Here is a 57,671-nt window from a genome sequence, read left to right as displayed (position 1 = left end):
GCCCCAGCGGGCAGAAGGTGTCGTAGCCCTTGCCGCGGGTCCACTGGCCGTCGTGACGCTGTTGATCGCGGGCGGTCACGTCGTTGGCCGCGGTGTAGCCCAGGATCACGTCCCGGGCCCGGGCGGCGGGCACGTCCTTGCAGGGGCGGCCGATCACGACGGCCAGCTCGCCCTCGTAGTCGACCTGAGACGAATTGGGTGGCAGCACAATTGGCACATTGGGCCCGACGATGGCGGTATTCGGCTTGAGGAAGATCACCGGATCCTCCGGCGCCTCGCCGCCCATCTCCTGCGCGTGCGCGGCGTAGTTCTTGCCGACGCACACCACCTTGCTGGCGAGGATCGGGGCCAGCAGCCGCACATCGGGCAGCGGCCAGCCGCGGCCGGTGAACGTGGGGGTGCCGAACGGGTGTTCGGCGATTTCCCGGGCCACTTCGCCGGAGCTCGATTCCTCGATGCTGACGAACGCGACTCCATCGGGACTGGCAACTCGACCTAGGCGCATGGCTCGACAGTCTATCCACCTGGTGGTATACGCCCGACCGGGTGGTCTGCGCCGAGGGCCGGAGCGCTGGGTGTACCGTGACGGTAGTTCACAGAGTAAGACCTAGTTCCCAATATATGAGATCGAGGTGAGGATGTGTCCACCGTGACTCCCGTGCACGCCACCCGCCGGTGGGTCATGCTCGCCCTCGGAGTCTTCGCGCAGAGCTCGAGCGCGGTCATCGTGCACGGCACGCCGTTCCTGCTGCCCGCCCTGACCGACCACGGAATGCCTTTGGCGACAGCGGGTCTGCTGGTCGCGATGCCGACGGTCGGCCTGGTGTGCACGCTGATCGCGTGGGGCTACGCGGTGGACCGGATCGGCGAGCGCGCCGTCCTGGTGGCGGGCCCGCTGGTGATGGTCGCGGCGGGTGCGGCCGCCGCGTTCGTCACCGACTACGTTCTGCTGGGCGTGCTGTTGTTCCTGGCGGGATTGGGCGCGGGCTCCACCAACGGCGCCAGCGGCCGGGTGATCGTCGGGTGGTTCCCGCCGGATCAGCGCGGGCTGGCCATGGGCATCCGGCAGTCCGCACAGCCGCTCGGGGTGGGGATCGCCGCGCTGACGATCCCGATCATCGCTGCGACGCACGGGTTTTCCACCGCGATTCTCGTTCCCGCGGTGATGGCGGGACTGGCCGCCGTCGGGTGCGGCATCGGAATCATCGATCCACCGCGTCCCGCGGTATCGGCCGACTCCCGCCCGGCCAATCCGTATCGCGGGGACCGCACACTGTGGCGAATCCACGGGGTCTCGGTGCTGCTGGTGATCCCGCAGGCCACGGTATGGACCTTCGCGCTGCTGTGGCTGCACCGCGATGTCGGGCTGTCCCCGGCGGTGGCCGGGGCGCTGGTTACCGGCACCCAGATACTGGGCGCCGCGGGCCGTATCGGCGCGGGCTTCTGGTCGGACCGGGTCGGCAGCCGCTTGCGGCCACTGCGCACGGTGGCCGTCGCGGCCGCGATCTCGATGTGCGCCTTGGCCATTGCCTCCTGGCTGCACTGGTGGTGGGCCGCGATACTCATCCTGATCGCCGCCTCGGTCATCACCGTCGCCGACAACGGCCTGGCCTTCACCGCCGTCGCGGAGATCGCCGGACCCTATTGGAGCGGACGAGGTCTGGGCATCCAGAACACCGGCCAGAACCTGGCCTCCGCCGCCGTCGCTCCGGCCTTCGGCGCCCTGATCACCGCCTCCGGCTTCCCCTCGATCTATCTGGCAGCCGCCGTAATCGCCACCGCCGCAATCCCCTTGGTCCCCCTCGCTTCCCCCAAGGTTGAGCCCTCAACCCTTTGACACACCCATACCCGCAGCGCCACACCAACTCTCACGCACCCCCTGCGCGTTCCCGCACCGGCGTTCCGGTGGGTGGTCCGGCAAAGCGAAGCCCCGCATCCGATGTCTTCGGGTGCGGGGCTTCGGGGTGAATCTCAGAGGGCGGCGGCGATGCGGGTGCCGATCTCCACCGTGGAGGCGGGAGCGGTGCGGGAGGCAAGGTCCTTGGCTACGGCGGATTCGATGCGGGTGGCCTCGTCGGTGCGGCCGAGGTGGTCGAGCAGCAGGGAGACCGAGAGAATGGCGGCGGTGGGGTCGGCCTTGGACTGGCCCGCGATGTCGGGGGCGCTGCCGTGCACGGGCTCGAACATGCTCGGGTTGGCGCCCGAGGCGTCGATGTTGCCGGAGGCGGCGAGGCCGATGCCGCCGGAGACCGCGGCCGCCAAATCCGTGATGATGTCGCCGAACAGGTTGTCGGTGACGATCACGTCGAAGCGGGCCGGATCGGTGACCATGTGGATGGTCGCGGCATCGATGTGCTGGTAGGCGATCTCGACGTCGGGGAATTCGGCGCCGACCTCGTTCACGGTGCGCTGCCACAGCGAGCCCGCGAAGCTGAGCACGTTCGTCTTGTGCACCAGGGTGAGGTGCTTGCGCCGCTGCCGCGCCCTGTCGAAGGCGTAACGCACCACGCGCTCGATGCCGAAGCGGGTGTTGGTGCTGACCTCGGTCGCGACCTCGTGGGGCGTCTCCACGCGGATGGCGCCGCCGGTACCGGTGTAGGGGCCCTCGGTGCCCTCACGCACCACCACGAAGTCGATGTCGGGATCGTGCGACAGCGGGCTGGTCACGCCCGGGAACAGTTTGGACGGCCGCAGGTTCACGTGGTGGTCGAGCGCGAATCGCGTGTGCAGCAACAGGCCTCGCTCGAGCAGGCCGCTCGGCACCGACGGATCGCCGATCGCGCCCAGCAGGATGGCGTCGTGCTGCTTCAATTCGGGCAGCACCGAATCCGGCAGCACCTCCCCGGTCGCGTGGTATCGCTTGGCGCCGAGGTCGTACTGGGTCTTCTCGACCCCGGGCACGACCACGTCGAGCACCTTCAGCGCCTCGGCGATGACCTCGGGCCCGATTCCGTCACCGGGGATGACAGCCAGCTTCATATGACAACGCTCCGTTCTTCGGGCCACGGCCAAGACGTCGGCCACCCTATCCGGTCCCCCGAAACCCCCCGCGACCAGGGCAACTCCATCCCGCATACTGGAATCGTCCACTCCCGGCACGGTGTGCCCACCGTCATTCCCGGCACGCAGCGTGCCCACCGTCATTCCCGGCGCACGGTGTGCCCACCGTCATTCCCGGCGTACAGTGCCCACCGTCATTCCCGACGCACGATATGCCCACTGTCATTCCCGGCGTACAGTGTGTCCACTGTCATTTCCGGCGTGCGGTGTGCCCACTGTCATTCCGGCGTGCTTTCGGCCGGAATCAACTCAAATCGACCTGGGCTACCTTGGCGGCGCCGACGGCCTCGGCGATCGCGGACTGCACGTCGGCCGGGACCTCCTTGTTGATGCGCAGGACGACCGTGGCGCCCTCCTTGTCGACGTCCTGGCTCAGCTGGGCGGCCTGGATGTCGACCCCGGCCTCGCCGAGCTTGGTGCCGATCCTGCCCAGCGCGCCCGGCTTGTCGCCGTAGTTGAGCACGGCCAGGTTCAGGCCCTCGGCGCGCATGTCGTAGTTGCGGCCGTTGATATTGACGATCTTCTGCACCTGCTGCGGTTCGGTCAGGGTGCCCGCGACATTGAGCGTGCGGCCGTCGCCGAACACCGCGCGCAGGTCGACCAGGCTGCGGTGCGAGGGGCTCTCCGAGACGGTGGTGACCGACGACTCGAGGCCGCGGTCCTTGGCCAGCGAGGGGGCGTTGACGAAGGTGACCGCATCCTCGATCAGCGCGGAGAAGACCCCGCGCAGCGCCGAAAGCTCCAGCACCGCAACGTCTTCCGAGGACAGCTCACCGCGCACCTGCACCTCCAGGCTGACCGGCAGCTCGCTGGCGAGCGCCCCGAGCAGGACGCCCTGCTTGCGCACGATCTCCAGCCACGGGGAGACGATCTCGTTCACCGCGCCGCCGGTCACATTGACCGCACCGGGCACGAACTCACCGGCGAGGGCCAGCTGCACGGACTTGGCGACATCGGTGCCCGCGCGGTCCTGCGCCTCGGCGGTGGAGGCGCCCAGGTGCGGCGTGACGACGACCTGCGGCAGCTCGAACAGCGGGCTGTCGGTGCACGGCTCGGTCTCGAAGACGTCGATGCCCGCGGCGCGCACGTGGCCCGAGGTGATGGCGTCGGCGAGCGCCTGCTCGTCGATCAGCCCGCCGCGGGCGGCGTTGACGATGACGACGCCCTTCTTGGTCTTGGCGATCGTCTCCGCGTTCAGCATGCCCTTGGTCTCGGGCGTCTTCGGCAGGTGGATGGAGATGAAGTCGGCGCGCTCGAGCACCTCGTCCAGGCTCAGCAGCTCGATGCCCAGCTGGGCGGCGCGGGCCGGGGAGGTGTAGGGGTCGTACGCCACGATCTTGGTCTCGAACGCCGCCAGGCGCTGGGCGAACAGCTGGCCGATGCGGCCCAGGCCGATCACGCCGACGGTCTTGCCGAAGATCTCGACGCCGTTGAACTTGCTGCGCTTCCAGGTGTGTTCGCGCAGGGTGGCGTCGGCGGCCGGGATCTGGCGGGCCGCCGACAGCAGCAGCGTGACGGCGTGCTCGGCGGCGGTGTGGATGTTGGAGGTCGGCGCGTTGACGACCATGACGCCGCGCTCGGTGGCCGCGGGCACGTCGACATTGTCGAGGCCGACGCCGGCGCGAGCGACGATCTTCAGGTTCTTACCGGCGTCGAGGACATCGGCGTCGACCGTAGTCGCGGAGCGCACCAACAGCGCGTCCGCCTCCGGGACGGCGGCGAGCAGTTCGGGTTTGTTCGGGCCGTCGACCCAGCGAACCTCGACACCGTCACCGAGCGCCTCGACGGTCGACTGGGCGAGCTTGTCGGCGATCAGAACAACAGGACGGCCATCAGGGCTCACGACTGCACCTCGCTAGCGCTCGGCTCCGTCGTGCGCCCGGCGCGCTGTACCAATGGTTCGCTCGCAAGCTCGCTCACTGTGGGGAACTCCTGGGGAAGGGGGTCGGCATTTACCGCCGACCAGCTTAATGGGCGGGGTTCGGTGCCGGGGTACCGCCCGGTAGGCGGCTGCCGTCAGTAGGCCGCCCGATCGTAAGTGCGGCCCTGACCAGGACTTTCATCGCGCGGTCCAGGCCACGGCGGACCGGCCGTTCGCGAGGTGGCCGAAGCGGGCCCACCGCACCGTTGCCGTCGCGCATCGGATTCGTGAACACGGTGAACCGGACACATCACCCGCGTGAGGTTTGCGCGAAAGCTTGGCGAAGTCGGGCGTTTTCGCTGGCCAACCGCTATTTTCGAGGTCACCGTGTGATCATGGCCATCACCCGGCGCACGTGTTCGGCACTGCTGGCGACCTCATTCGCCGCGCTCGTCACCGGCACCGCACTCCCCCGGGCCGCCGCGGCGCCCGGACTCGGCAAGGTCGCGGTCATCGGGATCGACGGCTGCCTCTACAGCGAGCTGCTGGCGGCGGTGACACCGAATCTCCAGCGCCTGGCGGCCGAGGGCACCCTCAGCCGCTATTCGATCGCACCGCACACGACCGTGTCCTGCCCGTCCTGGTCGGCGGTGCTGACCGGGGTATGGGACACCCGCACGGGCATCTGCGACAACGGCGACACCTGCGACCCCGTCCATCTGGGTCGCTTCCCCACGGTCTTCAACCGCATCAAACGTGCTGCGCCGCAGCGGAAGACGGCGTCGATCGCCACCTGGGACACGATCTCCGCCATCGCCCGCACCGGCGACCCGCACGCCGACACGATCGTCACCGCGGGCGCGAATCCGCTCGGCACCTACGGCTGCGAGGCCGATATCGACACCGCGACCGCGGCGGCCACCGTCACCGCCATCGCGGCGGGCACCGACTTCGTGTTCACCCATTTCGACCAGGTCGACATCGCCGGGCACCGGCTGCGCGCCAGCAACCCGCAGGCCTACCGCGACGCGATCAGCCGGGTCGACGTGCTGGTCGGGCGGATCGTCGACGCGGTGGGCCGACGTACCGCGGACCATCCCGAGGAACAGTGGACGATCCTGGTGACCACGGATCACGGGCATAAGCCCGAGGGCGGCCACGGCGGCCAAAGCCCTTACGAGGTGGCCAGTTTCGTGATCGCCCGCGGCCCGGACTTCGCGGCGGGCCGGGCGTACAACGGCTACTCGCTGGTCGACGTCACCCCGACCGTGCTCGATCTGCTCGGGCTGGCGCCGGTGCCCGACCTGGACGGAAAATCGTTGCGCACCGGCGGATCCGGGAATCCGAGCACCCCGCCACCGTCGACCCCCGTGCTCGGCCGTCCTGCCGACCCGGCGACGACTCGCCTTGCCGCCCTGCCCTTTCCGGCCGATGCGAGATGCAAGGTGGGGGCGGCCCGGCCCGGCGATTAGCACCGCCACACCCCGAACGCACGAGAGCCCCGCACCATCCGGTGCGGGGCTCTCGGCAAGTCTGGGGTCAGAGCACGCGTACGTCCTGAGCCTGCGGACCCTTCTGGCCCTGGCCCACCTCGAACTCCACGCGCTGACCTTCATCGAGGGAGCGGAAGCCCGACCCCGACACGGCCGAGTAATGCACGAACACGTCGGGACCGCCGTTGTCCTGTGCGATGAACCCGAAGCCCTTCTCGCTGTTGAACCACTTCACTACGCCTTGCGCCATTTCATACCTTCTGTAGACGAGCCGGGTCCGCCAACCAACGGCAGCACCGGTCTCGATCGTCCACATTGCCATGCCCCGTGCGGGGGCCGCCACCGGGGTTGACGTGGACGAAATTTGCGGAGAGTCAGCTCGATATCATTCGAAGCGGTAAATTACGTGACTGTAATTGTTTCGTGATAGCGAGCCGACCGGGTCGGATGCGGCGCCCCATCATGATTCGCGCATCGTCGATGAATGCCTGCCGACAAAAATAGGTCAGCCCCGGGTAGTTGCTACCCGAGGCCGACCCAGGGTCGATCAACACGACCATCTAGCGAGCTCAGCCGCCGAAGGAACCGGTCCACAGCGTCTCCAGCAGACCGTGGAGCGCGGCGCCGCCGGTGCTCAGGATGCCGTTCAGGGCGGCGCTACCGGTGTCGATGATAACGGGGATCATGGAATACCTCTCCTTTGTTCAATCCCAGCCGGACTGGCTGACTACACGCATATCGACACGTCAGAAATGGCCGTTAGCCAGATTTGCTGAAAAGTGACGTGGACGACACGCTTATGAGGGGGTGATGCAGAACACACCCACTCAGCCGCGCACCACCCGCACGTTCCTGGCCTCGGGGCCCGCCTTCGCCCGGCGTACCTCGAACTCCACCCGCTGCCCTTCCCGGAGAGAACGGAAGCCGATACCCTCGACCTCGGTGTAGTCGACGAAGACGTCCGGTCCGCCGCTGTCGGCGGTGATGAAACCGAACCCCTTCTTGCTGTCGAACCACTTGACCCTGCCGTACGCCATCTCTCTTTTACCTTCTCCCCTGCGAGCCAGGCAGACGATAACGAGACGATCCGCGACAGTCCAGGCGGGTACGGCGCGCCGTCGGCGGTTCGCGTGGGCCGCAGGTCGCGGTCAGCGCGTGTAGCGCACCTGCCGGGGCTTCGCGTCGTCGTAGGCGGCCCGGCCGGGCAGGTGCGCGGGCACGCCGACCTCCCACCAGGCGCCGGATTCGGTCCAGGCGGCGCGCTGGGTGGGCACGACCACCACCGCCGGGCGCGACTCGGCCATGGCGGCCGCCCGCGCGCCCGCGTAGGCCGCCCGGAATTCGGCCAGGTCGGTCGCGACGAACACCGCACAGCCGAGCGAGCGCGCGTGGGCGGCGAAGTCGACCCGCGGCAGGTGGGTGTGGTTGGTGCGACACTGCCGGTAGAAGTTGTTGAATGCGTTGCCGCCCTGGCCTTCCTGCAAGCGCGCGATGACGGCGTACCCGTCGTTGTCGCACACGACGGCGACCAGGGGATGTCCGGCGAAGGCCGCGGAGAACAGCTCGGAATTGAGCATCAGGTAGGAGCCGTCGCCGAGCATCGTGGTCACCAGGCCGCGTCGGTGCGCCATCGCCGCGCCCCAGGCGCCGGCGAGTTCGTAACCCATGCAGGAGAAGCCGTACTCGACGTCCATGGTCGGTTCCCCGCCGACGGCCCGCCAGCCCCCGACCAGTTCGCCGGGCATGCCGCCGGAGGAGGTCATGACATAGTCGGCCGGTTCGCTGAGATCGTTGACCGCGCCGACGACCTGGGCGTAGCTGGGGATACCCGCCGCTGGTGCGCGCAGCTTGTCGATGTAGGCGTCCCAGTCGCCGCGCACCGCGCCTGCCCGCGCACTCCAGGCCGCGTCCACTCGCCAGTCCGACAGGTGCGGGGCCAGATCCTCCAGTGCCGCACCGGCATCCGCGACCACGCTGAGCGCGCCGTGTTTGACGGCGTCGTACCGCGCGGCGTTGATGCTGACCAGCCGGACGGAGGGGTCGAACACCGTCCAGGACGCGGTCGTGAAGTCCTGCAGGCGGGTTCCCACCGCCAGTACCAGATCCGACTCGGCCGCAACGGTATTCGCCGACCCCGATCCGGTGACACCCAGCGGGCCCGCGTACAGCGGGTGGTCGTGCGGCACCAGGGTGCGTCCGGCGGTGGTCTCGGCGATCGGAATGCCGTGGCGCTCGGCCAGTTCCACGGCGCGTCGGCCCGCGCCCGAATAGCGCACTCCGCCACCCAGCACCAGCAGCGGCCGGTGCGCCGACCGCAGCGCACGCGCCGCCTCGGCCAGGCTCTCGCGATCCGGGCGCGACCGCTCGACGCGGTGGACCACCGGTTGGAACAGGGCCGTGGGGAAATCGGAGGTCTCGGCCTGCACGTCCTGCGGCAGGGCCAGCGTCACCGGGCCCGCCTCCGCGGCGTCGGTGAGCACCCGGGCGACCTGCGGTAGCGTGGCGAGCAGTTGCTCCGGCCGGGTGATGCGATCGAAGTAGCGGCTGACCGCCCGGAACGCGTCGTTCGAGGTGACGGTCGCGTCACCGAAGTGCTCCACCTGCTGCAGCACCGGATCGGGTGCGCGGGTGACGAAGTTGTCACCCGGAAGCAGGAGCAGCGGAAGGCGATTCGCGTGGGCGACGCCCGCCGCGGTCACCATGTTCAGCGCGCCGGGACCGATGGAGGAGGTCGCCACGCCCACTTGGCGGCGATGGGTCGCCTTCGCGAGCCCGACCGCCGCCAGGGCCATCCCCTGCTCGGTATGCCCGCGCCACACCGGGATCACGTCGCGGCGCTCCTCCAGGGCCGTGCCGAGCCCGAGCACATTACCGTGCCCGAAGATCGCGAAAACCGCCGGGAAGAGCGGGACCTCACGGCCGTCGAGCGTCTCGGAGTGCTGGGCGATCATCCATGCCACCAGCGCCTGCGCGGTTGTCAGTCTCATGTCGACGGCCCCTTACTTCCTCTGGATCTCGATCGTTCATCCCGGCGCGCCGGGCAATCGCCCCGTGTGGCTGGTGACCGGACAGCGCGGGTCGGTGGGCATGCCGTCCCAGCTGCCACGGATCCAGCCGTGCGCCGGGTCGTCGCAGAACGCCATGGACCGTTCGGCGGCGGGTCCGGCCAGGACATTCAGGTAGTACATGGGGTATCCGGGCGCGGCGACGCACGGCCCGTGGTATCCGCGCGGAACGAGGAAGACGTCGCCGTCGCGCACCGCGACGTTCTCGTCCAGCGAGCCGTCCGGAGTGTAGGTCCGGTGCAGGCCGAAACCCTCCGGGGACGGGGCGATGCCGTCGCGCCCGGCGATGCGGAAGTAGTAGATCTCCTCGTTGACGACCTCACACTCGGTCGCCTGGTCGTGTTTGTGGGGCGGGTACGACGACCAGTTGCCCGCGGGGGTGATCAGCTCGCAGGCATTGAGCTTGTCGGCGTGGTCCCAGACGCCGGGCGTGCCGAAATTGACAACCTGCCTGGTCGCCTGCCCGGCCCCGCGAACCTCCACCGGAACGTCTTCGGCGGGACCGTATTTCGGGTCGAGCCGCCGCGTGCAGCGGGCCATCGGCAGTGCGATCTCGGCATCCCGCTCGGCCGACAGTTCGACCGCCGCATCGCGGGGTACGTAGGCGAAGTCGGTAACCCGGGTGAAAACCGAATCCCGCCCGGACAATTCGAAGGCCGCCCCGTCCACGCGGACGGTGCAGCCGCCGGACAACGGCAGCACGAACGCCTCGTATTCACCGGTGTGTACGGTGCGGGAGACTCCTGCCGCCAGGCGCAGGACGCGCAGTCCCGTGTATGCCCACCCGGCGCCCGTGGCGCTGAGCAGCACGGGATCGCTTGCATCGCTCAGTGATCCGGCAGGGTGGTGCAGCTTCGACGGTGTCATCGCATCTCCCGCAGCACCTCGGCCGCGACGTCGACCGCGCCCGCGACATCACCGTCCGGCGGATACAGCAGGCTGCGCCCGACCACCAGCCCGCGGGCGACGTCGTGGTCGAGCGCCTTGCCCCAGGACGCGATATCCGCGGCGATATCGCCCGACGGGACGCCACCGAGCAGCAGCACCGGCAGCGTGGTCGCGTCGAGAACCGAAACGTCTTCCGGCGCGGGCATCTTCAGCCAGGTGTGGGCAGAGGTGACGCCCAGGCCGGAGGCAATGGTCACCGCCCGCTGCAGCGAGAACGAATCCTTCTGCATGGTCAGCGATCCGGACTCGTCGCGGTGGAACGGCAGCGGTTCCACCATCGCCATGAGCCCGTGCTCGGACAGCTCCGAGACCGCGCGGGCGCAGGCGTGCAGGGTCGGGATGGTGCCGCGGTCCGAATCCACCAGCCGCAGCAGCATTTTGCCGCCGTCGAGACCCGATTCGACCAGCGACTGCGCGTCGTAGCCGGTGAAGCGGTCGTCGATCTCCCAGTCGGCGCCGGCCAGCCCGCCGCGGTTCATCGACCCGATGACGACCTTGTCGTGCAGCGCGTCCAGGAGCAGCAGCTCCTCGACGATGTCCGGCGAGCCCAGCACGCCGTCGACCGACGGATTGTCCAATGCGATGAGCAAGCGCTCCAGCAGCATTCGGCGGTCGGCCATCGCGTTGCGGTCCGAGCCGACGCCGAGCGCGCCCCGAGCGGGGTGATCGGCTGCCACCAGGAACAACGTGCCGCGCTCGGACAACAGCGTCGGCCGACGGCGCCGCGCGGCATAGGCCCGCGCGATCGCGTCGGGCTGGGCGACACGTGTGCGCAGCAGCCCGTGCCAGCGTTCATCGGTCAGATGCACGGTGCCTCCGTCGAATACAGCTTGCTACGCGCACAGCATCTCCTCGATCTCGGCGTTCGTGGGCATCGCATCGGCGCAGGCCAGCCGCGAAGCCACCAGTGCCCCTGCCGCATTCGCGTAGGTGGCGAGGCGATGCGGGCCCCAGCCGGACAGCAGGCCGTGGACGAGGGCGCCGCCGAAACCGTCGCCCGCGCCGAGCCCGCACACCACGTCCACCGGGCAGGGCGGCACGGTCCACCGCTCGGATTCGGTGGCCACCAGCACACCGTCGGCCCCGCGCTTGATCACCGCCAGCCGCACGCCCCGCGCCAGCAGCCGGTCGGCGGCCTCGTCCGGGTCGGCGCTGCCCACCGCCACTTGGGCCTCGGTCCGGTTGCCCACCACGACGTTCACGTGCTCGAGCATCCAGCCGATCTCCCGGCCCGCGGTCTCGATATCCGGCCAGAACATCGGCCGGTAGTCCAGATCGAGCACGGTATGCCCGGCCCGCCCGCGTCGCTCGAGCAGTGTGCGCTGGGTCGTCCGCCCGGGCTCGGCGCTCACGCCGGTGCCCGTCACCCACAGCAGCGGCACGGATTCGACCACGTCCCAGGGTACTTCGTCGGCGGTGAGGGTGAGGTCGGGCGCGATCGGCGCACGGTAGAACAGCAGCGGCGGATCGGCGGGCGGGTTCAGCTCGCAGAACACCACGGGGGTCCGCAGATCCGGCGCGGTCGATACGTAGCGCGACGAAACGCCGAAGTCCGCCAGGGCCGTTCGCACGAAGTCGCCGAAACCGTCCGGCCCGACCTTGGTCAGCACCGCGCCGCGCCGCCCCAGCCGGGCCGCCGCCACGGCCACATTGGTGGCGGTGCCGCCCAGGAACTTCGCGAACGTCTGCACCTGCGCCAGGGACACGCCGCTCTGCTGCGGATACAGGTCCACCCCGACCCTGCCCACGGTCAGCATCTCCAGCTCGCTCACGGCTGCACCCGCTCCAATTCGTGTTGCAGCGCTTCGAGTTCCGCGCCGCCCGCCATCTAACGGGTCAGCTCCGGCAGATCGATCTCGGATTTCTCGTAGGCGCCGAGCATGCTGCCCCTCTTGAGCAGCAGGAACCGGTCCCCGACCGGGAAGGCGTGATGTGGATTGTGGGTGATCAGGATGACGCCGAGCCCCCGGTCGCGCGCCTGCACGACATAGCGCAGCACCACCCCGGCCTGCTTCACGCCCAGTGCCGCGGTCGGCTCGTCGAGGATCAGCACCTTCGCCCCGTAGTGCACCGCGCGGGCGATGGCGACGCACTGGCGCTGCCCACCGGACAGCGTGCCGACCGGCTGCTCCATATCGCGCAGCTCGATCCCCATGTCCGACAGCGCCTTCCGGGTGATGTCCTTACCCATGCGACGGTCCAGCAGCCGGAACGGCCCGAAACTGAAGGTAGGTTCCGAGCCGAGCACGAAGTTGCGCCACACACTCATCAGCGGCACCACCGCCAGATCCTGGTACACCGTGGCGATGCCACGATCCAAAGCCGCACGCGGAGAATCGAACCGGGTCGGCTCACCCTCGACCTTCAGCACGCCCGCGTCGTGCTGATGCACCCCGGCCAGGATCTTGATCAACGTGGACTTGCCCGCGCCGTTGTCGCCGAGCACGCAGGTGACCTCGCCCGCGTTGACGACGGTGGACACCTCCCGCAGCGCCACCACACCGCCGTAGCTCTTTCCGATGCCGAGGGTTTCGATCAGCGGAACCGTCATCGCCGTACCCTTTCCGCGCGCCTCTTGAATGCGTTGTTGACCAGCACCGCCGCCAGCAGCAGCACGCCGAGGAACAACATGAACCAGTCGTCGTTCCAGCGCGCGAAGACGATGCCCTGCCGCGCCATCCCGAAGATCAGCGCGCCGATCGCCGCGCCCACCACCGATCCGAACCCGCCGGTCAGCAGGCAGCCCCCGACCACGGCCGCGATGATGTACTTGAACTCCAGCCCCACACCCTGATTCGCTTGCACGCTCGCGAAGCGCAGAATGTTGCAGGATCCGACGACCCACCCGGCGAACGCCGTCGTCATGAAGAGGATGATCTTCGTCCGCACCGCGGGGACACCGACCGCGCGGGCGCTGGCGGGTGAACCTCCGACCGCGAAGATCCAGTTGCCGAACCTGGTGCGCACCAGCACCAGTCCCGCGATGACGGTGAGCACGATCCACCACACCACCGAGGCCTGGATGTGCGCACCACCGAGGTCGGTCGTGGACGCGAACACCCAACCGGCCGAGGCGTATCCGTCCACCGACCGCATCCCCGATACCTGCACGGTGCCCGTGACCAGCCGGGTGACACCGAGATTGATCCCCTGCAGCGCCAGGAAGGTGCCGAGCGTGACGATGAAGCTCGGCAGCCCCGTCCGCATCACCAGCCAGCCGTTGAGCGCACCCACAGCCAGCGCGAACAGCAGCGACACCAGCAGCGCGGGCCACACGTTCCATCCGGCGTTCACCGCCAGCAACGCGGTCACCAGCGCGGTGGACGCCGTCATCACACCGGCCGACAGATCGAATTCCCCGCCGATCATCAACAGCGCCACCGCGATCGCCATGATGCCGAGGGTGGACGCGTCGTCGAGCCAGGTCGCGACGCCCAGCGGGCTGAGGAATTTCTCGGTGATCACCGAGAAGAACACGAACACCAGTGCCGCGCCGAGCGCGGCGCCGATCTCCGGCCGCACGATCATCCGGTTGAGCAGCGAGGCGCGCACCTCCGGTCCGGCCGTGCCCTCCGTGGAAACGGTTGTGGCAACGCTCATATCATCCGCTCCTGTCTCACCGGGTGCCCTGCGCCACGAGCTGGGCGATGGCGTCGACGTTGCCGGAGTCGACGAAGGCCGGACCGGTCTGCACCGGCCGTCCGCCACCCACGGTGTTCAGGTTGGTCCGGTGCAGCTGCAGCATCGCCACCGGGAGATAGCCCTGCTCGTACTGCTGCTGGTCGACCGCGAACAACAGCTTTCCGGCCCGGATCGCCTCCACCACATCGGGATTCAGGTCGAAGGTGGCCACCGTCGCCTTCGACCGCACCTCCCCGGCCGCGGCGACCGCGCGCGCCGCGATCTGCGAGTTCAGCGTCAGCACCGCGTCGATCGAGCGATCGGCCTCCAGAGCGCCCCTGACCCGGGCCTGCGCGTCGGTCGGGTCGTTGATGTCCACCTGCAGGGTCGTCGCGTTGCCGAAACCCTGGATGGCGCCACCGCAGCGCTCGGCGGCGCTGACATTGCCCGCCTCGTGAATCACGCAGAGCGTCTTCGTCTTTCCCGCGTCCCGCAGCCGCCTGCCCGCGGCCTCGCCCGCGGACCGTTCGCTCTGGCCCACGTGCCCGATCGCCCCGAACGCCGCGCTGTCGGCCTCGCCGGAGTTGATGGTCACCACCGGGATGCCCGCCGCGACAGCGCGTTCCACCGACGGGCGCAACGCCTCCGGATTCGCCATCGACACCACCAGGCCGCCGAAGCCCTGCGCCACCGCGTTGTCGACCAGCTTGGCCTGCTGGCCGGGATCGCCGTCGGAGTTGTATTCGACGCGGACGCCCAGCTTCTCGCCCGCGGCTTGGGCGCCGTTCTTCACCACATTCCAGAACGCGTCGCCGGGCGTGCCGTGCGTCACGACCGCGACGGATTCCAGGGTGCCCGCGGCGACCGGCGCCTGGGAAACGGGCGCATCCGCGCCCGGACCGCTGCAGGCGGCCAGCATCAGGCCAGCGGCCAGCCAGGGCAGCGCGCGCCGCCACCGGCGGCGGGATCCGCTGCGGACCGCTGGCTCGCTTGCGTCCGGGCCGTTCGGAGTGGGTCGCGACCTCGTTGTCATGGGCTCCTACCTATATCCAGCGGACGTGCGCGCGGCCCCGAGGCCCGCCAGGTAGCGCAGGCTGCGGGCGGTGTCGCGGCTGGGTCCGTCGGCGGTATCCCCCGGGTCCAGCGCCGTATCCTGCTCGATCACATACCAACCCCGGTAGCCCGCCGCCTGGACACAGCGGACCAGGGTCTCGATATCGACATCCCCCTCCCCCAGCGGGGCGTACAGCCCCCGCCGCACGGCCTGGCTGTATTCCATTGTTCCGCTGCGGATCTCGTCGGCGAGGGCATTTCGCACATCTTTGAGGTGAATGTGGCCGATCCGGTCGGCGTGGCGGTGCGCCAACCGAACCGGATCGACGCCTCCCACCAGGAGGTGTCCGGTGTCCAGGCAGAGGTCGAGATCGGAATCGGCGAGGAAGCGCTCCACCTCGGACTCGGTCTCCACATGCGTGCCGACATGCGGGTGCAGCACCGCGCGCAGGCTGTGTTCGGCGGCGATATCGCCCAGGGTGGCGGCGGTGTCGACGAGGGTGCGCCATTCGTGGTCGCTGAGCCGCGAGCGTGTGTCGTAGCCCCGCTCGCCGGTGGCCGCGGCCAGCACCAGCACCTCGGCGCCGGCGGCCGCGAGCAGCGCGGCGGCGGTGCGGGCGGCGGCCATGGCGCGGCCGGGTTCGCGATGCAGCGGCAGCGCCAGGAAGCCGCCGATGACCTCGATGCCGAAGGGGCCGAGCAGGGCGCGCACCGCCGCGGGCTCGCGCGGCAGATATCCGGGCGGGCCGAATTCGGTTGCGGCCACACCCAATGCGGCCATCTCGGACAGGACGCTGGCGGCGTCGAGCACGTGGCCCCAGCCCGGGACCTCGCAGACTCCCCAGGAGATCGGCGCGGCGGCGACGCGGAGCGGGTGCAGCGGTTCGGTCATCGGGACTTCTCCGGCGGGTCGGTGTGCGAAGAGAGGGCTCCGAAGTATTGGAGCGCTCCAACTATGTAACCTGGATCACGGTGCTGTCAAGGGCCGGGCTCCGTGTCGGAAGAATGGTTCTACCTCGATAAATATCTGCATTACAGGCGAGTCAGCCGTCCGCTCGATACCGAGGTTCCGCAATTAGAGCGCTCTATTGATCCACCCGCGTCGACGCTGTAACGTGCAACCCACGCGCCCCGCTCGCCGCGTTCGACACACCCCAGGAGGCCACCCGCGATGACGCGACCGACGATGGAAGACGTTGCCGCGCAGGCGGGCGTCTCCCGCGCGCTGGTCTCGCTCGTCATGCGCGGGTCGCCGAAGGTGAGCGAGCATCGACGCCGCGCGGTGCTGCAGGCGGCGAAAGACCTCGGTTACCAACCGCACGCGATGGCGCGATCGCTGGCCAGCCGCACCTCCAACATCGTCGGCGTGATGGTCTCCGACCTGCGCAACGCGTTCTTCGCCGATGTGGTCGAGGGGATGGACACCGCGGCGCGGCGGGCCGGGCTGGAACTCATCCTGAACACCGGCCGCCGCAGCGCCGTCCGCGAGCGCACCGCGCTGGACAGCCTGCAGGCGTTCCGACCGGGCGGGATCATCCTGTTGTCGCCGGTACTGCCCGCGGCGGCGATCCGGGAGGCCGCCTCTCAGTGCCCGGTGGTCCTGGTGTCGCGGAGTTCCACGGTCGCCGATATCGACACCGTCAACGACGACGGCGAGGTCGGTGTCGCCTTGGCCGTCGATCACCTGGCGGCACTGGGACATCGGAGGATCGTGCACTTCGACGGCGGCGCGGCCTTCTCGGCGACACCGCGGCGCAAGGGGTACCTGGCGGCGATGGACCGACACGGCCTGGAACCCATGGTCATTCCGAGCGAGCACACCGACGCGGCCGGTATGGCCGCGGTGCGCAAACTCCTGAAGGTGTTCTCGCCCAATCATTTTCCCACCGCGCTGGTCTGCGGTAACGACTTCAACGCGGTCGGCGCGATGTCTGCGCTGGAGGAGGCGGGACTGCGGGTCCCGCAGGACGTCTCCCTCGTCGGCTACGACAACTCGTCGCTGGCCGCACTGCGGCACGTGGCGCTGACCACCATCGATCAGCCGCGCATCGAGATCGGCCGGTTGGCCGTGGAGGCACTGGTCGAGCGGGTGCGCGACGGCCGCACCGAACCGGTGCGCCGGCGCGTGCAGCCGTCGCTGGTCGTCCGCGCGACGACGGCGGCACCCAGAAGTTGACACCGTACGCCGACAGGAGCCACGCATGACGATCAGATTGGGACTCGCAGGCACCGGCCGCATCGGCACCGCGCATGCCGAGACACTGAAGGCCCTCCCGGGCGTCTCGGGCGTCGTCGTCACCGACGTGGACACCGAGCGCGCCCGCACCGCCGCGACCAAGCTCGGCGTGGAGTTCGCCCCCGATGTCGAGGCCGTGCTCGAGGCCGATATCGCGGGTCTGGTGATCGCCACCGCCACCGATTCGCATCCCGAACTCATTCTCGCGGCGGTCGATCGGGGCATCCCGGTGTTCTGTGAGAAGCCGGTGGCCGCGGATATCGCGGGCACGCTCGCGGTCATCGATCGCGTCGAAAGCTCCGCGGTCCCGGTGCAGATCGGCTTTCAGCGACGCTTCGACGCCGGATATGTCGCGGCCCGCGCCGCGGTGTCCGCCGGGGAGTTGGGGTGGCTGCACACCCTGCGCGCCACCACCCTCGATCCGGCTCCGCCGCCCGCGGAGTACATTCCACGTTCCGGCGGCCTCTTCCGCGACTGCGGTGTGCACGATTTCGACATCATCCGCTGGGTCACCGGGCGGGAGGTGACCGAGGTGTTCGTGCTCGGCGCCAACCGGGGCGAGCGGTTCTTCGCCGACGCCGGGGACATCGACACCGCCGCGGTGCTGTTGCGCATGGACGACGGTGCGCTGGCGACGGTCTCGCTGAGCCGCTACAACGGCGCCGGATACGACGTCCGGCTCGAGGTGCTCGGCAGCGAGGGCAATGCCGTTGTCGGACTGGACGATCGCGCTCCGCTGCGCTCGGTCGAGCCCGATTACCCGGCATCCCCGTTCCCCGCCTACCCGGGTTTCATGGATCGGTTCCGCCGCGCCTACACCGAAGAACTGGCGGTGTTCACCGAGGTCGCCAGGGGCAGGACCGAAAACCCGTGCACACCGTGGGATGCGCTGGAAGCCTTCCGTATCGCCGAGGCTTGCGAACTGTCACGGCGCGAGCGGCGGCCGGTCGCCGTCGACGAGGTGCGCCGCACCGACTATCGCCCCGGACGCCACGTCCCGCGCTCGCGCCGCGCCTGATCATCCAGCCGGTCGCGAATCCGGCCCACGCGTTCGTCGGGCGCGACGCCGAGGGCGACGGCCGAGACGGACAATCGGCTCGGCGCCGCCTGCTCGCCCTCCGGAATGTCTCGGTACCGCAGCACGGCGCAGAGGTCGGCACCGTACCCCAGGTCCACGGCCACCGCGTCGGCGCGGTGTTCGGCACGGTGAACGATCGGGACCAGGGCCAAGGCCGCCAGTTCCGGGGCCAGCCGCAGCAGCAGGGCCGCGGGAAGCCCCACGATCAGCGTCGACATCGCCACGACCGGGCAGGCCACCAGCACCCTGCTCATCGCGGTCCAGACCAGGAGGAAGGGTCGGGAGCCACGGGTCGGCACGCGCGCGGCGAGCCAGTCCCCGACCGCCACCGGACCCGCCAGCAGCGCCCGCTCACCCAGCACTACCGGCGCGTTGTAACAGCGGAATACGAACTGCCACAACGCCGCTCGCCCCTGCCGCCGGTGACCGAGCTCGTGGAGGAGCACCGCCTCGAGTTCCCGCCGCAGCAGCCCCTCGACCGCTCCGGCGTCCACCGCGATCATCCGATCGGGCAGGACACCGTCGCGGCGGCCGGTCCGGACCCACAGCGAGTAGGACGAGGCGGACACCCCGGACTCGTGTGCGACCCGGTGCCACGCCTTGGTCAGGACGAGTCGTTCGTCATCCGTGGGGGCCCGCAGGCCGAACAGCGGCAACAGCCAGCCGCGCTCCGCGCCCAGGAAACACGCCGCGCTCCAGGCCGCACACACGAGGAACCATCCCGCCGGAACGGCGGCGGGGGTACCGAGCCCCAGCGCCATGCCCAGCCCGTAGAGCAGCACCGTCAGCAACGCCGCGGACGGCCCCGCGGCCAACAGCAGTGCGGACCACGCCCGGACGCGGTCCGTCGGCGCGCGCCGGGTAACCGCTGTCACATCGGCGTGGTTCGCCTTCGCGATTACTTCGGAGGTCACATGCGACGGTACAGCGAAGAGCGGAGGCCGCGCCGATTTCCTTCGCGGCAGACCTCTCGATTGTGAACAGATTCACGTCGCCGCAGGCCATCGACCTGCGGCGTCGCTCTATTTCTCGATGTTCTCGAAGTCGAACAGTCCATTCCATGCCAGCGGCGCCCGCGCGACCCGCTCCGACCTACCGGCATTCGAGATGTAATTGAGAATCGGGATGTCGGCCATATCGCGAATCAGCACGGTCTGCGCCTGGGCGATCTGCTCGTACGACTCCTCCGGCGTGGGCGCCGCCAGCGCGGCGTTGAGAAGGCGATCGAACTCGGGATCCGCGTAGTCGATGTCGTTGGTCTCCGAGCCCGAGAGGAAATTTGAGGTCAGGAACTGCAGCATCGACGGGTAGTCGCCCTGCCAGCCGTAGCGGAACGCCTTGCCGAGTGTGCGCGAGTGCACCAGGTCCCGGATCTGCTTGAAGGTTGGGTACGGCACCGCGACCGCCTCGATCCCCAGCGTGTTCTTGATGCTGTTCGCGACCGCCTCCAGCCATGCCTGATGGCCGCCGTCGCTGTTGTAGGCGATCTCGAACCGACCGGACCACGGCGCGATCGAATCGGCCTGTGCCCACAGCTTCTCGGCCTCGTCCGGGTTGTATTCGAGGTTCTGTACGCCGGGCAGGTCGGCGCGGAAGCCCTGCAGCGTGGTGGCGGTGTAGTCGCGCGCCGGGGTCTTGGTCCCGCTCCAGATGGTGTCGCAGATCTGCTGCCGATTGATCGCCATGGACAGCGCCTTACGCCGGAGCAGCCCCTCCTCGCCCCCGAAATGCGGCTGGCTCGGCTGGATGCCGATGCGCTCGTTCTGCGCCGTCGGCTTGCTGATCGCGCGGTCGCCGAGGTCGCGCTTGTACGTGGTCAGCGCGCTCGACGGCATGGTGTCGAGGGCATCGAGATTGCCCGCCAGCAGATCGGAGTAGGCGGTGTCGTAGGACTGGTACATCACGAACCGCAGGCCCTTGTTCTTCGGCGCCCGGCCGCCGTGATAATCCGGATTCGGGACCAGGTCGATCTTGACGTTGTGCTGCCAGGCGCCCGGTTCGGCGAACTTGTACGGGCCGTTGCCGATCGGGTTCTCGCCGTAGGCCTTCATATCCCGGTACGCCGACTCCGGCATCGGATAGAAGGGGGCGAATCCTATCGAGAGCTCGAAGTCGATCGACGGCTGTTTCAGGTCGACGGTGAAGGTGTGGTCGTCGACGACCTTCAGGCCCGACATCGTCTGCGCCCGCGGCGGATCCGCCGAGACCTCGTCATAACCCGCGATCGAGGAGAAAGCCCAGTTCTGGTTCTGGCCGTTGGTGGCGAGCGCGCCGTAATTCCACGCGTCCACAAAGGATTTCGCCGTGACCGCGGTGCCGTCGGTGAACTTCTCGTCCGGCTTTATCGTGATCTTGTAGTGCTGGCGGTCGGGCGACTCGATCGACTGCGCCAATTCGTTGTGCGCCTTGCCGTTCGCGTCGTAGTACTTCAGCCCCGCGAACAACCGGTCCACCACCCGGCCGCCCATATTCTCGTTGGTATTGGTCGGCACCAACGGATTCTGCGGTTCCGCGCCGTTCACGGTGACCAGGTCGGTGTCGCCGTCACCCGACGAGCATCCGATCAGCGCCAGGCTCGTGGCCAGCACCGCCGCCACCGTGATCGCACCAAGTCGTCGATACCTCAACGCCCTCTCCTGTCCTCGAGGCATACGAGTGATCCGGTGCGGGCTCCGGGTTCGCCGACGCGCCGCCCGATCACCTCGGAATGTGTTCGGACAGTAGCCCTGTGCAGGGGTGCTGTCAGCGGATCGGTGTCTCCGCCGCCTGCTCAGCCCCCCAGCCACGCGACATCAGCATCAGGTCGCGCGGCCGACGTGGCGCGGGTCATGCCGCCGGAGCCTTTCGGCGAATATGGAACATATGCTCTAATTTGTTCTAGAGCAAACGCTTCATAAACTCGAAGGAGGGTGACGAGGATGGCCGTGGTCAATATCCACTCCCGGCAGCTGCCGGTGGCCCAGGACGAGGCCGGCGAGCTGATCGACGCGCTCGCGGGCGACGGCGACCGGCTCTGGCCGCAGGACCGCTGGCCGCCCATGCGTTTCGACCGCCCGCTCGGCGTCGGCGCGGTCGGCGGACACGGGCCCGTCCGCTACACCGTCGAGGGCTACCAGCCGGGGCGCTGGATCCGGTTCCGGTTCACCGGCCCGCGCGGCTTCGACGGATTCCACGAGTTCACCGTCCACCCCGGCGGCGGCGGAACGGCCGAGCTGCGGCACCTGCTGTCCATGCGCGCACGGGGACCGGCCCGGTTGTCCTGGCCGCTGGCCTTCCGCTGGATGCACGACGCCTGCCTCGAGGACTCCCTCGACCGGGCGGAACTGGCGGTGACCGGTGCGGTGCGCAGACCGGCCCGGTGGAGCCCGCTCGTCCGGGCGCTGCGGGCGGCAATCGAGCGATTCGGGAGATGACTTCCGGATGGAGAAGAAGGAGAAGAAGATGTCGGTAGGTTTCGTCGCGTTCCATTACCCCGGCCCGGCGCACTTCGAGGAGTTCGTCGGCCGAGTCCACGAGGTCCGGGACTTCCTGATCCAGACCGAGGGATGCCTCGGGGTCGACTGTTGGGCGACCGAGGACGGGACCGCGGTCGTATCGGCCGCGCATTGGGAATCGGAGGAGCTGTACTCGGCGGCCTTCGCGTCGGTCGGCGGCAAGCCCGACGTGGACGCCGACTTCGATGAGCGCGAGGTGCGTCCCCGCGAGTTCTTCAAGCTGTATTCGAGGTAACCAGCGGTCAGAGCGCCGCGATCTCGCGGCGCGGCCCGCCCCGGAAATTCTCCTCGTCGAACAGCACCCAGCTCTCGATGGCGACCTCATACATCCGGGACGCGCCCTCGGGCATGGCGTCGAGCACTCCGGCCGCGTTCGGCCAGCGCGCTACGAATGCGCGGATCTCGGCGTCCACCCCGGTGCCGGGCAGTTGCGTGGCGCGGCCCGTGAACGAGACGCCGCGGGCCGTCCCGCCGAGTTCGGACGGCGGGTTGTGGAGTATCGCGCCGGCGACGGCCGGATCGCGCCGGATGTTGTTCGAGTGCACCCGATCGGTGCGGGAGACGAAGTGCAGGCGGTCGGGGCGGAAGGTGGGCACGTACCAGACGGTGCACACCACCGGCGTGCCGTCCTCGCAGAGTGTCGACAGCTGCATCAGCCCGGCCGCGGCGACGTAGGCCTCCAGGAGTTCTCGTTCACCCACGGTAGGAACCCTAGACGGCCGGGCTTCACCGCAGGCGAGCCACGCGGGCGCGGGCGGTGGCCAGCAGGGTGATCAGCACCGCCATCAGGATCGTGATGCTCCAGGCGCGATGTTGCTCGGGCTGGGCGGCGGCGTCCGGGGGTTCGTGCGGGCGAGGTGGTGCCGGGAGGCCCGGAGCCGTGGCGGGCAATGCCGCGTATCGCGAAATCTCTGGCTCGGACGGAGCGGGCGGCGGCGCTACCGATACCCGAACCGCCGGAGCCGGTGCCGATCAGCCCGGGCAGGAGACTGCTTCCGGTAGCGAGTCCGGACAGCATCATCGAGCCTCCGGCGCTAGGCCGCCCTCACATGTTCGAAAGCAGGTGTGTTCGAAGGGTATTCGTGGCACACGCGGTCCAGGATTGCCCACCGTTGAGAACATGTCGCGACAGATGTGCACGAAAGTCGTTACCCTTGCAAGGGAGTCTGGACGGGCAGCCGATGCCGAAGGGGCGATGACAATGACTGCACCGAACGAACCCGCCCCGCAACGAACCCGGCATGCACTCGGATCCCGTTCTCACCGAGACGGTTCCGCCCGCACCGGCATTCGTCCCGCCGACGCGACGAACCGCTGCTGCGAGCGCCCCGCCGTCCGCCGTCCCGCACCACGTCGCCGCCCACCGCAACCGATTCCGCGACAACCGTCGCGAGATTCCCGCACAGGCGCCCTGATCGGCCTCGGCCTCACCGTAACCAGCGTCCTCCTCCTGGCCGCCGCCTGCCTCGTCACCAACTCCTCGGACAGCACCCCCTTGCACATCTCGGCAGGTGCGGACCTGTCCGCCGCACCCGAAGCAGTCGACGCCACGCGGCCGTGCCCCGAGGCTCCGAGCGACGGATAGCGGCGGCATGGGTAACGAGTTCGGCCACCGCCGCCCTCACCGGTCGCGCTCCAGCTCACGCGTGGGTGACACGAGGACGGCGGTGCGGCGCTTCTCGCGCATCACCCGGTCGTAGGTCTCCCAGTCGTCGTGCGTCCCACCGGCGGCCGTGAAGATCTCGCGGAGCAGGAGGCGGAGTCGTCCATCGTCGACATCCGGGTGCGGGTCGTCGGGCCCGATCAGCTGGGCCGCGCCCTCGACCGTGGCCCACTGCCAACCACCCCGGACGGTGACCGCGATAGTCGAATCGCGGCGCAGGTGAGCAAGTTTCGCGGTTCCGCCCCGCGCCACGAACCCTACGACATCGGCATCACCCAGCGGATGGCGCAGGACGCCCGCGTTGACGACCGTGGCCTGCGGTGAAGGCGGGCAGGTCCGTCACGGTCATATCCCCGCTGTCCGTTCGATTCTCGCGAGCCACGCCGGTCCGCCGCGCTCGTCGTGGAATCTGGTCCGAATCCGGTCCGGTTCAAGGGAGACGATATTCCATCCAGCGGTGGGGGCGAACGCCGCCGTCAGCTCCGCATGGCTGACGGGGTGCGGTGCGGTATCGGGGCCCGCGTCGCTGAAGCACAGTACATACAGCGTCCCGCCGGGTTCGGTGGCCGATGCCAGGCTGGCCACGTATACCGGCCGCTCGGCCTCGTCGAAGGTGTGGAACAGTCCGCAGTCCAGCACCGTGCCGAACCGGCGGCCCACACGCTGCAGTTCGAGAGCATCGGCCGCGGCGAATTCCGCCCCGATCCCCCGCTCCACCGCCCTTCTTCCGGGCGATCGCCAGCGCGGTCTCGGCAACATCGACGCCCAGCACCGGTAACCCCAGGGCGGCGATGTGCAGAGCGTTTTCGCCTGTGCCACAACCAGCGTCGAGCACCGCACCGGAGAACCCGCCCTCGGACGCCACCCGCGCCACCGCCGGTTGCGGCCCGTCGATATCCCACGGCGCGGGACCGTCCCGGTAGGACGCGTCCCAGCGGCGGCCCGTCATTCGTTCATGACTCGTCGGGTGACGATCATTGAATGGATCGGAACCGGCGCGGCCCAGCTCTGACACGATAGTGACCTCCCATACCGCCGACGGTGACTTCATCATGGCATGCCGGCCCACGGGTATCGGCGATATCCGGCCGACCGATTCAGCCGTGCGCGCCGGATGACCGCCGCAGGCCGATGGTCGCGGCGGCGACGCGCGGTGCCATCATGTGCACCGGGGATTTGTCCATATTCAGCACGTCCAGAAATGTCGCCGCCGTCGCCGGGTCGTGCGCGGCGGCCCGGAAAACCCTGGCCATGCCGGAATGCAGCAGCGATTTCGCGCTCGCTGAACCGACGGGCACCGACGGCAGTGCGATATCACTGAACTTGGTCAGCCACCACGGGGTACGCAGCATGCGGCCCACGCGTCGGTAATAGCGGCGGGGCAGGTCCCCGGTCCCCCGCCGCAGGACCTCGTCGAGCAGGTCCGCGGTAATGGCCGCGACGGTCATTCCATTGCCGTAGATGGGATTGAAACAACACACCGCGTCGCCGATCGACAATATTCCGCCGGGCGGGCGATCGAGCAGTTCGTACCGGCGCCATACCGCCGTCTTGAACCGGTATGTAGCCACCTCGTCGATGGGGGCGGCGCGGCGCAGTACGGCGGCGACATCGTCGTGGGCGAACTCCGCGGCGAAGTTCAGCAGTTCGCCGGGAGTGGTCGGGGGGTGATTCCGCCTCCCGACGCCGAACGCCGACAGCACCCACATGTCCCCCTCCTGGGCCGCGAACCCGAACCCGCGCGGCCGAGTGGGCGTCGGGCCGACCAGGATCACCCTGTCGCCGCCGACGGCATCCAGCGGCAGCCGGAAATGACAAGTGGCATAACCGATGTCGACAGGCACCTGGTCCTCGCGCGGCGTGGGTAGCCCAGCGATTCGAGCCAGGCGCAGGAGCGCGAACCCCGGCCCATCGCATCGACCACCAGATCGGCGCGAATCGGTTCCTCGCCCGCCTCCCGGCGCACCACTCGCACTCCACCTATGCCCGGGAAAGCGCGACTCGGCGATATCGGCGGCCCGCATCAGCAGTCCGTGCGAATGCTGTCCCTGCGGAACGCCCCTGCGCTTGATTCCCTCGTCCGTCAACCGATCTCGCTCCACGACGGTAACCGCCGCACAGTGGTCGGCCAGAATCCGTGCCGCGAACAGACCCGCGATTCCGCCGCCGAGCACCACCGCGTGTTCGCCTGTTTCGATATCGCGCACGCCCGGTCCCTCACTCGGTGTCGAACAAACCACGGCGACCGTAACCCCGACAAGGGCGGGCCCGCAGGGCGTAACACCCGCGCTGGGAAGACGGCCAGCACCGTCCCAGGTCTGACGCTACGAGCCGCCGTCTTCTCGGGTATCGACGATGAGAGTGCCTATCTCACGCATCCGCTCGACCGCATCGGCGGGGTCGAGTATTGCCTCGGGGGTATGAATTCCGGGCGCCACCGGATCACCGCGCAGACCGATCAGCCGTTCGACACCGATGGCGACACCCAGCGCGGTCAACGGGCGCTGCCCGCGCGGGTGGACCAGGTGGCGGGAGACACGCAGCGAGGCGCCCGCCGTGTCCAGGCCGTCGATCTCGATCCGCACCTCGGCGGAGGGTGATTCGCCGCGCCGGCGGCCCGCCGATTCGCCCACCGCGAAGTCGACGCGAACATTCGACGCGCCGGTCGCGAGGCCGAGACTCGGAACATCGGGGATGGCGATGCTCTGGCCGGGCACCAGGGTGCCGTCGACGCTGCGCACCTCCGCCTGCGCCTCGGCGCCCGCGATCCAGGTGAAAACGCCGTCACGGCGAATCAGCCCCGCCGTGGTGGCGGCGGCCAGGCGATCCAGGTCCGCCATCCCCGCGGGCCCACCGGCATCCGTCTCGTCCAGCACGGTGCCGATGCGGAGGGAGTCGACGCTCCCGAATCGCTTCGCCGCGTCCAGTGCGGCGAGGACGACGAGACCGGCGAAGTAGTGGCTGGCCAACAGGATCGGCGCGGCATCGCCATTCTGCGCGCCCGCTATGACCTCGGGCGCGATGTCCACCAGCCCGTTCGAGATGCTCAGGTACGGCACCCCGTGCCGCTGCGCGTAGCCCAGTCCGTGCAGTTTCCGGTCCCACAGCGCCGCGACTACCGCCGAGTAATCGTCGTCGGCCCGGAGGCCGAGATCGCCACGGTCCAGATCGATGACCACCGCCGTCGCGGCACCCAACTCGGCGGCCACTCGCTGCGCGCGACCGAGATCGCGGGCCGCGATCGTCAGCGGTAGCGCCGGGTACCAGCGCCGCAGCAGGGCCGCCGTACCCGCGCCCGCCTGCCCGGATCCACCCATCACCAGCACCGGTTTCCTCGGCTCGACCATGGTTTCCACTCCCATACAGTTAAGCTACATTTTGTAACCTACACTTTGTAGCTAGAATGGGGCGACACCGCAAGGGAGGTTCGATGAGTCCGACCCGCCTGTCCAAACAGGCTCGGCGCGAGCAATTGCTCGATACCGCCCTGGCGATCGTGCGCACCCAGGGCGCCGATGGATTGACCCTGGTCACCCTCGCCGAGGCCGCGGGCGTGAGCAGGCCGATCGTCTACGACCATTTCGCCACCCGCCCCGGTCTCCTGATCGCCCTGTACCGGCAGCTCGAGGAACGCCACCGCACGGCCGCGGCGCAGGCATTGCAGGCCGCCGCACCCACACTCGCGGAGACGGCCCGCGCCGCCAGCACCGCCTACTTCGCCTGCGCCACCGACATGCCGGAATTCGCCGCCATTTCCGCTGCGCTGAAAGGAGATCCGGAGATGGAGGCGGTTCAGCGCGAGATCTCCGACGCCTACGTCGATCTGATGTCCGACTCTCTGCGGCCCCACACCGACCTCGCCCCGGACCTGATCCGATTGCGCTGCATCGGGATTCTGGGCGCGGCCGAGGCGATCGCGGCGGAACTGAACGGCGGGCGGACGACATCCGCCGATGCCGTTGCCGCACTTGCGGATTTGATCGCGAGCAGCCTCGGTCGCCGATAACGTACGGGCGATCGACGTGCAGGTCAGCCCTGGGCGTCCACTTGACCTCAACCACGCTCGAGATCAAGCTCAGGGTGTTCCCCCAGTTGGCCTCATCCTCACGGGGGATTTGTTCCCGGTACTGGTGCCAACACCCGTGACCTTCCGGCTGTGATGCGCGAGAGTGGGTGCAGTTCAGTTGGAAGGATTCACCTTGTTCTCGATGAATAAACATGCCGCCGCGCGCACCATCGCGCGGGTGGCCGTGGCGGGGGCCGTCGTGGCCGCTCCGCTTGCTTTTCTTGCGATTCCGGCGCAGGCCGAGACGGTCAGCGATCAGGTCACCACCGAGGTTCGGCACGGGCACGGGAAACCGTGGGACCGCGACGACATCTGGGACAACCGATGGAATCGCCACGACCGCTGGGACGATGACTGCGATCCGTGGGACCGCCGCCACCACCATCCGGGTAATGGCTGGCGCCAGGCATTCCCTCCGGGGTTGTTCGGTAGCAGCTGATCCCGGTCTGCGACGGCCCGGCATCGCACGGGGTGCCGGGCCGTCGTACGCGGAACCCCGATCGCACGGCGATGAATTCGGCCGGTGCGCGCGGTCTATACCTGTGAACCCCGCACATCTCCAGGGAGGACCGTATGAGCACCAACGCACTGCCGCCCGTCGTCGACGCCGAGACCTGGCGAAAGGAACTCGACGCGCTGCGCGTTCGCGAGAAGGCGGCGACCCGGGAACTCGACGCGATCGCCGCCCAGCGCCGCCGCCTGCCGATGGTCGAGATGCCCGACTACACCCTCGAGGGCGAGGAGGGGCCGATCCGACTGGCGGAGATCTTCGGCGACAAGCCGCAGCTGATCGTCTACAACCACATGTGGTTCCCGGGCAAGACATGGCAGTGCCCCGGCTGCACGGGTCTCACCTCGCAGTACACGCGGTTGGAATTCCTGGACAACTACGACGCCCGATTCGTCGTCGTCACCCAGGGGCCGATCGATGAGGCGCTCGAATACAAGAAGCGGGTCGGGAACAAGATGACGTGGTACTCCACGGCGAACAGCCCGTTCGGTACCGACGTCGGCGCCCCGCCCGGAGCCGGATTCGCCCTCAACGTATTCCTCCGCGACGGCGACACCGTGTACCGCACCTGGCACACCGATGGCCGTGGGACAGAACAGATCAGCTACACGTTCCCGCTCATCGACCTGCTGCCCTACGGACGGCAGGAGGAATGGCAGGATTCCCCCGAGGGCTGGCCCCAGTCCCCCACCTACAGCCGCTGGAGCAACTCGGAGACCATCGCCGCCCGCTACGGCCCGGACGCGTGAGTCCGCCAGCCGGACCGGCGAACACAACCCACTGACCCGCGTGAGCTGACAGGCGGTCGCCGTACCTAGCGCGACACCGGCACCCGGAAGTGGTTGGGTTCGGCATCGTCGGGCACGGCGCTCGCCGAGGTGAAAGGCTCCACCAGCGTGCGCAATTCGATGAGGTGGCGGGCGTGCGCGTCGAGCTCGCGATCTTCCTCGGACACCGGCGCCCACTGCTGAACGGGCTGGGCCTTCCCTTCCGCGCCGACCGCGACCACGACGGCCAAACCATGTGCGGCGAGCACTGTTTCGTCGGAGTGGGCGTCCGTGGCCGTGACATGCACGCTGATATGCATGCTGCGCGGGCCCGTGTGAATCAGCCGCGCGGTCACCTCCACGGCGTGGCCGATGACGATCGGGCGGTAGAACCGGATCCCGCCGAAATAGGATGTCAGCACATGCTGTCCGGCCCAATCCGCGCCACAGACGTAGGCGGCCTCATCGATCCACTGCATGATGCGGCCGCCGTGCACCTTGCCGCCCCAGTTGATATCCGAGGGTGCGGCCAGGAATCGCAGGGTGACGCTCGGGGCGGTGCCCGCGGCGGTATAGCGCTGGGCGGCCATCGCCGCCTCGATGCGACTGCGCACGGCGACGCGGGCCCGGGCCTGGCGGTGCCGCTGCTGCTCCAGGATCGTCGACGGATTCCATTGCGGCACTTCGACTGTGCGCCTGTCATCGTCGACCGCGACGAAAATGGTCAGGCACTGGGCGCTCTGGACCGGCTTCACGCGAGTGGGATCGGTCGAGTACACCGTCACGAGGATGTGCATGCTGGTGCGGCCGGTGTGCACGAGCTTCGCGTGCAGCTCCACCAGCTCACCGGCCGCGATGGGCCGGTCGAGGTGAATATTGCCGACATAGGCGGTGACGCAGTAGTGCCCGCTCCACTGGGCCGCCGCGGCGTAGGCGACCTTATCGATCCACTCGAGCAGTTTGCCGCCGTCCACCGAGCCGACGATCCCCGCGTCGGCGGGCTTGACGAGGAATCGGTGGATCGCCTCGGGGCGGCGACCGGCCGTGGCCGGGTTCGGGACGGAGCGGGATGAGTTGGTCAAGGTTCGCATTCCGTTCGGGCAGAGAAGATTCGGATATTCGTTTCCCTGACTCCGTTGTCCCGCAGCACAGTAGGCGCCCGCGCGGGTTACGGGCGAGTAGCGGACTTCTCGGTACCGGTGGTATTCGACACATCGGCGTTACGGGCGAAATGTGAGCCTTCCGAGCCGGATTCGGTGCGGTCTCGGAGGCTTTCTCCCCGGCGGCGGCCGGTTTGCTGCACAATCGTCGGGTGACTGCGGCCATGGAACAACTCCGTCAGCTTGTCCCGCCACCCGCGCCCGCACCGGATACCGACTGGAACAGCGTGGAGCGCACGATCGGCCTTCGGTTGCCCGCCGATTACAAGGAGTTCATCGACACCTACGGAGGGAGCCGGTGGGAGAACTACCTCTACGTGCTGGCGCCCGGTTGTCCGAACGACAGCTACGACCTGTTCGAGTGGAAGGACTGGCAGGCCGAGGCGCTGGAGGGCCTCTGGGAGTTCGAGCCGAAGCCCGCCGAGCTGACGGAGGAGGGGGCCCGCGTCATCCCCTGGGCCACCACCGACAACGGCGAAATGCTCTACTGGCTGATCCGCCCAGGGCAGGGGCCCGACGACTGGACCGTCCTGATCAACGAGGGCCGCGGGCCCCGGTGGGAGCACGTCCCTCACACCTGCACCCAGTTCCTCGCCGCGGCACTGACCGGCGACCTGCGGCCGGTTCTGTTGTCCGACAACTACTTTCCGCTGTCCGATCACAGGGTGGAGCAGGTCGCCTGAGGGGATTCCGGCCAAAAGCGTGCCGGAAATAATGAAGGGCGTGCCCGGGAATAGTGAAGGGCGGGCCGGGAATGACGGCGGGGCCTCCGTCGAATGACGGGGGCCCCGCTACCGGAATTACGGTGCGACTCAGGCGGTCTCGGTGATGGGGCGGTCGACCCAGCTCATCAGGCCGCGGAGCTTGGCGCCGGTGACCTCGATGGGGTGCTCGGCGTTGGCCTTGCGCAGGGACTCCAACTCCTTGTTGCCGCCCTCGACGTTGGCGACCAGGCGCTTGACGAAGGTGCCGTCCTGGATGTCCTTCAGGATCGCCTTCATGCGCTCCTTGGTATCGGCGTCGATGACCCGCGGGCCCGACAGGTAGCCGCCGAACTCGGCGGTGTCGGAGACCGAGTAGTTCATGCGCGCGATGCCGCCCTCGTACATCAGGTCGACGATCAGCTTCAGTTCGTGCAGGACCTCGAAGTAGGCCATCTCCGGCGCGTACCCGGCCTCGACCATGACCTCGAAACCGGTCTTGACCAGCTCTTCGGTGCCGCCGCAGAGCACGGCCTGCTCGCCGAACAGGTCGGTCTCGGTCTCCTCCTTGAAGGTGGTCTTGATGACGCCCGCGCGGGTGCCGCCGATGCCCTTGGCCCACGACAGCGCCAAGGCCTGACCCTCGCCCTTCGGGTCCTGGTCGATGGCGATCAGGGCCGGAACGCCCTTGCCGTCGATGAACTGGCGGCGGACCAGGTGGCCCGGGCCCTTCGGCGCGACCATGCCGACCGTGACGTTGCCCGGGGCCTTGATCAGGCCGAAGTGGATGTTCAGGCCGTGGCCGAAGAACAGCGCGTCGCCGTCCTTCAGGTTCGGCTCGATCTCCTCCTTGAAGATCGCCGCCTGCGCGGTGTCGGGGGCGAGCACCATGATGACGTCGGCCCACTCCGACACCTCGGCGGGAGTGCCGACGGTCAGCCCGGCCTCCTGCGCCTTCTCCCGCGACTTCGAGCCTTTCTTGAGGCCGATGCGCACCTCGACGCCCGAGTCACGCAGGCTCAGCGAGTGCGCGTGGCCCTGGGAGCCGTAGCCGATGACGGCGACCTTGCGACCCTGGATGATCGACAGGTCGGCATCGTCGTCGTAGAACATCTCGACTGCCACTTTTGCTATCCCTTCTTGGATTTCTCTGTATTAAGCGTTGGGCCCCCGGCCAAAAGCGTGCCGGGGATGTTGGTTGCTACCCACGTGCCGGGGATGCTGGTTTGCAGCCCACGTGCCGGGGATGCTGGTTTGCAACCCGCGTGCCGGGGATGCTGGTTGCTACCCGCGTGCCGGGGGATATTGGGTTGTTCACGCCGGGATGGCGGTTACTACTACCCACCGCGGCGAGCGTTAGCGAGTCGCGGTGATGGACTTGGGTCCACGTCCCACGGCCACGACACCGGACTGCACGATCTCTCGGATCCCGTACGGTTCCAGCATCCGCAGCAGCGCGTCGAGCTTCGACCGGGTGCCGGTCGCCTCGATGGTGAGCGCGTCGGGCGACACGTCGATGACCTTAGCCCGGAACAGGTTCACCGATTCGATCACCTGGGTGCGCACGCTGGCGTCGGCGCGCACCTTGACCAGGATCAGCTCGCGGGCCACCGAGCCGTCGGAGTCCTGCTCGACGATCTTGATGACGTTCACCAGCTTGTTCAGCTGCTTGGTGACCTGCTCGAGGGGCAAGTCCTCGACCGTCACGACGATGGTCATGCGCGAGATCTCGGGGACCTCGGTGCCGCCGACCGCGAGCGATTCGATATTGAACCCACGCCGGGAGAACAGGCTCGCCACACGGGCGAGCACGCCCGGCTTGTCCTCCACCAGCACGCTCAGGGTGTGGGTCGTACTCATGCCTCGGTCCCCTTCTGGGCCTTCTCGTGCGACATCGCCTCGTGGATGACGGCGGGCTCGGCGACCGCCTCGTCGTCGTCGAACAGCGGGCGGATGCCGCGGGCGGCCATGATCTCGTCGTTGGAGGTGCCCGCGGCGACCATCGGCCACACCTGGGCGTCCTTGCCGACGATGAAGTCGATCACCACGGGACGGTCGTTGATGGACTGCGCCTCGCGGATGGCGGCCTCCACCTCGGCCTCGGACTCCACCCGAATTCCGTGGCAGCCCAACGCCTCCGCGAGTTTCACGAAGTCGGGGATGCGCAGGGTGTGGGTGCCCAGGTCGGTGTTGGAGTAGCGCTGCTCGTAGAACAGGGTCTGCCACTGCCGGACCATGCCCAGATTGCCGTTGTTGATCAGCGCGACCTTGATCGGCACGCCCTCGACGGCGCAGGTGGCCAACTCCTGGTTGGTCATCTGGAAGCAGCCGTCGCCGTCGACCGCCCAGACCTCCTTGTCGGGCGCGCCCATCTTGGCGCCCATGGCCGCCGGGACGGCGTAGCCCATGGTGCCCAGGCCGCCGGAATTCAGCCAGGTGCGCGGCTTCTCGTACTTGACGAACTGCGCGGCCCACATCTGGTGCTGGCCGACGCCCGCGACGTACACGGCATCCGGACCGGCCAGCTCGCCCAGCTTCTCGATCACGAACTCCGGCGACAGCGAGCCGTCGGACGGCGGGGTCCAGCCCAGCGGGAATTGCTTGCGGATGCCCTCGAGGTAGGTCCACCAAGTCGAAAGGTCCAGCAGCCGAGCGCCCTTGGCGGCCGGGTCGGCCTTCAGGGTCTCGATCAGCTCGGCGATGACCTCGCGGCAGTCGCCGACGATCGGCACGTCGGCGTGCCGGTTCTTGCCGATCTCGGCCGGGTCGATATCGGCGTGGATCACCTTGGCCTTCGGGGCGAACGAGTCCAGCTGGCCGGTGACGCGGTCGTCGAAGCGCGCGCCGAGGGTGACCAGCAGGTCCGACCGCTGCAGTGCCGCAACGGCTCCCACGGTGCCGTGCATGCCGGGCATGCCCATGTTCAGCTGATGGCTGTCGGGGAACGCGCCGCGCGCCATCAGGGTAGTGACCACCGGAATGCCGGTCAGCTCGGCCAGTTCCAGCAGTTCCTTGGACGCCTCGGCCTTGATCACGCCGCCGCCCACGTAGAGCACCGGCGACTTCGACTCCATGATCATGCGAGCGGCCTCGCGCACCTGCTTGCCGTGCGGCTTGGTCACCGGGCGGTAGCCGGGCAGCCGCATCTCCGGCGGCCAGGTGAAGGAGGTCTGCGCCTGCAGCACATCCTTGGGGATGTCGACCAGCACGGCGCCCGGGCGGCCGGTCGACGCCAGGTGGAAGGCCTCGGCGATCACGCGCGGGATGTCGATCGCCTCGTTGACCAGGAAGTTGTGCTTGGTGATCGGCATGGTGATGCCGGAGATGTCGGCCTCCTGGAAGCCGTCCGTGCCGATCAGCGAGCGGGCGACCTGGCCGGTGATGGCGACCAGCGGCACCGAATCCATCTGCGCGTCGGCGATCGGGGTGACCAGGTTGGTAGCGCCCGGGCCGGATGTGGCCATGCACACGCCGACCTTGCCCGTGGCCTGCGCGTACCCGGTGGCGGCGTGGCCCGCGCCCTGCTCGTGCCGGACGAGGACGTGACGCACCTTGGTGGAATCGAACAGCGGGTCGTAGACCGGGAGTACCGCACCGCCCGGAATGCCGAAGACCGTGTCGACGCCGAGCTCCTCGAGGGAGCGGACGACGGACTGCGCGCCGGTCACCTTCTCGGGCGGGACCTGGCGGCGGGCGCCGGTCGCGGGTGTCGGCTGCTCAGCCGAGGGCGCTGGCCTGCGAGCCGAGGGCCCGGGCCGTGCGGTAGGTGCGCTCACCGTCTTTTCCTTTACTGCTTGTTGTCCTTGTCACAGAACATGCCTGAACATAAAAAAGCCCCCGACAGCCGATGGCTGATCGAGGGTGGCGCGTCGCAGCTGCGAGCTTGACGTTGTCAGGCTCAGCGCTGGACGCGCCGGCCGATTACGAGAAGCTCGATTCGATTCACGTGCACGACGGTATGCGCGCGAGAGTCGATGAGTCAAATTGCTTGACGTGTGGTGTCCCATTATGTGAGACGGGGCGGTTTCCGCTGTCTGTCCACCGTGATGCGAGGATGGGGGTGTGTCATCGTCGCAGCAATCCGTGCCACCTGCTCGATCGTCCCATACCGCCGACGCGGGATCGGATACGGGTCGTGTGATCAGAATCCCCCGGCTCGGTCATATCGGGGTGCTCATGCTGGCGTTCTGCGTGGCCTTCCCGTTCTTCGGGTGGCCCGCGGTGCTGTGGGTGCTGTTCGTGATCCCGGCCGCGGTCGCCGTGTGGATCGAGCGCACCCGCACGACCGTGTCCGAACGCGGGCTGGATCTGCGGACCCTGTTCGGCTCCCGGCATATCGACTGGTCGCAGATCAAGGGCCTGCGCATCCCCAAGCGCGGGTATGTGCGGGTGCACCTGGTCGACGACTCCGAGGTGGCGCTGCCCGCGGTCGGCTACGACCGCCTGCGCACGCTGGTCGAGGCATCGAACGGCCGCATCCCCGACCCCTTCACCCAGCCCGAGGACGACACCGCTCCCCTGGCGGACGAGTCAGACTCGTCCCCGGCCGCCGACGCCCCGGCCTCGAACGCCGACACCGAGGCCGACCAGCCCACACCGTCGGCCGAGACCATCCCGTCCCCGGAGGTCGACAGCCCCGATTCGAAGGCCGACGCCGAACGCGACTGACGACAAGCAACACGCGCCTACCGGTCGGCAGAGTCTCGGTTCGCGCACCCCGCGTTAATTCTCGCACCCGCTACAACGCTTGTAGGGGGTGCGGGAGTGTGCGCGGGGTGCGGGAATGCGTGGTCTGCCGTCCGCGTGGGGGTGTGGGGTACGGGGGTCGGGGCGAGGGCGCGCCGTATAACGAGCCACGCCGGGGGATTTGGTGAAATCACGAGGGCGGAGCGGTGTGATGGGACAATCGACTCAGCGCACGGTGTGTGCGAGGCGTCTCATCGGCTACGAGGGGCGTGGGCGCGTGGTGCGTGGCCGCCGGTCGGACGGGGGCGGAGAAGGTACGAGGACTGCCATGAAGACCAAAACAGGAACCGTACTTGTCCTCATCTGGCTGATCATCGGGTTCGTTGCCGCGGCGCAGCGGCACTACTTCGACAGTGGGCCGATCACGTGCGCCTCCTTCGGCAATATCGTCCTGACGATCGTCTCGGGCCCGCTCAACTACATGGGTGTCAACCCACATCTGGGCGATTGCGAACTCCCGCAACCCAGTCCGTGATCACCGGCCGGCCACCGGGCTTCCATCATCGGCGGCCATAGCGGCCCGCGAACGGTCACGGTCGGCCACCGGTTGGCGCACGCGGGCATGCGCGGGGCCGTCGACATGGTCCATGTCGCCCGGAGATGCCCGGGGACAGCTCGATCCCGGCGTACATCGGATTGTGGTGGTGCACCAGTTCGGTCCGGTTGCTGATCCGCTCGTCGGCGAGGACCGCGCGCACCGGGTGGCTCGCGGCGGGAACAATGTCGCGGGTTCCAGCGCTGACCCAGGTACCGCACGCCGCCGCGGCCTATCGGCTCCGGTCGGCAGCTGATCACGGACGACATCCACCCGGGATCCGCGGGCGAGGCGCCCACCGGCGCATCCGCCCCCGTCGCGCGGGAGTACCGTTGAATAGCCGCCGAGATACTCGGCACCGTCGCCGACCAGCCCCGGGCGACCCGAGTTCACCGACCGACCTAGGACCCGTACCCATGCCACCGCTTCGTTCACGCACCACCACCGCCGGACGCAATGCCGCGGGCGCTCGCGCCCTGTGGCGCGCGACCGGCCTCACCGATTCCGACTTCGGCAAGCCGATCGTCGCCATCGCGAACTCCTACACGCAGTTCGTGCCGGGACACGTGCACCTGAAGGACGTCGGCGAGATCGTGGCGGATGCGGTACGGGCCGCGGGCGGGGTGCCGCGCGAGTTCCACACCATCGCGGTCGACGACGGCATCGCCATGGGGCACGGCGGCATGCTGTACTCGCTGCCGTCCCGCGAGATCATCGCCGACTCCGTGGAGTACATGGCCAACGCGCACACCGCCGACGCGCTGGTGTGCATCTCCAACTGCGACAAGATCACCCCCGGCATGCTGAACGCCGCGATGCGGCTCAACATCCCGGCCGTATTCGTCTCCGGCGGCCCGATGGAGGCCGGTAAGGCCGTGGTGGTCGGCGGCGTCGCGCAGGCACCGACCGACCTGATCACCGCCATCTCCGCCAGCGCCTCGTCCGCCGTCGACGACGAGGGCCTGTCCGAGGTCGAACGCTCCGCGTGCCCGACCTGCGGCTCCTGTTCCGGCATGTTCACCGCCAACTCGATGAACTGTCTCACCGAGGCACTGGGCCTGGCCCTGCCCGGCAACGGCTCCACCCTCGCCACCCACGCGGCCCGGCGCGCGCTGTTCGAGCGGGCGGGCACCACCATCGTCGACATCGCCACCCGCTGGTACCGCGACCACGACGATTCGGTGCTGCCGCGAAATGTGGCGAACGAGAAGGCCTTCCGCAATGCGATGGCCCTCGATGTCGCCATGGGCGGCTCCACCAACACCGTGCTGCACACCCTCGCCGCCGCGCAGGAGGGCGACATCGACTTCGACCTCGACACCATCGACGAGATCTCCCGCCGCGTGCCGTGTCTGTCGAAGGTCTCCCCCAACTCCGACTACCACATGGAGGACGTGCACCGCGCCGGCGGCATCCCCGCCATCCTGGGCGAGTTGCGCCGCGCGGGGCTGCTGGAGACCGACGTCACCACGGTCCACACGCGCGGCATCGACGAGTGGCTCGATGCCTGGGACATCCGCTCCGGCAAGGCTTCCCAGGAGGCCATCGAGCTGTTCCACGCCGCGCCGGGCGGGGTGCGCACCACCGAGCCGTTCTCCACGAGCAACCGGTGGTCGTCACTGGATACCGACGCCGCGGGCGGTTGCATCCGCGACCTCGCGCACGCCTATACCGTCGAGGGCGGGCTGTGCGTGCTCAAGGGCAATATCGCCCCCGACGGCGCCATCCTCAAGACCGCGGGCATCGATGAGGACCTGTTCACCTTCGAGGGCCCGGCCGTAGTGGTCGAATCCCAGGAGGAGGCCGTGTCGGCCATCCTCGGCAAGAAGATCCAACCCGGCGATGTGGTCGTGGTCCGCTACGAGGGTCCCTCCGGCGGGCCCGGCATGCAGGAGATGCTGCACCCCACTTCGTTCCTGAAGGGTCTGGGGCTGGGCAAGCAGTGCGCGCTGATCACCGACGGCCGCTTCTCCGGCGGCACTTCCGGCCTGTCGATCGGCCACATCTCCCCCGAGGCGGCCAGTGGCGGCACCATCGGCCTGATCGAGAACGGCGACCGCATCCGCGTCGACGTGCACACCCGCGCGCTCGAATTGCTGGTCCCCGACGAGGTTCTCGCCGAGCGCCGCGCGAAAATGGAAGCCTCCGAACGCCCTTGGCAGCCGATCGGCCGCGACCGGCCGGTGACGACCGCCCTGCGCGCCTACGCCGCACTCGCGACGTCCGCCGACAAGGGCGCCGTCCGCCGCGTGCCGTAAGGGATCCCGGCGAAAAGCATGCCGGGAATGAAGTGGTGCCACGCAGGGGGCCTGGCGTGGCAACTCGTCCGCGGGTGCGGGGGCGCGACGCTCAGTCGATGATGCCGACGAAGGGGTTGCCGCCGTGCAGGACCAGCCAGCCGCCGATGGCCGCGGCGATGGCGAGGATCAGGACCAGGAACGACCCCCAGGCGGGGCGGGAGGACCAGCCGCGGTTGCGGTCGAAGGACAGGCGGCCGGGGCCGACGAGGATCACCACCGCGGCCAGGCCCGCGAGGATGGCTTCCAATTCGACGATCTTGTACTGGAAGCCGGGCGCCATACCCTCCTTCCACAGCAGGGCGTCGGTGATCGCGGCCAGCACCGCGCCCGCGGCCAGCGGCGTGGCCAGGCCCAGCACCAGCAGCGCGCCGCCGCCCACCTCCGCGACGGTGAGCATGGCGGTGGACATCTCGATGTGCTTCCAGCCGCCCTGCTCCAGCATCTGCCGGGTGCCGTCCAAGCCGGGGCCGTGGAACCAGCCCGCCAGCTTCTGCGTGCCGTGGTAGAGGAAGGTCAGGCCCAGGATCAGACGCAGAATCAGCAGACCCAGATCCTGTGTCCCTCGGCGGGATTCGCGCCGCTTGCGCAGGGTTTCGGTCGGGGCGGTCGTCGACGGCGGGATGGTGGCGAAAGCGTACGTGGGCGCCTCCGACTCGGCGGGGCGAGAGCCGGGCTCGGCGGCCGCTGCGGCGGGCGGGACGTCCGGATCCAGGCCCAGGTCGTCGTCGGTGCGCGGCACATCCTTGCCCGTCGCGGGCCGGACCGGGGGGAACTCGCCGGTGGGATTGTCGAAGGGGCTGGTGGCCGCGTGCTCTGTCGTCTCGTTCGCAGGCTTCGCGGGTGGCTCGTTCGACTCCGGGGTCTCATTCGGCTTGTCCGTCACGGGCTCAGAGTATGACGGGTGATCAGCTCGAGCGCTGTCCGACAACGGCGTGTCCACGACACCCGCGCTCCGCGCCAACCCCCGGTGCGAGCGCAGGCGGAGGTATTTCCGTAACGTCTGAGCCATGAGTGTGGTTGTCACCGGCACGAATGATGGTCAGGGGTCCCGTCCGGGCCGCATCCGATACGGCCGTGTCGTGTTGGGCCTGACCCTCGCCGCCGGTCTGTTGGCAGGTTGCGCCCGCTTCGACGAATCCGCGAACGACCCGTTCACCCCCGCGCCGACCGTCCGGCCCGAGGGCGTCGACCCGACCACACCGCAGCCGCCGCCCACGAAGAAGCGGCCGCCCGGTCCCTGCGAGGACCCGGACCCGACGGTCGTGGCCAGCTGCGTGAACGAGGCGACGGGCGTGGTCGCCCTGCCCGACGGCACCACCGGGCTGGTCGGCGAGCGCGCCACCGGCAAGATCTTCCTGATCGATACCCAGGACCCGGGCCCGTGGCCCTACTACCTCAAGCAGATCGCGGAGGTGGACGTGGACGCCTCCGGCGACGGCGGGCTGCTCGACGTCACACTGTCGCCCACCTACAGCCAGGACCGCCTGCTCTACGCCTACATCTCCACCGGCAGCGACAATCGCGTGGTCCGGATCGGCTCCGACGGCACCCCGAAGCCGATCGTCACCGGAATTCCCAAGAGCGACACCGGGAATCGCGGCTCGGTCGAATTCGTCGCGGCCGACAAGATGGTCGTGCTGACCGGCGACGGCGGCAACCCCGGCGCCGCGGCCGATCAGGGTTCGCTGGCGGGCAAGCTGCTGCGGATCAACAATCCGATCCCCGGCAACAACTCGCCGGACGTGCTGGCCTCCGGGATCGGCACCGCGGGCGGTGTCTGCCCCGACGCGCAGGGCGATATCTGGTTCACCGACCGCACCCCCGCCGCCGACCGGCTGCAGCGCCTGACGCCGGACGGGACGGTGACCACGGCGTGGAACTGGCCCGATCACCCGGGCGCGGCCGGTTGCGTCGCGGGCGGGGACTTCGTGGCCGTCGCCATGTCCGATGCGAAGGGCATGGCAATGGCCAAGGTGGAGCAGGACTCTCGCGCGATCACCACCGCGCCCGCCCTGCTGTACCAGGACAAGTGGGGCCGGTTGAACGACGCCGCCCCGGGGCCGAACGGCCTGATCTGGGCCAGCACCTCCAACAAGTTCGGCGGCCAGCCCACGCCGACCGACGACCGCGTGGTCGTGATCTCGCCGACCGGCGGCGGCGGAGGCGGACCCGACTAGGGAACGATGGCGGCCGTTCGGCCGGAATTATCTGGCCTATGCCGCGCCGCAGGCGGCGAGGACCAGCTCGCGGACTCGGGCGGCGTCGGCCTGGCCGCGGGTGGCCTTCATGACGTCGCCGACGATCTTGCCCGCGGCCTGCACCTTGCCGGAGCGGATCTTGTCGGCGATATCGGGGTTGGCGGCCAGCGCCTTGTCGACCTCGGTCTGCAGCGCCGAATCGTCGGAGACCATGCCCAGGCCCTTGGCCTCGACGATCCGGCCCGGATCGCCCTCGCCCGCGAGCACGAAGTCGACAACCTGCCGGGCGACCTTGCTGTTGATGGTCTTGGCGTCCACCAGCGCGACCACCTCGGCGACCTGCTTCGGGCTGATCGGCAGCTCGTCGAGGGAGACCTCGCGGTCCTTCGCCTTCTCCGTCAGGTAGTTGACCCACCAGGACCGGGCGGCGTCGACCGAGACGCCCGCGTCGACCGTCGCGATGATCAGGTCGAGGGCGTCGGCGTTGATCAGGTCGCGGAAGACCTCGTCGGACAGGCCCCAGTCGGACTGGATGCGGGCGCGGCGCAGCCACGGGTACTCGGGTATCGTGCCGCGCAGCTCGTCGACCCAGGCGGTGTCGGGAGCGACCGGCTCCAGGTCGGGCTCCGGGAAGTAGCGGTAGTCCTCGGCGGTCTCCTTGGGGCGGCCGGGCGAGGTGGTGCCGTCGGTCTCGTGGAAGTGGCGGGTCTCCATGACGATGCTGCCGCCCGCGGCGAGCACCGCGGCCTGGCGACGCATCTCGTAGCGCACCGCGACCTCGACGCTGCGCAGCGAGTTCACGTTCTTGGTCTCGGTGCGGGTGCCGAATTCGCTGGCGCCCTTGGGCATCAGCGAGACGTTGGCATCGCAGCGCAGCGAGCCCTGCTCCATCTTCACATCGGACACATGCAGCGACTTCAGCAGATCGCGCAGCGCGGTGACGTAGGCGCGGGCCACCTCGGGCGCGCGGTCCCCGGCGCCGGTGATCGGCTTGGTGACGATCTCGATCAGCGGCACCCCCGCGCGGTTGTAGTCCAGCAGCGAGTGGCTGGCGCCGTGGATGCGACCGGTGGCGCCGCCCACGTGCACCGACTTACCGGTGTCCTCCTCCATGTGCGCGCGCTCGATCTCGACCCGGAAGGTGGTGCCGTCGTCGAGCGGGACCTCCAGGTGGCCGTTGGTCGCGATCGGCTCGTCGTACTGGCTGATCTGGTAGTTCTTCGGCTGGTCGGGGTAGAAGTAGTTCTTGCGGGCGAACCGGCCCCACGGGGTGATCGAGCAGTTGAGCGCCAGGCCGATGCGGACCGCGGCCTCGACGGCCTGCTGGTTCACCACCGGCAGCGAGCCGGGCAGGCCGAGGCATACCGGACACACCTGGGTGTTCGGCTGGGCGCCGAACGTCGTGGGGCACCCGCAGAACATCTTCGTCGCGGTACCCAGTTCGACGTGGACCTCCATGCCCAGCACCGGCTCGTACCGGTCGACGACATCGGCGTAGTCCATCAAGTCCACCGTGGGTGCAGTCATGGTCCACAGTCTATGTAAAGGACGCGAGTCGCCCGGAGCCGGAGACCCTCCTACTCCCGATCAGTCGGCGGCGATGGCGTCGACGATCGGCATGCGGGCCGCGCGGAAGGCCGGGGGGATGGAACCCAGCAGGGCCAGGAAGAGCGCGGCGACGCCGTACACCAGCAGGATCGGGCTCGGCTCGTAGACCACGTCGATGGTCATGGCCTGGCCCATGGCGAGGCTGGCGAGATACTGGACCGCGGCACCGGTGGCCAGACCGATTGCGGCGCCGGTCAATCCGATGCCCGCGGCCTCGGTGAGCACGGTGCGGAGCATGAAGCGGCGGCTGGTGCCCATGGCGCGCAGCACCCCCATCTCTCGGCGGCGCTCCAGCACCGACAGCATCAGGGTGTTGAGCAGCGCGGCCGTCGACACCAGCACCACGATCCAGAGGATGGAGGCCGACAGCGACGTACCCTGTTGCACGCCCTGGGCCACCGCGGCCACCGCCTCCTGCCCGGTATCGACCGCCAGGTCCGGTCCGGCGACCGCGCGGACCGCGTCCAGCACCGCCGCCTTGTCCGCGCCGGGCACGATGTCCAGGCCGAGAATCGTCTCCCCGGGCCGTTCGTACCACTGCCGCAGGATGTCGATATTCATCAGAACGATGCCGGAGATCGCCGAGAAGTACGGAATCACCTGCAGCACTTCGACCTTGTGGATGCCCGTGGGAGTGGGCATATCCAGCCGCGAACCGTCCCGCACCCCCAGCGAACTCGCCACATCGCGCGACAGCACCACGCCCTCGCCGGTCGACATCTTCTGCTGCGTGGCGGGACTCAGCCCTCCGATCAGGGAACCTCGCACCCCGTCCTCGTAGGCCTGCAGCATCACCCGGTCGCGGCCCAGGGTGGCGAACGCCATCTGCGCGGCGCCCACGCTGGCCACCCCCGGCACCGCGCGGACGCGATCCTTCAGGTCGGCCGGAAGCAGTGGCCCCGTGGGGAATTCGGCCAGCGCGGACGGACTGATATAGGCGTCCCGGTCGCCGAGGTCCTGGAACGACGCGGTCGCCGAATCGACCAGATTGCTGGAGGCGCCGCCCATCGCGACGGTCGCGGTGACGCCGATCATCACGGTCATGACCGTGGCCCACACCCGGCGCGGGGATCGCTCGATCGTCGTGGCGCCGAGCGCCCCCGGCGCTCCGAACAGCCGCGCTATACCCGCGGCCAACTTGATGATCGGCCCCGTCGCGGCGAAGCACAGCGACACCGCCCCGGCGATCGACAGCGAGATCGATGCCAGGGACAACCGGCCGAGTTTCGCCTCGGCGATGAATACCGCCGCCACGATCATCGCGATGCCGTTGGCCAAGGCGAGCCAGCGCAGCAGCGGCCGCACCACATCCGCCTTCGACACCCCCACGGGAACCAGCGCCTCGATCGGCTCGACCTTGTAGATCTGCCGGGCGGCGATCGCCGCGGCCGCGACGCTGGCGAGCACACAGGCCGCGATCGCGGTCGGGACCGCGTACCACGGCACCATGTACTCGGTGCGGGTCTCCACCGCCGCCATCATCGCCGACGGTATCTTGTCGATCGCGGTGCGCCCGGCGAACATGCCGATCACCGCCCCGATGGCGCCGCCGACCACGCCGAGTATCGCGGCCTCCGCGATCAGATCGCGGACCATGGGCCCGCGTTTGCCGCCGATCGCGCGCAGCAGTGAGAGCGTCGGGCGGCGTTGCGCCACAGCCATACTCATCGCGTTGTAGATGAGGAAGGCCGAAACGATCAGTGCGGCGGCCGATGCCATCGTGGTGGAGAAGCGCACCAGCTGAATAGCGCCGCCCGCCTGGGCGGAACGCAGGCTCGGATCGGCGACCACCGCGCGCCCGCCCACGGCCGCGGTGACGTCCGAACGTAGCTGGCCCACATCGGTATCCGGGCGGGGCACGATCTGAATCGAGTCCAGCATCCCGGTGCGGTTCACCAGCTGCTGTGCCACCGGGAGCGTCGCGACCACGATGTGGCCGCCGTTGAGATCCTTCGAGGCGGCCTCGTCGATCACCCCCGCGACCGTCACCTCGGACGAGCCCAGACGGAACTTCTCCCCCTCCGACCGTCCCATGGCCGCGCCCACCAGCACGCCGTTGGGCACCGTCAGCAGCTTCGCCGCCTCGCCGCGCATGGGGGCGTCCAGGTCACTGCCCAGCGACGTCACGCTCGAGTCCGCGCCGACGAGCAGCGTCCGGTCGGCGGGGTTGCCCACCCGGGTCCGCAGCATCGGCACGGCCGCCTCCACCCCCGGTACCGCGCGAATCTGTTGCAGCAGTTGCTGATCGAAGCCCGACTCGGTGACCCCGGATACCTCCAGTGCGGCCTTGCCACCCAGCGCGTGTGTCAACTTGTCGACCGAGCCCGTCACCGAACCCGCGATGCTCAGCACCGACACCAGCAGCGCCGCCGAGACCGCCATCACCGCCATCGACATGGCGGTGCGGCCGCGATGGATCAGCAGCTCCCCGATGTTGAACAGCCGCAACCGGTCCCAGCCCGCACCGATCACGCGCGCACCGCCTTGTCCGCGATCTCGGCGGCGTTCGCGCGCCCGCGCTCCACCTTGTCGTTCGAGCCGATCTGCCCGTCGCGCAACGTGATCACCCGGTCGCTGTACTGCACCGCCCCCATGTCGTGGGTGACCATGACGACCGAGTTGCCGGAGCCGGAGATCTCACCCAGCAGCTCCAGGATCGCCGCGCCGGTCTTGGAATCCAGGTTGCCCGTGGGCTCGTCGGCGAGGATCAGCGGGGGATCCATGATCAGCGCCCGCGCCACCGCCACCCGCTGCATCTGCCCGCCCGACAGCTCGGCCGGGCGATGTTCGGCGCGGTCGCCGAGGCCGACCAGATCCAACAGCTCCAGCGCCCGCGGCTTGGCCTTGCGTAACCCGGTGCCGTCCAACAGCTTCGGGATCGCCACGTTCTCCCAGGCCGAGAGCGTCGGCAGCAGGTTGAAGAACTGGAAAACGAAACCCACTCGGTGCCGCCGGAATTCGGACTGGCGCTCGTCGTCGAGCGAGCCGATCTCCTCACCCTGGAAGGTGATGGATCCGGAGTCCGGGGAATCCAGCGCGCCGAGCATGTGCAGCAGGGTGCTCTTGCCGGAGCCGGACGGGCCGATGATCGCGGTGAATTCGCCACCCTCGATGCGCAGGCTGACGCCGTCGAGGGCGCGCACCCGCTGCTCCCCCACCCGGTATTCCTTGATGACGTCGGTCAGTTCCAACACGGCGGTCCCCGCCCTCTCTCGTCGATGCTGTCGGTGGCGGCCGCGGCGCTCAGGAGGCCAGCACCCGGACGGCACGCCAGCGGCGGACGTCCTGGGCGTCGAGCACGGCCCGCAGCACGGGCTGCTCGGCCGCCAGTTCCAGATAGGCCTCGGCGGCCGATTTCCCCTCCACCATGGCCTGGTCCAGCTTTGCGCGCAGATGGTTGTCCCACTGGTACTGCAGCGCGGCGAGCACTCCGGCGGGTCCGCCGAAGAGCCGGTCACAGTCCGGCAGGCCGTAGAACAGTCCCGGACCGGCCGGATCGGCGGCCGCGCGGGCGAGTACCTCGTGCAGGATGTCGGTCCGAGCGTGCAGGTCCTTCCACGTCATCGCTCCCATCCCTTCCGTATGGGCGCCCGGGTCCTCACCGCCGGGCACTGTGGAATTCACGCTACGGCCACCCGAGCCCGGTTTCGTCGTGCCGGGGACGAGACTTGCGGTCCTACCATGGTAGGAGGGCGCCTGCGTTCCGAGCACGATGCCGCGGCGCGTACCAGGCGGCTAGCCTTGCAGAATGGGTGCGGCAGACGCCACCGAGCAGGGCATCAGGGAGTCCGCGACGCTACGCGGGTGGCCCGGCCGGGTCCGCTCCCGATTCGGGGAGTTCGTGCGCGACCCCGTGGGCTCGGTGCGGCGGAAGATCGAGGATTCGTCCTATGACTATCCGCCGTCGGTGGTCTACACCGCCGATGCGGCGATGATCGTCACCGCGATCACCGCGGCGGCGCTGCGGAGCGATTACTTCGCGACCACGCTGCCCTTCGTGGCGGTGGCGATCATCGCGCTCAGCTATCCGCTCATCTTTCTGCTCGATCTGGAGCCGCACCCGGTACTGCTCGCCGGATCTTCGATGCTCGCCGCGGCGTTGTTCCTGGTCCAGCCGGTCTCGCCCGACTGCGCGCCGCTGGTGCTGACGGTGATGGCGGGCGAGATCGCCGCCATCGCACCGAAGAAGATCAGTATCGCCGTCACCGTGCTGGCGATATTGGAGCTGCTCGGCTTCGCCGCCTTGGGAAACGCGGACGCGGGCCTGCCGATGTATCTGGTCGGCGTGGTGCTCGGCTGGATGGTCGGCCTCATGCTGCAGTTCCAGCGCCGCTTCCTCTATCAGGAGCGGGAGAATCAGGAGATCCGCGCCGCGCAGGCCGCCGACGAGGAGCGCCGCCGTATCGCCCGCGAGGTGCACGACGTGATCGCGCATTCGCTCAGCATCACCCTGCTGCACCTGACCGCGGCCCGGCACTCGCTGCAGACCGACCGCGACGTCGACGAGGCGGTGGACGCGCTCACCGATGCCGAGCGGCTCGGCCGCCAGGCCATGTCGGATATTCGCCGCACGGTGGGCCTGCTCGACCAGCGGCCCGCGAGCACCAGCCCGGAACCGGGGCTCGACGATATCGCGGACCTGGCCGAGGATTTCGTCCGCGCGGGCCTGCCGGTCGACTACCGGCTCACGGGCGACACCGCCGCGGTCTCGGCGACGACGGGCCTGGCGCTGTATCGGATCAGCCAGGAGTCGCTGGCCAATGTCGCCAAGCACGCACCCGGCGCCGAGGTCACGCTGCGCATCGAGGTGGCCGAGGCGGAGGTGAACGCCGCGGTCACCAATACCCTGCCCGGCGGCGCCTCCTCGCGCCGCGGGCGCGGCATGGGCATCTCCGGAATGCGGCAGCGCGCCACGCTGCTCGGCGGCGCCCTGACGGCCGGACCGCAGGACGACGTCTGGCAGGTGCGCGCCCGCATCCCGATCGGCTCCGCCAAGTCCACGGGCGGATGCGTGGCCACCGGGGCGGACGTGCCGCTGCGGGCGGTGCGCGATGCCTTCTCGTCGATGACTCGGAAACTGCAGGAGGGCATGTGATCTCGGGATCGAACATGGCAGACGACACGGCCGAATTCGACATCGGGCCGGGCCCGGACACCGATGCCATCGCGGTCCTCGTCGTCGACGATCAGGAGCTGGTGCGCGGCGGGCTGCGCCGAATCCTGCGCCGCCGCGACGGATTCCAGGTCGCCGAATGCGCCGACGGGGACGAGGTGCCCTCGGCCGTGGCGGCGCACCGCCCCGACATCGTGCTGATGGACCTGCGGATGAAGCGCGTCGGCGGCATCGACGCCACCCGGCTGCTGCGCGCCCGCGAGGACGCGCCGCCGGTGCTGGTGCTGACCACCTTCGACGACGACCAGCTGCTGTCGGGGGCGCTGCGGGCAGGCGCGGCCGGATTCCTGCTCAAGGACTCCCCCGCCGAGGATCTCATCCGCGCGGTGCGCACGGTCGCCGCGGGCGGCTCCTGGCTCGACCCGTCGGTCACCGGGCGGGTGCTGTCGGCCTACCGATCGGTGCGCCCGCAACCGCCGCGCGCCCGCCACCGCCTCGACGAGCTGACCGCCCGCGAGCTCGAGGTGCTGCGCCTGATCGGTCGGGGGCGGGTCAACACCGAGATCGCGAGTGAGCTCGGCATCTCGGAGGTGACCGTAAAGAGCCACGTAGGGCACATTTTCGGGAAGCTCGGATTACGCGATCGGGCCGCGGCGATCGTGTACGCGTTTGACCACGGCGTGGTCGCACCCGGAGAATCGGCTGTCTGAGGGGCAGGCAAGACCCCGGTGACCCACCGGGCAAGGGTTCTCGCACACCCTGCCCAGGATGTGGAGGTTGCACCGGTGGACGTACCGCGGTCGCGGGCCGGCGGCAGATTCGGCCCGTACGAGCTGCGCTCGCTGCTGGGCAGAGGCGGCATGGGCGAGGTGTACGAGGCCTACGACACCGGCAAGGACCGCCTGGTCGCGCTCAAGCTGCTGGCGGAGGGGCTGGCGGACGATCCGGCCTATCGGGAGCGGTTCCGGCGCGAATCTCGTGCGGTGGCGGGGTTGTCGGACCCCCACATCATCCCGATCCACGACTGGGGCGAGATCGACGGCGTCCTCTATATCGATATGCGGTTGGTGCGCGGGGAGAATCTGCGCACGCGGCTGCGGCGGCACGGCGCGATGGATCCCGACCGCGCGGTCGACATCATCGAACAGGTGGCGGCGGCGTTGGACGCCGCGCACACCGCCGGGCTGGTGCACCGCGACGTCAAGCCGGCCAACATCCTCGTCACCGCCGCCGATTTCGCCTATCTCGCCGATTTCGGCATCGCCCGCAGCGAGGGCGACAGCCGCCTGACCATGGTGGGCACGGCGCCCGGCACCTACACCTACATGGCGCCGGAGCGGTTCGACGCGGGTCCGGTCACCGGGCGCGCGGACACCTATTCGCTGGCCTGCGTGCTGCACGAATGCCTCACGGGGGCAACCCCGTTCCCGGTGCACAGCGTGAGCGTCCTGATCCGCGCGCACCTGTCGGACCCGCCGCCGCGGCCCAGCCTGAAACGCTCGGACGTGCCGCCCGCCCTGGACGCGGTGATCGCGCACGCGATGGCGAAGACGCCCGACGGGCGATACGGGACCGCGGGCGAATTCGCCGGGGCCGCCCGCGCCGCCCTCGGCTTGTCCGTGGGTTACGGCTACGCGGCGGTGGAGACCGCCACGGTCGGCGAGTCCGGCCCGTTCGTCGCCGAGGACGATCCCGACGACTACGATCGGACGCCGGTGGAGTCCGAGGCGCCCGCCTCCTCGCGCGAATACGGCGGGACCGCAACCGAATCCGATACGGCGGCCGGGCCGATCTCTGCCGTGCCGTTCGGGCCGGACCCCAGCGCGGCGACGAGCATCCGCGGATATCTCTCGGAGGACACCGATCCCGGCAGCGGCGCCGACTCGGGCGCCGCGACGCGCACCGCGAAGGCATCCGGACTTCCCCAGCGGGACAAGCGCACGCTGCTCGGACAGCCCCCCGGCGGGGTTCCCGCACCGGCGCCGGAGCCGACCACCTTCCAGCCCTTCGGCCCGGAGGGCCCCACCATTCCCGCCCGGTTCCCGCCGCGCACCCCGGCGCCGCCGCCGGAGCCCGACGATGCCGCCCAGCCCACCGAGGTGATGCGGACCGGGACGGGGACGGGCCGCCCGTCCAACGCGAATGAGCCGACCAGCCTGGTCCCGCGCCCCTCGGAGCAGGGCGCCGATGCGCGGGCCGCGCAGCGCGATTCCGAGACCGACACGCGGCCACCGCGCAGCCACGACACCTCCGGGACGCTGCGTATCATCGCGCCCCGCGATCCGGACCAGGACCGCGACACCTCCGGCGACCTGCCGGTGATCCGCCCGACCGACCCGACACTGGTCCGGCCCGACGAGTTCCGTTTCGCGCCGCTGCCGGAGCCGAGCGAGCGGCCCACGTGGGAATCGCCGTCGCTCACCGGATCCGCGGCGCCCACCAGCGCGCCCGGCGACCGCCACGAGGCCACCCCGCCACCCGGCGGCGACTACTCGCCCTACCGCGACGAGCGAACCGACGCCGACTACCCCTCCACCCGCGCCCACACCGATTACTCCGGCGCCCAGGCTTACGACGACTACGACCCGGCCGCGGGCGCTTACGAGCGCCAACCCACCACCCGAAGCTATCCGGACGGCCCGGCAACACAGGCCTACGAGAACGATCCCGCCGCAAGGACTTACGAGAACGACTCAGACTCCGCCGCACGGACACACGACGATTACGAATCCGGCCCACGACCTTACGACGATTACGACCCCGTCGCGGGTGCTTACGAGGACGACTCCACCACAAGGAGTCATTCGGACGACCCCGCCGCACGCACATACGACGACCCGACTGCCCACACTTACGACGACTACGATCTCGCGGCACAGACTTACAAGAGCACCCCTGCCGCACGGGCTTATGACGACTACGACCCTGCGGACCGAACCTACGACGATGACCCCGCCGCAGGCGCGTACGACGAATACGACCCCGCCACACAGACTTACAAGAACACCCCCGCCACACGGGCGTACGACGATTACGACCCCGCGACACAGGTTTACGAGGGCGGCTCTGCGGCGCGCGCGTATGATGACTATGACTCTGCCGCAACGGATTACGACGATGAATCCGGGGCAGGCGAGTACGGTTCGGCGGCACGTGGGTACGACGCGGAGCGCGAGGAGCACGATTACACCTTCGACGGGCAGGCCGAATATGACACCGCCGCAACGGATTACGAAGATCCCTATCCGGATTCCCGGCGGCGCTCGATCGTGCTGCCGATCGTGCTCGGCGTCCTCGCCGTCGCACTGGCCGCGGTGGCGGGCACGGTCGGGTGGCACGTGGTGAGCAAACCGGGCAGCACCGCCCCGTCGGTGGCGTCCGGCCCGGCGGGGTCGAATATCTCGGTGCCGCAGCAGTCCGCCCCGACCACCGCCAGCACCGCGCCGACCACGACGGCCGCCAGCCCGCCGCCCGGCGCCACCGCGTGCCAGGGCAGTTCATCCGCGCAGGGTCCGTTCTCGAGATCCGCCACGGGCTCGTCGGTCACCTCGTGCGCCTTCGCCGAGGCGGTCCGCAAGGCCTATGCCCAGGCGGCGGGCACTTCCGGCGGCCCGGCATCGGTGACGGCGGTCAGCCCGGTCACCGGCCGGTCGTACCCGATGGACTGCACCGCGTCGGGCAAGGTGGTCACCTGCACCGGCGGCGAAAACGCGGTGGTGTATGTCTATTGATGTGAAGCCGGTGCGGCGCAAGAGCTTTCGATGGACCCTGCTGGTGTCGGCGGTGGCCGTCGCCGGGTGCACCGTGAACGCCGGTACCCCGGTTCCCGTCGATGCCCCTCCGCCCCCGGCCGCCCCCGCACCGCCCGCGAACGCGGTGGCCCTGCAGCCCGGGATCCACGCCACGGCCGAGACCCTCGGCGTCTCCAGCTCGCTGGCCACCGAATTCGCCGAACTGCAACGCGACATGCCGGGCAGCATGGGCATGGCCGTGATGCCCGTCGGCGGCGATCGCGCCATCACCCTGGGCAACTGGACCACCGGTATCGCGTGGTCCACCATCAAGGTGCCGCTGGCATTGGCCGCGCTGCGCCAGGATCCCGCGGGCCAGGCCGAACTCGCGACGGCGGCGATCACCTTCTCCGACAACGAGGCGGCGCAGGCGATGTGGGACGCGCTCGGCGGCGGCGAGCGAGCGGCCGAGGCGGTCGAGGCGGTGCTGCGCGAATCGGGGGACACCACAACCGATGTCGCCGATCGGCACAATGCGGAGGCCCGGGAGACCGTCGACGACCCGATGGCGTTCGGCGCCACCGTGTGGACGCTGCTCAATCAGGTCCGGTTCGCCAGCCGACTGCCCTGTCTGCAGTACGCCGCGCGCGTGGTGAATCTGATGAGCGAGATCACCGCCAGCCAGAGCTGGGGGCTGGGCGCCTTCGTCGGTGCGGAGTACAAGGGCGGCTGGGGGCCCGACGACGAGACCGGCGCCTACCTGGCTCGCCAGTTCGGCCTGATCCCGACCTGGTCCGGACAGCTGGCGGTGGCCTTTGCCGCGCAACCGGATTCGGGCAGTTTCGAGGACGCCACCGCGATGCTCGACAAGATGGCCGCCCTGCTCGCCAAGCACGCTCGTGAGCTGGGCGGCGGTGAATGCCGACGGTGAGTGGGATGCGTCTCATATGTGCCACCGTGAGATTCGGCATTTGACCGCGAAGCCCGGACGACACAGAATGCCTCGACTGAGGGGTGGCGTGGTTCGAACCACCCCGCGATGTTGGAGGTGAACGGGTGGACGCACCACACCGGCGGCCGGGCGACCGGTGCGAGCCGTCCGAAATGCGCCCACTGCCGGGTATTTACGGAGTGACCCGAATCGGCGGCGGCGAAACATCCACGCCGCCACCGGGTCTCGCACCGGCGGCGCGCGGGCGACGGCGGCCGTCCGGCGCGGTGATCCGGCGGCGGCTGACGGCCGCGCTGTGCAGCACTCTCGTGCTGGCCGGTACGGCCTGTTCCTCGGGCATCGACAGCGAACCGCTGCCCACGATGGAGCGGCCCAGCAATCCGACCATCGGCGAGATGGTCGCGCTGCCCGGCACGCTGGCCGCCGACTTCAAGGAGGTGCAGCCGTCCCTGGGCGGGCGCGTCGGCATGGCGATCATGCCCGTCGGCGGCGAGCGGGCGACCTCCCTGGGCGATTGGACCACCGGCCCAGCCTGGTCGACGATGAAAGTGCCGCTCACGCTGGCGGTGCTGCGCGCCAACGGCAACTCCGGCACGTATCAGATGTCGGCGGCCATCACCGAATCCGACAACAGCGCCGCCGACGGGCTGTGGCAGTCGCTGGGCGCGCCCGCCCAGGCCGCGGGCGCCGTGGAGGCCGTGCTGCGCGAGGGCGGCGACACCACCACCAGGGTGCCCGCCACCCGCGCCCGGCCCGACTACTCCGCCTTCGGCCAGGCCGACTGGTCCCTGGCCGATCAGGTGCGGTTCGCCTCGCGACTGCCCTGCCTGCCCGACGCCGACACGGTCGTCAATCTCATGGGCAAGGTGGTGTGGGGCCAGCAGTGGGGCATCGGCAACCTCGACAATGCCGAGTACAAGGGCGGCTGGGGCCCGGACCAGGGCGGCAGCTATCTGGTCCGCCAGTTCGGCCTGGTCACCACCCCCACCGGCCAGCTGGCGGTCGCCCTGGCCGCACAGGCCAATTCGGGCAGATTCGACGACGGCACCCAGATCCTGAACAAGATGATCACCCTGGTAGGCAAGCACCTGGGCGACCTCCCCGCCGGGCAGTGCCCGGCCCCCCGCTGATCCCGGCCAAAAACATGCCGGGAAATGAAGACGACAGTACTGGGCGTGTACTGGCGGGAAACGAACGCAGCAGTAGTGGGCGTGTACTGCCCGGAATTGAACGCAGCAGTACTGGGCGTGTACTGCCCGGAATTGAACGCAGCAGTACACGCCGAGTGTAATTTCCGACCGCAGCACGCCCTAGTCATTCCGGCGTGCTTTTGGCCGGAATCCACTGGTGTGATGGTTGATGTGGGCGGGTTCGTGGGGGCAGGGCTGCGGTGGCTGCGTGGGCGCGGCAAGATAGCGGGCATGCGCATCGGAGTCTTGACCGGAGGCGGGGACTGCCCAGGCTTGAACGCGGTCATCCGAGCAGTCGTTCGCACCGCGAACGGTCGCTACGGGGACGCGATCGTCGGTTTCCAGGACGGCTGGCGCGGGCTACTCGAGGATCGCAGAATTCGCATCCACAACGACGACCGCACCGATCGGCTGCTCACCAAGGGCGGCACCATGCTCGGCACGGCGCGCACCAATCCGGACGTGCTGCGGGCGGGGCTGGGCCGCATCAAGCAGACCCTCGACGACAACGGCATCGAGGCGCTCATCCCGATCGGCGGCGAGGGCACGCTGACGGCCGCCAGCTGGCTGGCCGAGGAGGGCGTCCCGGTGGTCGGCGTGCCGAAGACCATCGACAACGACATCGACTGCACCGACACCACATTCGGCCACGACACCGCGGTCACCATCGCCACCGACGCCATCGACCGGCTGCACACCACCGCCGAATCGCATCAGCGCGTGATGCTGGTGGAGGTCATGGGCAGGCACGCGGGCTGGATCGCGATGAACGCCGGTATCGCCTCCGGCGCGCACCTGACCCTGGTCCCCGAGGTGCCCTTCGACGTGGATGAGGTGTGCGCGATGATGAAACGCCGATTCCAGCGCGGGGATTCGCATTTCATCTGCGTGGTGGCCGAGGGCGCCAAACCGGCGGAGGGCTCGTTCCATCTGCGCGAGGGCGGTATCGACGAGTACGGGCACGAGCGGTTCACCGGGGTCGCACACCAGTTGGGCTTCGAGATCGAGCGGCGCATCGGCAAGGAGGTACGCACCACAGTGCTCGGCCACGTGCAGCGCGGCGGCAAGCCGACCGCCTTCGACCGGGTGCTGGCAACTCGGTTCGGCGTGCACGCCACCGAGGCGGTGCACGACGGGCATTTCGGCCAGATGGTCGCACTGCAGGGCAGCGATATCGAGCTGGTGCCGCTGGCGGAGGCGACCAAGCAGCTCAAACTGGTTCCGGCGGACCGGTATCGGGAGGCGGCCGCATTCTTCGGATGAGCCGGTTCACGGGGTCCGAATGGGTACGTTGGGCACTCGTCGACTCCGAGTAACCTATACCGCTCACACCTGGCGATGAACCTGGATACGCTTACTCGGGTTGGTTCCCGCTCGGCTTTTCCCGCGAAGAACGCTGGTAGTCGCCATGATGTTCCTCTTCGACTGCACCGTCGATCCCGGTCCGCTGACTCCCGAACACGCGCACGAGGCAATGCAGATTCATATGTGCTGCACCGTCGACGACTGCGAGGTCCGAAGACGGGCCAGGCAGATCCTCGTCGATGCCGGGCACATGGTGCTCGACGAGCGCGCCACCCCGTGATGCCCGGCAACTACGCGAATTCGGCGGCGTGGTCGACGGCCTGCTCGTGCGTGATCTCCTCGAAGCGCGACGGCTTCCCGGTTGCGGCGCCGAGGATTTCGGCCATGCGGCGCAGCGACCACGCTCGGCATCAGTTCGGGGGTGCGGTGGGCGGGCACGGGGCCAGGCCAGTCATTTGAGCGGCACGGTCTTCCACCATTCGGTGAAGGCCGGGCCGGACAGGCCGCGCTGGACCGCGGGCCAGAAGTCGTTACTGCAGTACAGCAGGTAGTTCGCTCGCACCGGATCGTTCTCGAACGAGGTCATCACGTAGTACGTCGTCCGCGACTGGTTCTCCGGGGTGTTCCAGCGGTGGTTGGTATAGGTGGTGCCGCTGTTGGTCTCGATGCTCGTACGATTGGGGGGTAAGCGCGCCAGGACCGTGTGCACATCGGCGGGCGAACGGTACGAGAGCAGGGTGTAGTCCGGTTGATGCCCGGCTCCGGCGCCCCAGCAGTCCCAGGCCGCGACCCAGTTGCCCAGCGACGGATGCCCCTCGTTGTGCTGGAACAGGGGGCCGCCCGCCTTGGTGGCATAGCAGGTCTTCCCGCCCAGCCCGATGCCGTTGCCGGTACCGCTGTCGTTCGACTCCGGGACCAGCTGGGGGAAGGCCGAGTGCAGCTCGCGAAGGTCGCGCACCGGATCGGAATCCGTGGTCACCGTGGTGGTTTCGGCCCCGCTGCTCTCCGAGTCGTCGTCCTCGGAACTGACGACCGCGGCCCCGGCGAGCACCGCCGCCAGCAGCACCACCACGCCGAGGACCAGCCAGCCGACCCAATTCGACGACGGGCGTGGCGGCGGATGACCCGGCGGCGACGGAAATCCCGGTGCCGGATAGGTCGGGGGCGCAGCCATGTTCGCCGACACGCCACTTCGGGCAGACGACGGCACCCCGGTTCCCGCCGAGCCTGAGAAGCCACCCGGCCCGCCTGACGAATAGACCTGCGCGGCAGGCTGATTCGACTGCGCCGCGAAGGCATACGGCGCAGCCACCGCCACCGGCACCGGCGCCGTCAGCGCCCGTTTGGCAGCGGTCGCGAAATCCGTACAGCTGGGGAATCTTTCGACGGACCGCTTGGCCATCGCCTTGGCGATCACCGCGTCCATCGCCGGGGACAGCCCGGTCCGCCGCTGGCTGGCCGGTGGCACCGGCAGCTGCAGGTGCCCGCGGATCACCTCCGTCGGATGTTCCGAGTCGAACGGCCCGGTCGCGGTCAGCAGCCAGTACAGCGCGCAGGCGAGCGAGTACTGGTCCGAGCCGTGGTCCAGTTCGGCGCCGGTCATCTGCTCGGGCGACGCGTAGGCCAGTGTGGCGGTGAACATTCCAGCCTGCGTCAGATGCTGGGTGTCCTCCCGCAGCCGCGCGATCCCGAAGTCGGTGAGGAAGACCCGCTCCCCCTTGCCGCCGCCCGCCCGCGCCAGCATGATGTTGGCCGGTTTGATATCCCGATGCAGGACGCCGTTGCCGTGCGCGTAATCCAGTGCGGCGGCGACGCCTTCGATGATCTGCACCGCCCGCTCCGGCGGCAGGGTGTGCGGGTGCACGGTGGCCGCGTCCACGCCGTCCACGTACTGCATGCTGATCCACAGCTGCTCGTCCTCGACGCCGCGATCGTAGACGGCCACGATATTCGGATGGTCCAGCTGCGCGGCCAGATCCGCCTCGCGCTCGAACCGCGCGCGAATCTCGGCGTCGGCGAACAGCTCCCGGTTCAACAGCTTGAGCGCCGTCAGGCGGGGCAGCCGCGGGTGGCGCGCCAGGTAGACCGAACCCATCCCGCCCTGCCCGAGCAGACGCTCGATGGTGAACCCGGCGAACACGTCACCGTTGTGCAACACCTACGGGACCCCTTCCGGCGACGTACAAGTCCGGCGATCCTACCTGCTGCGCTCCGACGATTCCCGCCGGTCAGCCGGGGGTCACCAGTCCCGATTCGTAGGCGAGTACCACAGCCTGTGCGCGGTCACGCAATTCGAGCTTCGAGAACACCTTGGACACGTGAGTTTTCACAGTCTGCTCGGCGACGAACAGCGCTTCGGCGATCTCGGTATTGGACATGCCCTTGGCGATGAGCTCGAGCACCTCGCGCTCGCGGGGAGTCAGCGCGCCCAGCGCGGGCGCCGGTTTGGGGCGGGCGCGGCGCCGGGTGACGTCGGCGATCAACCGGCGCGTCACCGTCGGGGCCAGCAGGGCCTGGCCCTCGGAGACCACCCGCACCGCGCGCACCAACTCGTCGGCGGGCGCGTCCTTGAGCAAAAAGCCGCTGGCGCCCAGGCTCAATGCCTCGTAGACGTAGTCGTCGATATCGAAGGTGGTGAGCATCAGCACCCGTACCGGCGGATCGAGGTGAGCGGCCAGGATGGCGCGGGCCGCGTCCAGGCCGCTCATCTCCGGCATGCGCACATCCATCAGCACCACATCGGGCCGCAGGCGCTTGGCCTCCTCGACGGCGATCTTGCCGTTGGCCGCGTCCCCGATGACGCTGATATCGGACTGGGCGGCGAGCAGGGCGCCGAAGCCCTGCCGCACCATCGCCTGATCATCGGCGATCAACACGGTAATGGGCACGAGACTCTGACCTCAGCTGAATCGGACGATCGACGACGGGAACATCCCGACGAGTCTCGCACGCGCAGCCTCGAAACACCGCACCCAGGCCACTCCCTCCCCCGCGGGGGAGGTCCGGTCAGTGCGCCGGGTCGGCGGTGCCGTTCGCCTCGATTGCGGCGATGGGCAGGGGCGATGTGATCGCGGTGCCGCCGAGTGCGAACGGCAGCGTCGCCCGCACCTCGAATCCGCCCTCCGGCCGGGGACCCGCGGTGACGGTGCCGCCGATGGCCTCGGCCCTGGCCTGCATGCCCGAGATGCCGGTCCCGGGCGATCCGCCCGCCACGCT

The 57,671-nt window shown here is 69.2% G+C and carries 52 protein-coding genes and 2 pseudogenes (2 of these 54 cut by a window edge); 21 read left to right on the top strand and 33 right to left on the bottom strand.

The window, feature by feature from the left end; all coding sequences use genetic code 11:
- Positions 1-505, bottom strand: the 5' portion of a protein-coding gene (locus ACYVLQ_RS17010) for a fumarylacetoacetate hydrolase family protein (RefSeq protein WP_460698450.1). 269 nt of this gene lie to the left of the window's left edge; 505 of the gene's 774 nt are visible here — the first part of the coding sequence; it begins with the start codon at positions 503-505; its stop codon lies beyond the left edge, outside the window.
- Positions 506-640: 135 nt separating this feature from the next.
- Here ACYVLQ_RS17010 and ACYVLQ_RS17005 point away from each other — a divergent pair, with 135 nt between their 5' ends.
- On the top strand, positions 641-1,837 hold the full coding sequence (locus ACYVLQ_RS17005; protein ID WP_460698449.1) for an MFS transporter: 1,197 nt from the start codon (positions 641-643) through the stop codon (positions 1,835-1,837).
- 134 nt (positions 1,838-1,971) lie between these two features.
- On the opposite strand, the gene ACYVLQ_RS17000 is transcribed toward ACYVLQ_RS17005, so the two are convergent.
- Together ACYVLQ_RS17000 and serA are read right to left on the bottom strand one after the other, a co-directional pair.
- Positions 1,972-2,979: a 3-isopropylmalate dehydrogenase gene (locus ACYVLQ_RS17000; protein WP_460698448.1), complete on the bottom strand. Its 1,008-nt coding sequence runs from the start codon at positions 2,977-2,979 to the stop codon at positions 1,972-1,974.
- 325 nt (positions 2,980-3,304) lie between these two features.
- On the bottom strand, positions 3,305-4,903 hold the full coding sequence (gene serA / locus ACYVLQ_RS16995) for a phosphoglycerate dehydrogenase (RefSeq protein WP_460698447.1): 1,599 nt from the start codon (positions 4,901-4,903) through the stop codon (positions 3,305-3,307).
- A 413-nt stretch (positions 4,904-5,316) separates the two neighbouring features.
- Between serA and ACYVLQ_RS16990 the strand changes: the two genes are divergently transcribed.
- The gene (locus ACYVLQ_RS16990; protein ID WP_460698446.1) at positions 5,317-6,393 is read left to right on the top strand and encodes an alkaline phosphatase family protein; all 1,077 of its coding nucleotides are present in this window, start codon (positions 5,317-5,319) and stop codon (positions 6,391-6,393) included.
- Between the two features lie 67 nt (positions 6,394-6,460).
- Here ACYVLQ_RS16990 and ACYVLQ_RS16985 read toward each other — a convergent pair whose 3' ends face one another.
- From ACYVLQ_RS16985 to ACYVLQ_RS16940, 10 genes are all read right to left on the bottom strand, one after another.
- Positions 6,461-6,664: a cold-shock protein gene (locus tag ACYVLQ_RS16985; RefSeq protein ID WP_068013963.1), complete on the bottom strand. Its 204-nt coding sequence runs from the start codon at positions 6,662-6,664 to the stop codon at positions 6,461-6,463.
- Positions 6,665-7,241: 577 nt separating this feature from the next.
- Positions 7,242-7,451: a cold-shock protein gene (locus ACYVLQ_RS16980; RefSeq protein WP_460698445.1), complete on the bottom strand. Its 210-nt coding sequence runs from the start codon at positions 7,449-7,451 to the stop codon at positions 7,242-7,244.
- A 111-nt stretch (positions 7,452-7,562) separates the two neighbouring features.
- Positions 7,563-9,401, bottom strand: a complete 1,839-nt coding sequence (iolD, locus tag ACYVLQ_RS16975; protein ID WP_460698444.1) for a 3D-(3,5/4)-trihydroxycyclohexane-1,2-dione acylhydrolase (decyclizing) — start codon at positions 9,399-9,401, stop codon at positions 7,563-7,565.
- Positions 9,402-9,437: 36 nt separating this feature from the next.
- Positions 9,438-10,346 (bottom strand): 5-deoxy-glucuronate isomerase, encoded by a 909-nt coding sequence (gene iolB, locus ACYVLQ_RS16970; RefSeq protein ID WP_460698443.1) that lies wholly within the window; start codon positions 10,344-10,346, stop codon positions 9,438-9,440.
- Complete coding sequence (locus ACYVLQ_RS16965; protein ID WP_460698442.1) at positions 10,343-11,236, bottom strand: Cgl0159 family (beta/alpha)8-fold protein; 894 nt, start codon at positions 11,234-11,236, stop codon at positions 10,343-10,345. The genes iolB and ACYVLQ_RS16965 overlap by 4 nt, the downstream gene beginning before the upstream one ends.
- Positions 11,237-11,260: 24 nt before the next feature.
- The gene (gene iolC / locus ACYVLQ_RS16960; protein WP_460698576.1) at positions 11,261-12,184 is read right to left on the bottom strand and encodes a 5-dehydro-2-deoxygluconokinase; all 924 of its coding nucleotides are present in this window, start codon (positions 12,182-12,184) and stop codon (positions 11,261-11,263) included.
- Between the two features lie 71 nt (positions 12,185-12,255).
- The gene (locus ACYVLQ_RS16955) at positions 12,256-12,978 is read right to left on the bottom strand and encodes an ATP-binding cassette domain-containing protein (RefSeq protein ID WP_460698441.1); all 723 of its coding nucleotides are present in this window, start codon (positions 12,976-12,978) and stop codon (positions 12,256-12,258) included.
- The gene (locus ACYVLQ_RS16950; protein ID WP_460698440.1) at positions 12,975-14,027 is read right to left on the bottom strand and encodes an ABC transporter permease; all 1,053 of its coding nucleotides are present in this window, start codon (positions 14,025-14,027) and stop codon (positions 12,975-12,977) included. The genes ACYVLQ_RS16955 and ACYVLQ_RS16950 overlap by 4 nt, the downstream gene beginning before the upstream one ends.
- A 16-nt stretch (positions 14,028-14,043) precedes the next feature.
- Complete coding sequence (locus ACYVLQ_RS16945; RefSeq protein ID WP_460698439.1) at positions 14,044-15,081, bottom strand: substrate-binding domain-containing protein; 1,038 nt, start codon at positions 15,079-15,081, stop codon at positions 14,044-14,046.
- Positions 15,082-15,087: 6 nt separating this feature from the next.
- Entirely contained in the window at positions 15,088-15,993 is a 906-nt protein-coding gene (locus ACYVLQ_RS16940; protein WP_460698438.1) for a TIM barrel protein, read from the bottom strand.
- Positions 15,994-16,272: 279 nt separating this feature from the next.
- Between ACYVLQ_RS16940 and ACYVLQ_RS16935 the strand changes: the two genes are divergently transcribed.
- Positions 16,273-17,277, top strand: a complete 1,005-nt coding sequence (locus ACYVLQ_RS16935; RefSeq protein WP_460698437.1) for a LacI family DNA-binding transcriptional regulator — start codon at positions 16,273-16,275, stop codon at positions 17,275-17,277.
- 25 nt (positions 17,278-17,302) lie between these two features.
- The gene (locus ACYVLQ_RS16930) at positions 17,303-18,355 is read left to right on the top strand and encodes a Gfo/Idh/MocA family protein (RefSeq protein ID WP_460698436.1); all 1,053 of its coding nucleotides are present in this window, start codon (positions 17,303-17,305) and stop codon (positions 18,353-18,355) included.
- Here ACYVLQ_RS16930 and ACYVLQ_RS16925 read toward each other — a convergent pair.
- Both ACYVLQ_RS16925 and ACYVLQ_RS16920 read right to left on the bottom strand, forming a co-directional pair.
- The gene (locus tag ACYVLQ_RS16925) at positions 18,313-19,329 is read right to left on the bottom strand and encodes a hypothetical protein (RefSeq protein WP_460698435.1); all 1,017 of its coding nucleotides are present in this window, start codon (positions 19,327-19,329) and stop codon (positions 18,313-18,315) included. The genes ACYVLQ_RS16930 and ACYVLQ_RS16925 overlap by 43 nt on opposite strands.
- A gap of 108 nt (positions 19,330-19,437) precedes the next feature.
- Positions 19,438-21,042: a peptide ABC transporter substrate-binding protein gene (locus ACYVLQ_RS16920; protein ID WP_460698434.1), complete on the bottom strand. Its 1,605-nt coding sequence runs from the start codon at positions 21,040-21,042 to the stop codon at positions 19,438-19,440.
- Between the two features lie 291 nt (positions 21,043-21,333).
- On the opposite strand from ACYVLQ_RS16920, the gene ACYVLQ_RS16915 reads away from it, so the two are divergent.
- Both ACYVLQ_RS16915 and ACYVLQ_RS16910 read left to right on the top strand, forming a co-directional pair.
- Positions 21,334-21,828 (top strand): SRPBCC family protein, encoded by a 495-nt coding sequence (locus tag ACYVLQ_RS16915; protein WP_460698433.1) that lies wholly within the window; start codon positions 21,334-21,336, stop codon positions 21,826-21,828.
- A 7-nt stretch (positions 21,829-21,835) separates the two neighbouring features.
- Positions 21,836-22,144 carry a hypothetical protein gene (locus ACYVLQ_RS16910; protein WP_460698432.1) on the top strand — a complete coding sequence of 103 codons (309 nt, stop codon included), beginning with the start codon at positions 21,836-21,838 and terminating at the stop codon, positions 22,142-22,144.
- 7 nt (positions 22,145-22,151) lie between these two features.
- On the opposite strand, the gene ACYVLQ_RS16905 is transcribed toward ACYVLQ_RS16910, so the two are convergent.
- The 6 genes and pseudogenes from ACYVLQ_RS16905 to ACYVLQ_RS16880 form a co-directional block, all read right to left on the bottom strand.
- Complete coding sequence (locus tag ACYVLQ_RS16905) at positions 22,152-22,610, bottom strand: pyridoxamine 5'-phosphate oxidase family protein (protein ID WP_460698431.1); 459 nt, start codon at positions 22,608-22,610, stop codon at positions 22,152-22,154.
- 25 nt (positions 22,611-22,635) lie between these two features.
- Positions 22,636-22,800 carry a hypothetical protein gene (locus ACYVLQ_RS16900; protein ID WP_460698430.1) on the bottom strand — a complete coding sequence of 55 codons (165 nt, stop codon included), beginning with the start codon at positions 22,798-22,800 and terminating at the stop codon, positions 22,636-22,638.
- A gap of 730 nt (positions 22,801-23,530) precedes the next feature.
- Positions 23,531-23,890: pseudogene (locus tag ACYVLQ_RS16895) on the bottom strand (pyridoxamine 5'-phosphate oxidase family protein); the annotation flags it as partial.
- A gap of 27 nt (positions 23,891-23,917) precedes the next feature.
- Positions 23,918-24,521 (bottom strand): annotated as a pseudogene (locus tag ACYVLQ_RS16890) (class I SAM-dependent methyltransferase).
- A 148-nt stretch (positions 24,522-24,669) separates the two neighbouring features.
- On the bottom strand, positions 24,670-25,779 hold the full coding sequence (locus tag ACYVLQ_RS16885) for an FAD-dependent monooxygenase family protein (RefSeq protein WP_460698429.1): 1,110 nt from the start codon (positions 25,777-25,779) through the stop codon (positions 24,670-24,672).
- Between the two features lie 117 nt (positions 25,780-25,896).
- Positions 25,897-26,934: a saccharopine dehydrogenase gene (locus ACYVLQ_RS16880; RefSeq protein ID WP_460698428.1), complete on the bottom strand. Its 1,038-nt coding sequence runs from the start codon at positions 26,932-26,934 to the stop codon at positions 25,897-25,899.
- Between the two features lie 68 nt (positions 26,935-27,002).
- On the opposite strand from ACYVLQ_RS16880, the gene ACYVLQ_RS16875 reads away from it, so the two are divergent.
- The 3 genes from ACYVLQ_RS16875 to ACYVLQ_RS16865 all read left to right on the top strand — a co-directional run bounded on the left by ACYVLQ_RS16875 (position 27,003) and on the right by ACYVLQ_RS16865 (position 28,898).
- Positions 27,003-27,578, top strand: coding sequence for a TetR/AcrR family transcriptional regulator (locus ACYVLQ_RS16875; protein WP_460698427.1), 576 nt, complete (start codon positions 27,003-27,005; stop codon positions 27,576-27,578).
- 202 nt (positions 27,579-27,780) lie between these two features.
- Entirely contained in the window at positions 27,781-28,077 is a 297-nt protein-coding gene (locus tag ACYVLQ_RS16870; RefSeq protein ID WP_460698426.1) for a hypothetical protein, read from the top strand.
- A gap of 134 nt (positions 28,078-28,211) precedes the next feature.
- A complete protein-coding gene (locus ACYVLQ_RS16865; RefSeq protein ID WP_460698425.1) occupies positions 28,212-28,898 on the top strand; it encodes a DUF899 domain-containing protein in 687 nt (228 codons plus the stop codon).
- Between the two features lie 65 nt (positions 28,899-28,963).
- On the opposite strand, the gene ACYVLQ_RS16860 is transcribed toward ACYVLQ_RS16865, so the two are convergent.
- The gene (locus ACYVLQ_RS16860) at positions 28,964-29,998 is read right to left on the bottom strand and encodes an acyl-CoA thioesterase (protein WP_460698424.1); all 1,035 of its coding nucleotides are present in this window, start codon (positions 29,996-29,998) and stop codon (positions 28,964-28,966) included.
- Between the two features lie 230 nt (positions 29,999-30,228).
- Between ACYVLQ_RS16860 and ACYVLQ_RS16855 the strand changes: the two genes are divergently transcribed.
- Positions 30,229-30,759: an SMI1/KNR4 family protein gene (locus tag ACYVLQ_RS16855; protein ID WP_460698423.1), complete on the top strand. Its 531-nt coding sequence runs from the start codon at positions 30,229-30,231 to the stop codon at positions 30,757-30,759.
- A 129-nt stretch (positions 30,760-30,888) separates the two neighbouring features.
- On the opposite strand, the gene ilvC is transcribed toward ACYVLQ_RS16855, so the two are convergent.
- From ilvC to ACYVLQ_RS16840, 3 genes are all read right to left on the bottom strand, one after another.
- Positions 30,889-31,923 (bottom strand): ketol-acid reductoisomerase, encoded by a 1,035-nt coding sequence (ilvC, locus tag ACYVLQ_RS16850; RefSeq protein ID WP_460698575.1) that lies wholly within the window; start codon positions 31,921-31,923, stop codon positions 30,889-30,891.
- Between the two features lie 210 nt (positions 31,924-32,133).
- Entirely contained in the window at positions 32,134-32,637 is a 504-nt protein-coding gene (gene ilvN, locus ACYVLQ_RS16845) for an acetolactate synthase small subunit (RefSeq protein ID WP_114699642.1), read from the bottom strand.
- Positions 32,634-34,553: an acetolactate synthase large subunit gene (locus ACYVLQ_RS16840; RefSeq protein WP_460698422.1), complete on the bottom strand. Its 1,920-nt coding sequence runs from the start codon at positions 34,551-34,553 to the stop codon at positions 32,634-32,636. The genes ilvN and ACYVLQ_RS16840 overlap by 4 nt, the downstream gene beginning before the upstream one ends.
- A gap of 361 nt (positions 34,554-34,914) precedes the next feature.
- On the opposite strand from ACYVLQ_RS16840, the gene ACYVLQ_RS16835 reads away from it, so the two are divergent.
- The 3 genes from ACYVLQ_RS16835 to ilvD all read left to right on the top strand — a co-directional run bounded on the left by ACYVLQ_RS16835 (position 34,915) and on the right by ilvD (position 38,316).
- Entirely contained in the window at positions 34,915-35,445 is a 531-nt protein-coding gene (locus ACYVLQ_RS16835; RefSeq protein WP_460698421.1) for a PH domain-containing protein, read from the top strand.
- Between the two features lie 346 nt (positions 35,446-35,791).
- Positions 35,792-35,998 carry a hypothetical protein gene (locus ACYVLQ_RS16830; protein ID WP_460698420.1) on the top strand — a complete coding sequence of 69 codons (207 nt, stop codon included), beginning with the start codon at positions 35,792-35,794 and terminating at the stop codon, positions 35,996-35,998.
- Positions 35,999-36,474: 476 nt separating this feature from the next.
- Positions 36,475-38,316 carry a dihydroxy-acid dehydratase gene (gene ilvD, locus ACYVLQ_RS16825; protein WP_460698419.1) on the top strand — a complete coding sequence of 614 codons (1,842 nt, stop codon included), beginning with the start codon at positions 36,475-36,477 and terminating at the stop codon, positions 38,314-38,316.
- A gap of 91 nt (positions 38,317-38,407) precedes the next feature.
- Here ilvD and ACYVLQ_RS16820 read toward each other — a convergent pair whose 3' ends face one another.
- A complete protein-coding gene (locus tag ACYVLQ_RS16820; protein ID WP_460698418.1) occupies positions 38,408-39,241 on the bottom strand; it encodes a DoxX family protein in 834 nt (277 codons plus the stop codon).
- A gap of 124 nt (positions 39,242-39,365) precedes the next feature.
- On the opposite strand from ACYVLQ_RS16820, the gene ACYVLQ_RS16815 reads away from it, so the two are divergent.
- Positions 39,366-40,535 (top strand): PQQ-dependent sugar dehydrogenase, encoded by a 1,170-nt coding sequence (locus ACYVLQ_RS16815; RefSeq protein WP_460698417.1) that lies wholly within the window; start codon positions 39,366-39,368, stop codon positions 40,533-40,535.
- Between the two features lie 36 nt (positions 40,536-40,571).
- Here the strand turns inward: ACYVLQ_RS16815 and gatB are convergent, their stop codons facing one another.
- Genes gatB through ACYVLQ_RS16795 form a run of 4 tightly spaced genes read right to left on the bottom strand, consistent with a single transcriptional unit; the run spans position 40,572 to position 45,728 of the window.
- Positions 40,572-42,083 carry an Asp-tRNA(Asn)/Glu-tRNA(Gln) amidotransferase subunit GatB gene (gatB, locus tag ACYVLQ_RS16810; protein ID WP_460698416.1) on the bottom strand — a complete coding sequence of 504 codons (1,512 nt, stop codon included), beginning with the start codon at positions 42,081-42,083 and terminating at the stop codon, positions 40,572-40,574.
- Positions 42,084-42,143: 60 nt separating this feature from the next.
- Positions 42,144-44,636: an FtsX-like permease family protein gene (locus ACYVLQ_RS16805; protein WP_460698415.1), complete on the bottom strand. Its 2,493-nt coding sequence runs from the start codon at positions 44,634-44,636 to the stop codon at positions 42,144-42,146.
- Positions 44,633-45,358 (bottom strand): ABC transporter ATP-binding protein, encoded by a 726-nt coding sequence (locus ACYVLQ_RS16800; protein ID WP_460698414.1) that lies wholly within the window; start codon positions 45,356-45,358, stop codon positions 44,633-44,635. The genes ACYVLQ_RS16805 and ACYVLQ_RS16800 overlap by 4 nt, the downstream gene beginning before the upstream one ends.
- 49 nt (positions 45,359-45,407) lie before the next feature.
- Entirely contained in the window at positions 45,408-45,728 is a 321-nt protein-coding gene (locus ACYVLQ_RS16795; RefSeq protein WP_460698413.1) for a hypothetical protein, read from the bottom strand.
- A gap of 184 nt (positions 45,729-45,912) precedes the next feature.
- On the opposite strand from ACYVLQ_RS16795, the gene ACYVLQ_RS16790 reads away from it, so the two are divergent.
- From ACYVLQ_RS16790 to ACYVLQ_RS16760, 7 genes are all read left to right on the top strand, one after another.
- On the top strand, positions 45,913-47,259 hold the full coding sequence (locus tag ACYVLQ_RS16790; RefSeq protein ID WP_460698412.1) for a sensor histidine kinase: 1,347 nt from the start codon (positions 45,913-45,915) through the stop codon (positions 47,257-47,259).
- Positions 47,260-47,273: 14 nt separating this feature from the next.
- Positions 47,274-47,987, top strand: a complete 714-nt coding sequence (locus ACYVLQ_RS16785; RefSeq protein WP_460698411.1) for a response regulator — start codon at positions 47,274-47,276, stop codon at positions 47,985-47,987.
- 75 nt (positions 47,988-48,062) lie between these two features.
- Positions 48,063-51,008: a serine/threonine-protein kinase gene (locus tag ACYVLQ_RS16780; protein ID WP_460698410.1), complete on the top strand. Its 2,946-nt coding sequence runs from the start codon at positions 48,063-48,065 to the stop codon at positions 51,006-51,008.
- Entirely contained in the window at positions 50,998-51,939 is a 942-nt protein-coding gene (locus tag ACYVLQ_RS16775) for a serine hydrolase (RefSeq protein WP_460698409.1), read from the top strand. The genes ACYVLQ_RS16780 and ACYVLQ_RS16775 overlap by 11 nt, the downstream gene beginning before the upstream one ends.
- Positions 51,940-52,064: 125 nt before the next feature.
- A complete protein-coding gene (locus tag ACYVLQ_RS16770; protein ID WP_460698408.1) occupies positions 52,065-53,090 on the top strand; it encodes a serine hydrolase in 1,026 nt (341 codons plus the stop codon).
- 291 nt (positions 53,091-53,381) lie between these two features.
- Positions 53,382-54,413: an ATP-dependent 6-phosphofructokinase gene (locus ACYVLQ_RS16765; protein ID WP_460698574.1), complete on the top strand. Its 1,032-nt coding sequence runs from the start codon at positions 53,382-53,384 to the stop codon at positions 54,411-54,413.
- Positions 54,414-54,558: 145 nt separating this feature from the next.
- Complete coding sequence (locus tag ACYVLQ_RS16760; RefSeq protein WP_157123836.1) at positions 54,559-54,735, top strand: hypothetical protein; 177 nt, start codon at positions 54,559-54,561, stop codon at positions 54,733-54,735.
- 171 nt (positions 54,736-54,906) lie between these two features.
- Here ACYVLQ_RS16760 and ACYVLQ_RS16755 read toward each other — a convergent pair whose 3' ends face one another.
- From ACYVLQ_RS16755 to ACYVLQ_RS16745, 3 genes are all read right to left on the bottom strand, one after another.
- Positions 54,907-56,613 (bottom strand): serine/threonine-protein kinase, encoded by a 1,707-nt coding sequence (locus ACYVLQ_RS16755; RefSeq protein ID WP_460698407.1) that lies wholly within the window; start codon positions 56,611-56,613, stop codon positions 54,907-54,909.
- Between the two features lie 70 nt (positions 56,614-56,683).
- Positions 56,684-57,343, bottom strand: a complete 660-nt coding sequence (locus ACYVLQ_RS16750) for a response regulator (protein WP_460698406.1) — start codon at positions 57,341-57,343, stop codon at positions 56,684-56,686.
- A 118-nt stretch (positions 57,344-57,461) separates the two neighbouring features.
- Positions 57,462-57,671, bottom strand: the 3' end of a protein-coding gene (locus tag ACYVLQ_RS16745; protein ID WP_460698405.1) for a sensor histidine kinase. Its footprint extends 1,053 nt past the window's final position; the window shows 210 of its 1,263 coding nt (coding positions 1,054-1,263); its start codon lies off the right edge, out of view; the stop codon is at positions 57,462-57,464.

The organism is Nocardia thraciensis, from assembly GCF_054782435.1.
The sequence above is the reverse complement of the archived record's forward strand: the minus strand, read 5'-3'. Positions and strand labels throughout refer to the sequence as shown.

Coding starts and splice junctions, on each gene's coding strand:
- ACYVLQ_RS16785 (WP_460698411.1), top strand. CDS start 47,274: ATGGCAGACGACACGGCCGAATTCGACATCGGGCCGGGCCCGGACACC.
- ACYVLQ_RS16830 (WP_460698420.1), top strand. CDS start 35,792: ATGAAGACCAAAACAGGAACCGTACTTGTCCTCATCTGGCTGATCATC.
- ACYVLQ_RS16815 (WP_460698417.1), top strand. CDS start 39,366: ATGAGTGTGGTTGTCACCGGCACGAATGATGGTCAGGGGTCCCGTCCG.
- ACYVLQ_RS16945 (WP_460698439.1), bottom strand. CDS start 15,081: ATGACAACGAGGTCGCGACCCACTCCGAACGGCCCGGACGCAAGCGAG.
- ACYVLQ_RS16915 (WP_460698433.1), top strand. CDS start 21,334: ATGGCCGTGGTCAATATCCACTCCCGGCAGCTGCCGGTGGCCCAGGAC.
- iolB (WP_460698443.1), bottom strand. CDS start 10,346: ATGACACCGTCGAAGCTGCACCACCCTGCCGGATCACTGAGCGATGCA.
- ACYVLQ_RS16870 (WP_460698426.1), top strand. CDS start 27,781: ATGAATAAACATGCCGCCGCGCGCACCATCGCGCGGGTGGCCGTGGCG.
- ACYVLQ_RS16875 (WP_460698427.1), top strand. CDS start 27,003: ATGAGTCCGACCCGCCTGTCCAAACAGGCTCGGCGCGAGCAATTGCTC.
- ACYVLQ_RS16930 (WP_460698436.1), top strand. CDS start 17,303: ATGACGATCAGATTGGGACTCGCAGGCACCGGCCGCATCGGCACCGCG.
- ACYVLQ_RS16955 (WP_460698441.1), bottom strand. CDS start 12,978: ATGACGGTTCCGCTGATCGAAACCCTCGGCATCGGAAAGAGCTACGGC.
- iolC (WP_460698576.1), bottom strand. CDS start 12,184: ATGCTGACCGTGGGCAGGGTCGGGGTGGACCTGTATCCGCAGCAGAGC.
- ACYVLQ_RS16935 (WP_460698437.1), top strand. CDS start 16,273: ATGACGCGACCGACGATGGAAGACGTTGCCGCGCAGGCGGGCGTCTCC.
- ACYVLQ_RS16980 (WP_460698445.1), bottom strand. CDS start 7,451: ATGGCGTACGGCAGGGTCAAGTGGTTCGACAGCAAGAAGGGGTTCGGT.
- ACYVLQ_RS16765 (WP_460698574.1), top strand. CDS start 53,382: ATGCGCATCGGAGTCTTGACCGGAGGCGGGGACTGCCCAGGCTTGAAC.
- ACYVLQ_RS16880 (WP_460698428.1), bottom strand. CDS start 26,934: ATGGGAGTGGAAACCATGGTCGAGCCGAGGAAACCGGTGCTGGTGATG.
- ACYVLQ_RS16760 (WP_157123836.1), top strand. CDS start 54,559: ATGATGTTCCTCTTCGACTGCACCGTCGATCCCGGTCCGCTGACTCCC.
- iolD (WP_460698444.1), bottom strand. CDS start 9,401: ATGAGACTGACAACCGCGCAGGCGCTGGTGGCATGGATGATCGCCCAG.
- ACYVLQ_RS16865 (WP_460698425.1), top strand. CDS start 28,212: ATGAGCACCAACGCACTGCCGCCCGTCGTCGACGCCGAGACCTGGCGA.
- gatB (WP_460698416.1), bottom strand. CDS start 42,083: ATGACTGCACCCACGGTGGACTTGATGGACTACGCCGATGTCGTCGAC.
- ACYVLQ_RS17000 (WP_460698448.1), bottom strand. CDS start 2,979: ATGAAGCTGGCTGTCATCCCCGGTGACGGAATCGGGCCCGAGGTCATC.
- ACYVLQ_RS16985 (WP_068013963.1), bottom strand. CDS start 6,664: ATGGCGCAAGGCGTAGTGAAGTGGTTCAACAGCGAGAAGGGCTTCGGG.
- ACYVLQ_RS16790 (WP_460698412.1), top strand. CDS start 45,913: ATGGGTGCGGCAGACGCCACCGAGCAGGGCATCAGGGAGTCCGCGACG.
- ACYVLQ_RS16990 (WP_460698446.1), top strand. CDS start 5,317: ATGGCCATCACCCGGCGCACGTGTTCGGCACTGCTGGCGACCTCATTC.
- ilvD (WP_460698419.1), top strand. CDS start 36,475: ATGCCACCGCTTCGTTCACGCACCACCACCGCCGGACGCAATGCCGCG.
- ACYVLQ_RS16795 (WP_460698413.1), bottom strand. CDS start 45,728: ATGACGTGGAAGGACCTGCACGCTCGGACCGACATCCTGCACGAGGTA.
- ACYVLQ_RS16775 (WP_460698409.1), top strand. CDS start 50,998: ATGTCTATTGATGTGAAGCCGGTGCGGCGCAAGAGCTTTCGATGGACC.
- ACYVLQ_RS16950 (WP_460698440.1), bottom strand. CDS start 14,027: ATGAGCGTTGCCACAACCGTTTCCACGGAGGGCACGGCCGGACCGGAG.
- ilvN (WP_114699642.1), bottom strand. CDS start 32,637: ATGAGTACGACCCACACCCTGAGCGTGCTGGTGGAGGACAAGCCGGGC.
- ACYVLQ_RS16940 (WP_460698438.1), bottom strand. CDS start 15,993: ATGACCGAACCGCTGCACCCGCTCCGCGTCGCCGCCGCGCCGATCTCC.
- ACYVLQ_RS16910 (WP_460698432.1), top strand. CDS start 21,836: ATGGAGAAGAAGGAGAAGAAGATGTCGGTAGGTTTCGTCGCGTTCCAT.